We start from the raw sequence: 53,322 nt of genomic DNA, 5'->3' as shown, positions 1-53,322 counted from the left end.
CCAGGTCCCAGTTCACTTCCATCGACGCGCCCATGTCCTCGATCTCCTGATCGGTCGGACGGTTGGCGTAGGAGGTGCGGTCGAACGGACGCGGCGGATTGGCCAAGGCATTGCCGCCGCCCAGGGCGTTGACGATCGGGGCGGTCGCGCCGTTCACGATCTGCACGCCGACGCAGCAGCTTTCATCGCGCTTGGTGTAGTCGGCGATGATGCGGACATCCACGTCGTCGTTCGGCGTGAACAGAAGTTGGCCGCGGACGGTGTAATAGTCCTGATTGCCGTCTTCAGTGTTCGTGCGCGGGCCCTGGCCGGTGACGATGTCATAGAAGCCGTCACGTTCGCGGACCGCCGCGAACAGGCGGCCGGCCAACTTGTCGCCCATGATCGGACCGGTCACGGCGACCGAGCCGCCCTTCGTGCCATAATTGCCGAAGGTGGCCTCGGCCTCGGCGCCGAAGACGAACTCCGGAGCCTTGGTGATGATGTTGATGACGCCGGCCGAGGTGTTCTTGCCGAACAGGGTGCCTTGCGGGCCCTTCAGCACTTCGATGCGCTCAAGTTCGCCCAGGTCGTTGAAGGCCACGCCGTTGCGGGGACGATAGACGCCGTCGATGGTCACCAGGACCGACGATTCCAGGCCGGGGTTGTCGCCGACGGTGCCGACGCCGCGGATGCGGACGGTGGTGTTGGTTTCGTTCGACGTCGAGGCGACGTTCAGGCCAGGGGTCAGGATCTGCAGATCCTTGATGTCCCGCACGCCGGCGTCCTGCAGCAGTTGTTGCGGCAGGGCCGTGACCACGATCGGCACGTCCTGCAGGTTCTGCTCGCGCTTCTGGGCGGTGACGATGATGGAGTCGATCGTCGCGATGGCGTCTTGCGCGTGGGCCGCGCTGGCAGCCGCGGACGCCAAAACCAGGACAGACGCCGAGCGTCGGATGAATCGGGTGAAGTGCATTTCCTACCTCAGTTTTGTGTCCACGCGGATGTCGAGCCCCGCGTTTGGCAGATCGAACACGCAGGGCGGACCCTGCGCATTCGAACAAGTGTTCAGCTAAATCAGGTTCGCCAAGCCGAGCAAGAGGAATCCCTTACGGCGTAACGGAATCGGGCTGATGTGTCGCAAAAGCGACAACCACGGCAGGCTTCCCCTGCGTCGCTTTCGTGAGTCGGGTACGGCGGGTGACCGCCGTTCCCCCTAGATCTGCGAAGGGGCGGCCTTGCGCGCGCCGGCCAGCACCATGGCGCCCCAGATCACCGACAGCAGCGAGCCGCCCAGCACGCCCAGCTTCACCTGAACCTGTTCAGGCGAATCCACCGCGCCGGGGAAGGCCAGGACGCCGATGAACAGGCTCATGGTGAAGCCGACGCCGCAGAGAATCGCCACGCCATAGACCTGCCTCCAGGTTGCGCCCGTGGGCCGCGCGCCGATCTTCAGCAGGGAGGCCAGGGCGGCCATGGCCAAAACGCCGGCCTGCTTTCCGAGGAAGAGCGCCAGGGCGATCGTGACGACCAGCGGGGCCGCCAGAGTCGAAAACGACATGCCCGCGAACGAGACGCCGGCCTTGGCGAAGGCGAACAGCGGCAGCACCAGGAAAGCATTGTAGGGGTGGAGCTCGTGGATCGCCTCCTTGATCGGGCTTTGGCGGTTCTCCTTGCGCGCCTTGAGCGGGACGATCAGGGCGAAGGCCACGGCGGTCAGGGACGTGCTGAGGCCCGATAGGACCGTCAGGTACCAGACGGCCGCGAAGCCCAGCACCCAGAAGGGCGCAGTCAGCCGCACCCGCGCCGCCAGAAGGCCGCCGCCGACCAGCAGAGCCAGAACGCCCGCGAGCGGGGTGAGTTGGGCGCCCTCACTGAACAGCAGGGCGATCAGGGCGATGGCCCCCAGGTCATCCACGATGGCCAGCGTCAATAGGAAGATGCGCAGCGAGGATGGCAGCCCCTTGCCGACGAACCCGAAGACGGCCAGGGCGAAGGCGATGTCGGTGGCCAGCGGGATAGGCCATCCGGCGCCAGGCGCGCCAAGAGCCTTGCCGACGGCGAAATAGGCCAGCGCCGGCCCGACCATTCCGCCAAGCGCCGCCAGGACGGGAGTCGCCAAGCGGCGGGGATCGCTGAGCTCGCCGCGCAGAATCTCGTACTTGATCTCCATCCCCACCATGAGGAAAAAGATCGCCATCAGCCCTTCCTTGATCCAATCGGAGATCGTCAGTTCAAGGCTGATCGGGCCGACCTGAAGCGTGTGTACGCTCTTGAGCCAATAGAAATAGGCGGACGCCCAGGGCGAGTTGGCGATGATGATCGCCGCCAGGGCGGCCAGTCCCAGCGCCGCGCCGGCCGCGGCTTCGGTCTTGAGGAAATCGAGTGTGATCTTGCGCGCCACGGCGGCCTCCCTCGCGGTTGACTGTCGTGACGCCAGGTTATCGACGGGCGTCGGACCGGATTCGCCGCCAGGGCGCCAGCCTGGTCGCCAAGGCGACCTGATCTCTGCGGTCTTGATAGACGACCCCTTCGCGCGTTGTCGAGCAGGATCGGGACGCTTCGCGCTTGCGCCCGTTCGGCCCTCTTGCGCATTTGCAGGTCATGCCCGTCTCCGCCGCCTATCGCCCCGATCCTCGTTTCGCCGCGCTCGGCGCCGACTTCGCCGATGTGGCGGCCCCGGCGACCTTCCCCGAAACGATCCTGCGGCATCGCAATGATCGCGCTGCGGCCACGGTCGGTCTTCAGACTCTGACAGAGGAAGAGTGGCTCGCGCATTTCGCGCGCTTCGAGGCCTTGCCCGACAACCAGCCCGCGCCCCTGGCCATGCGCTATCACGGCCACCAGTTCCGGACCTACAATCCCGAGCTCGGAGACGGCCGGGGCTTCCTCTTCGCCCAGCTTCGCGAGGCCGGGAGCAACCGTCTGCTCGATCTCGCCACCAAGGGATCGGGCCAGACGCCCTGGTCGCGCAGCGGCGACGGCCGGCTGACCCTGAAGGGCGGGGTGCGCGAAATCCTGGCTGCGACCATGCTGGAGGCGCAGGGCGTGCCGACCTCCCGCGCCTTCTCCCTGGTGGAGACGGGGGAAGCTCTCACCCGCGGCGATGAGCCAAGCCCGACGCGCTCGGCGGTGCTGACCCGCCTGTCGCACAGCCACATCCGGTTCGGGACGTTCCAGCGCCACGCCTTCTTCGACCGGGCCGACCTGATCGGAAAGCTCGTGGAGCATGTGGCAGAGGTCTATTTCCCGCATCTGGCGGGGACGGACGACCTGCCCGCCGCCATGCTGGCCGAAACCGTGAAGCGCACCGCCAACCTCGCCGCCCGCTGGATGGCCGCCGGCTTCGTTCATGGAGTGCTGAACACCGACAACATGGTGGTGACGGGAGAGAGCTTCGACTACGGCCCATGGCGCTTCTTGCCGCGCAACGAGCCGGGTTTCACCGCCGCTTATTTCGACCAGACCGGCCTCTACAGCTTCGGCCGCCAGCCGGAGGCGGCGTTCTGGAACCTGCAGCAGCTGGCGGCCTGCCTGACCTTGGTCACCGGCTCCGACGGTCTGGTGGCGGCGCTGAACACCTTCGATGGGGCCTACCGATACGCCCTGCGCGGCGCCGTGCTCGACCGCCTGGGAATCGCCAGCGCCGAGGAGGAGCTGGACATCGCCCTGATCAGCACCCTATTCCGCGCCATGGCCGAGGCCGGCGACGCCGTGCGCTGGGAGCCGGTGTTCTTTGACTGGTTCGGTGGGACGGCGTCGGAGAAACGAGCGATGTCGGGACCGAGGGCGGCGGCTTATGACTCCGAGGGCTTCACGGCTGTTCGCGCGCTGTTGGCGCAGTACGAGTCGATCCGGCCGGAAAGGCTCGATGCGGACTATTTCCAGAAGCCGGAACCCGAAGAGTTGTTGATTGAGGAGGTCGAGGCCCTGTGGGCGCCGATCGCCGACGGCGATGACTGGGCGCCGCTCCAGGACAAGCTGGCGCGGATCGAGGCCATGCGCGCGGCCCTCCTGTAGCGCTTGGAACAAGCGGCGTTCCGGCCGGTTGCCTCCTACAGTTGAAGGAGGACGCCATGCCACGCGGCGACAAGTCCAAGTACACCGACAAGCAGGAGCGCAAGGCCGACCACATCGCCGAGGGCTACGAGGCTAAGGGTGTCTCCGAGAAGGAGGCCGAGCGACGCGCCTGGGCCACCGTCAACAAGGATGATGGCGGCGGCAAGAAGCCCGGCGGCTCCGGTCGCGGCAAGGACACCGGCCATCCCGCCGCCAAGAAGGGCGGCAAGAAGGGCGGCGAAGCCTCGGCCAGTCGGTCAGCGGCTGAACGCTCGGCCTCGGCCAAGAAGGCGGCGGCGACCCGGAAGCGAAACGCCGAGCACCACGCGCATCATTAGGCCCTGAACCTCCGCTGAACCGTCCCTTCAGATCCTGGCGGGAAGCTGTGCGTTAGCACCTCTGTCGGGCGCGCGGGTGCGCCCATGGAGAGGTTCATGAGCGACAATCGTCTGCTGTCGGCCGCTGTGGCTGGCGGCCTGCTGGCTATAGGGGTGGCGGTGGGCGGCGGCCTGATCGGGGCCGGCATCGTCGATGCACGCACTGGTGACCGCACCGTCACCGTGCGCGGCCTGGCCGAGCGGGACGCGAAAGCTGATCTCGCGGTGATGCCGTTGCGCTTCACCCAGTCCGGCGATGAGTTGTCCCAGGTGCAAGCGGCCATCGATGCTGACATCGGCAAGGTGAGGGGCTTCCTGACCGCCCAGGGCTTCAAGCCCGAGGAGATCGATCTCGGCCGTCTGGAGGTGGTGGACAACAACGCCCGCGAATACGGGCCGCAGAACGTCCGCGCCCGCTACATCCTGGCCCAGACCGTGTCCGTGCGCTCGAACGACGTGGACCGGGTGCAGGGCACGACGCGGGCCCTGTCCGACCTGGTCCGGCAGGGCGTAGTTCTGCAGGACTTCCGCGGCGCGTCCTACGTCTTCACCAAGCTGAACGACGTGCGGCCGGCCATGATCAAGGAAGCCACGGCCAGCGCCCGCAGCGGCGCCGAACAGTTCGCCCGCGACAGCGGCGCCAGTCTCGGCGGCATCAGCCGCGCCACGCAAGGCTCGTTCGAAATCCAGGCGCGTGACCCGGTGGGCGATCAGGGGGCGGACGCTTCGATCATGAAGCGCCTCCGGGTAGTGACGACGGTCAGCTATGCGCTGAAATAGGAAGACGTGCGGCGGCGGAAGATCATGACCTGACAGGTCATCGCATCGGCGACGCGAAGGTCTTACATCAACGAACAGGAAGGCGTGGGCGCGGCGATCTGTCGATGTCCGAATCACGCGAGCGCGCTGTCGGCGTGAATGCGAGAAGCGCCGGTATCGAGACGTTGAGGGAAAGCCGCATCATGACCGCCGCCGCCGATTTCCGCCGCCTGCACCAGGATGGCCTGCTGATCCTGCCCAACGCCTGGGACGCCGGCAGCGCGCGCCTGATCGAAAGCCTGGGCGCCAGGGCGATCGCCACGACAAGTTGCGGCGTCGCCTGGTCCCACGGTTACAGGGACGGTGACCAGATGCCGCTCGCGCCGTTGCTGCACACGGTGAAGACCATCGCCCGGGCGGTCTCGGTGCCGTTCACCATCGACATGGAAAGCGGGTACGGAGCCACGGCGCGCGAAGTCGCCGAAGCGGTGGTGGCCGTGGCCGCGGAGGGTGCGGCCGGCATCAACATCGAGGATGGGATCATCGGGCCGGGCGAAGCCGCTCTGCGCATCGAGACGATCCGTGAGGCGCTGGTGAAGCGCGGTCTCGATCTGTTCATCAACGCCCGCACCGACGTCTATCTGCGCGGCCTGGCCCCCAAGGGCGAACAGGTCGCTCTGAGCCTCGGCCGAGCCAGCGTCTATCGCGACGCGGGGGCGGACGGCCTGTTCACGCCGGGCGTGGTGGACCTGGAGGAGATCGCCGCTCTGGCCAAGGACTCGCCTCTGCCGCTGAACGTCATGGCGCGTCCGGGGCTGCCAGGAGCGGCCGAACTCGCCAAGCTGGGCGTGCGCCGCCTGAGCGCAGGCGGGGCGATCAGCGAGGTGGTGTACACGCACGTCGCGCGCCTGGCCGGCGGCTTCCTCAAGGACGGCGTGTCCGACGCGGTCACCGCCGACGCCATGCCCTATCCGGCGATCAACGCCCTGATGCCCGAGGCGTAGCGCCTCAGTCGCCCGGTCCGCCAGTCCGCAGCATCCGTTCCACACGTCGGGCCAGCCCGCGCGCCGCGGTGGTCACGTCGGACCAGGTGACCTCGAAGCCCTCGTCGTCGCCGTAATAGGGATCGGCCACGGACTGACCCGTGCGGCCGGCGTGATCGAGCATCAAGCTGAGCTCGGCGGTGGCGTCATCGGGGCGGATGCGCATCAGGTCGGACAGGTTGTCCGCGTCCTGGGCGACGATGTGAGTGAAACGGCGGAAATCCTCCGCCTGCACCTGCCGCCCCTTGTAGCCGCTGATGTCCACGCCGTAGCGGCGCGCCACGGCTTGAGCGCGGCGGTCGGGAGCGTGACCTACGTGCCAGCCGCCGGTTCCCGCGCTGTCGACCTCCACGTTCAGGCCGATGCGCTCGGCCTCCGCGCGGAAGGCGGCCTCGGCCAGGGGAGAGCGGCAGATGTTGCCAAGGCAGACGAACAGGACGGCTGGTCGGGACATGCGCTTGATCTAGTCGACCCGCCGCGGGGGCGACAAGAAAAAGGGCGGGACCGCGGCCCCGCCCTTCTCAGTTCGAGTCTAGTCAGTCTCAGGCCTTGAAGAAGGCCAGCAGGTCGTTGTTGACGATGTCCGGGTGGGTGGTCGCCATGCCGTGCGGCAGGCCCTTGTAGGTCTTTAGCGTGCCGTTCTTCAGAAGCTTGGACGACAGGGGGGCGCTGTCGGCGTAGGGGACGATCTGGTCGTCGTCGCCGTGCATGACCAAGACCGGGACGGTGATCGCCTTCAGGTCCTCGGTGAAGTCGGTCTCCGAGAAGGCCTTGATGCAGTCGTAGTGGGCCTTGGTCCCGCCCATCATGCCCTGGCGCCACCAGTTGTCGATGACGCCCTGGCTGACCTTCGCGCCCGGCCGGTTGAAGCCGTAGAACGGGCCGGCGGGGATGTCGTAGTAGAACTGGGCTCGGTTGGCGACGAGAGCGGCGCGGAAGCCGTCGAACACCTCGATGGGCAGACCGCCCGGATTGGCCGGCGTCTTCACCATGATCGGCGGCACGGCGCCGATGATCACCGCCTTGGCCACGCGGCCGCCTGAACCGTACTTGGCCACATAGCGGGTGACTTCGCCGCCGCCGGTGGAGTGGCCCACGTGGATGGCGTTCTTCAGGTTAAGGTGGGCGGCCAGGGCCGCCACGTCGGCGGCGTAGGTGTCCATCTCGTTGCCGGTGTCGGTCTGGGTGGAGCGGCCGTGGCCCCGGCGGTCGTGGGCGATGACGCGATAGCCCTTGCCCAGGAAGAACAGCATCTGGTTGTCCCAGTCGTCGGCGCTCAGCGGCCAGCCGTGGTGGAACACGATGGGCTGGGCGTCCTTGGGACCCCAGTCCTTGTAGAAGATCTGCACGCCGTCCTTGGTGGTGACGAATCCGCTGCCCATAGCGTCTGCTCCTGAGGTCTTTGGGGTCGCTGCGGCGGCGGGGGTGGCCGCAACGGAGGATGCCGCGGCGGCGCCGACGGCGGGGAGGGCGGCGGCCATGCCGGCGCCGATGAGAAGATTGCGGCGCGAGGCGTCTGTGTTGTCGTTCATGTCTGGCTCCCGGTCATGTGGCGCGAGCCGTTCGGCTCGTTCTCGATGGGGGCACTCTGACGCTGGGGGTGGCTCGCGCCTTGGCAGGAAAAACCTGGATTTGTAAGTCTGCAAGGCGTTTGCGTTCAGGCGGCCTTGGTCTCCGTCATTTCCTTGAGGGCGCCCGCGACAAGGGCCGGATGGCTCAGAACCAGATAGCGGCCCGCATCCGGGATCATCTCGAAATCCGCCTCGGGCAGGACGCCGCGCCAGTACTGGATGACTTCGGTCGGCATATGAATGAAGTCGTGCGCGCCCTGCAGGACGCGCCAACGGCCAGACCCGTTCACGGGTCCGGAGGTCCAGCCCAGCATGGCCGTCTGTTCCGCCACGTAGCCAGCGACCCGACCCGTCGCGAAGGGGCGAAGCGTGGCCGCGTAGTCCGCGTAGTTGCGGCCGTCGGACATCACCGCCCTGTCCGGCGGACTGTTCTCGATCGCGCGGGCCAACAGGCGCCAGGACCGGGTCGGCGTCATCTGGGCGGCCAGGGTCCAGGCGAACTTCTCGATCAGGTCCGGATGGCGGAAGAAGGTCTCCTTCACCGCGCCGAATATGCCCGAGCGCCGGCCATGGCTGGTGGGCGGATCAGGGTTGACCAGAAGAACCCTGTCGATCAGCGCCGGCGCGCGCTTGGCCAGGGCGACGGCCACCTGGGCTCCGCCCCGTCCTATCAGGTCCAGGGTCGACAGCTTCAACTGCTCACAGACCAACAGCACGTCGTCGCAGGCCGCCTCGAAAGGCGCTGTGCGCCAGGCCGGATCGGAGGGGGCGTCCGTCATGCCGAAACCGGGACGGTCTATGGCCAGCGGCCGGAAACCTTCGGCCTGCAGGGCGCGAACCAGAACGCCAGGCGCGGCGCGCGTCGCCGAGCTGCTGTGAAGGATCAGAACGGGCCGGCCGCCTCGCGGGCCATAGTCGCTGAACGCCACATGCGTGCCGTCGGTGCGAAGGATCAGGCGCAGCGGCTCCATGATGTCCGGATCGACGGGAACCGCGCCTTGCAGCGCATCGGTCAGCATGGCGAGGGCCCGCGCCTCGGTCACCAGCTTGGAAAGTTCGGGCGAGGTCCGCACGCCAAGGGTGGTGAAGATCACGTCCAGCTGTTTCTTGGCCACCGCATCCGACATGCCGGCCGCCTTGGCCGCTTCGCCCCGGCTTAGGCCTTGCGACAGGGCCAGCACCAACGCCGCCTGGCGCTGCGACAGACGCCAGATGTCGGCCAGCATCGCCTCGCCGTCGCGCCCCACCGGCCAGACCCCGAAGGACAGCCGCACCAGCCGCTCGATGAAGGCGGAGAGACGCGTCGCGCCCGCGCGGCGCATGGCGTCCGCGACGACCTTGCGCGCCGTTTCGTAGGCGACGTCGGCCTCCCGCGCGGCGCCCCTGACCGAGCCGGTCCGCACCAGACCCATGGCCACCCGGCTCTGCAGGGGCGTCAGGCCGAACGCCGCGCAGGCGTCCAGCAGCGCCTCGCCGCCCGTGACCGCTCCAGCCGCGACGACGACGATGGCGGCGCGGGGCGATCGTGCGGCGCGCGCGGCCTCCTCCGGCATGGCCCACTGGCGCGCCTGCTCGATTGGCCCGTAGGCGACGGCCGAGCGAGAGGCGGCGGTTTCATCGGCGTTGGGAGCGATGATCGTGCGCTGGGTGGCCAGGACCTTGGCCACCGCCTCGGCATCGATGCGGTCGGGGGCGACCAGACGCGCGAAGGTGTCCGTGGCGAAGAGGATCGCACCCGCGCGGTCCAGGACGGCCACGCCCATGCGGTCGGCGCGGATCAGAGAACGGCCTTCAACCGCCTTGGCCAGTCCGGCGGCGAAGGCGCGTGATCCGCCTCTGACGGCCGCCGTAAGCGCCCCCGGTGTCTCCAGCCAGGGATCCAGCGGGCCAGCCTCGCGCACGGCGCGCTCGGCGCCGGGCTTCAGCCTGTCCAATAAAGTGCTCCCAACACCGGGCTCCGCCGCAATTCAACGGCATTCCGCCAAACTCTGGTCCACAAGCCAAGAGCGGTGTTGGGAAAAGTCGTGGATCAGCCGTCGATATCCAGGCCCAGCGCCAGGCGGGCGCTGTACCGCAGCTGCGGTTTCTCCTGCAGCGGGTGGAAGCGCGCGGCCTGCACGTCACGGAAGGCGCGCTCCAGCCCGAGCTCGCGGTAGAAGGCGGGACCGCCGGCGGCCTCCATGGCCTTCTCGACCGTGCGGATGCACGCCTGACCCGCCAGGGTCCGGCCGCTCATGGCGCGGTTGGTGGCGTCCGGCCCCGGCGTGCCTGTCTCTGCGTTGCGGATCATGTCGTCCACGCTCATCCGCGCCATGGCGAAGGCGTTCTCCATCTCGCCGACCACCTGCAGCAGTCCTTCATCCCCGCCCTTGCGACGCGCGAATGCGAGCGCCCGGTCCCGGGCGCCCTCCGCCACGCCGAGATAGGCCGAATAGATGATCGGGAAGGCCAGCATGGAGATGGCGTGGAACAGCGGGTGCCACTTGCCCTGCGGCCGGCGGCCGGAGATGGCCGCGTCGGGAACGAACACACTGTTCAGCTCCACATCGTGCGAGCCCGTGCCGCGCATGCCCATCACCCGCCAGGTGTCGAGAATGCGCACCCCCTCGGCCTTGAACGGCACGGCGAAGTGCAGGACGGTCGGCCCTTCGGCCGGGTCCTCATGGACCGCGCTGGTCATCAGCAGATCACCGGCCGGCGCGCCGCTGGAGAAGGCCTTGCGGGCCGTGATCCGGAAACCGCCCTCGACCTTCACGGCCTCACCGGCGCTTTTCAGCCAGTCCGAGCCGCCGCTGCTGATCAGCACCAGGTCTTCGGCGGCCACGCGTTTCAGCAGGCCGTCGGTGGGCGCGCCCTGGTTCTTCCAGCGCCACAGGGCGACGGCCACCAGGTGCGAGTGCATGGCGTAGGCGAGGGCGGTGGAGCCGCAGCCCGCGGCCAGACGGCGGACCATGCCGCACAGTTCGGCGTAGGAGGCGTCTCCGCCGCCGAACTCCGCCGGCACATGCGCCTTGAGGAAGCCTTCGCGTTTCAACAGATCGAAGCTGTCGGCCACGAAGCTGTCGTGGGCGTCGTGCCGCGCCGCCGATGCCGCGAGGCCGACCGTCGCCGCTTCGGCGCGGGTCAGCCAGTCGATCGTTCCAGATTTCATTCTCAATGCCTGCGCCATCGGGCGTCCTTTCCCATCGGGTCTCGTGGGGGCGGACAATTGTCGTTCCGTGCTGCGTTGATCCAGTTCAGGAACTGAATCTGTCGCTACAGAAACTGAACTGGAAACCGTCGTTACGCGAGTCTAGCTTGCCGCCACTTCGAGGAGAGGATGGATGGCTCAGGGGTCCTATCGTCAGTTTTGCCCGGTCGCGATGGCGGCCGAGGTCTTGTGTTCGCGGTGGACGATCGTCCTGTTGCGCGAGCTGGTGGCCGGCTCGACCCGCTTCAATGATCTGCGCCGGGGTGTGCCGCGCATGTCGCCAGCCCTGCTGTCGCAACGGCTGAAGGATCTGGAGGCGGCGGGGATCCTGACCAGGACCTCCTCGCGCTCGGACCTGTCGGTGGTGGAGTATCGCCTTACCGAAGCGGGCCGCGAGCTCGGCCCCATTGTCGAGGCGTTCGGGGTTTGGGGGCAGCGAAGGATAGACGCCGATGTCTCGCTGGAGCATCTCGATGCCCAACTCCTCATGTGGGACATGCGCCGGCAGCTGAACACCACGCCCATGCCGCGTAGACGCAGCCTGATACAGTTTCTCTATCCCGAGCGTCCGGCCAGCGAGCGTTGCTGGTGGCTTGATGTGGATCCAGACGGCGACGTCGATCTGTGCTCGGTCGATCCCGGCTTCGACGTCGATCTCTACGTCTCCACCGATCTGCGGACCATGACGGCCATCTGGATGGGGCATGACACGGTTCAGGCCGCGGTCAGATCGGACCGGCTGCACCTGACCGGCGAGCCCGCCCTGGCCTCGGCCATGCAGGCCTGGCTGGGCCTCAGCCCCTTCGCCAAGGTCGAACGGGTCGCCTGCTGATCGCTCATGGCTCCCTCGGGGCACCGGTGCTAGATCGGCCTGGGATCAAGGGGGCGAGTGATGATCGACATGGCGCCGGAGGTGATCGCGCTGCTGTGCCTGGCGGCGACGGCGGCGGGTTTCGTGGACGCCATCGCCGGGGGCGGCGGCCTGATCACCGTGCCGGCCTTGCTGGCGGCGGGCGTCAGCCCGGTGGCTGCCATCGCCACCAACAAGGTCCAGGGCAGCGTCGGCACGGCCTCGGCGACCTGGAGCTTCTGGCGGGCCGGCAAGATCAGTTTTGCGGTCCTGAAGTGGCCGTTGGTCCTGACCCTGGTGGGGGCGGCGCTCGGCGCCTACGCCATCACCCTGGTGGACGCACGCTGGCTGATGGTGCTGCTGCCCGTTCTGCTGGTGGGCATCGCGCTCTATTTCCTGTTCGGCCCCCGCGCCAGCGACGAGGACGCTCATGCCCGCCTCACGCCCTTGGCCTACGCCTTCGTGGCCTGCGGCATCGGCTTCTATGACGGTTTCTTCGGCCCGGGCACGGGCTCGTTCTTCGCCCTCAGTCTGGTGTCGTTGATGGGCATGGGCCTGACCCGGGCGACTGCGAACACCAAGGCCCTCAACCTGATGAGCAATGTGGTCTCGGTGGTGGTGCTGGCGGCCGGCGGTCACGTGCTTTGGCTGCTGGGCGGGCTGATGGCCGTCGGGCAGTTCATCGGCGGCCGCGCCGGCTCGCACGCCGCCATGCGCTTCGGCCCGCGCCTGATCCGCCCGCTGCTGGTGGTGATCTGCCTGGGCATGGTGGTGAAGCTTCTGGCCGACCCGGCCAATCCGTTGCGGATGTTGGTGGAGAGCGCGCTTCGCTAGAGGCCGCCGGGGCGTAGCCGGTCGACGGGCTGCGATACGGAGGTCCAACGCAGCCACGCGATGATGATCTCCCGCGCTTCGGAGGTCGCGGGAATCTTCAAGACCGCTGCTGGCCAGTTCAGCTGACTTTCATCGCGATCCTGCTCATCCCAGCCAATCGAGACGAAGCTCATGACCAGTTCCATCCGATCGAAGTCCAGCGTCCTGCCCTCGGGCGGCGGACAAGCGCTGATCGATCCCTCCGACGCCCTGATCCTGCTGCTGGATCACCAGTCGGGCCTGTTCCAGACGGTGAAGGACATCCCGGTCGCGGACCTGCGCCGCAACGTCGAGATGATCGCCAAGCTGGCTTCCCTGCTGAACATCCCGGTGATCACCACGGCGTCGGAACCGGGCGGCTCGAATGGTCCGCTGATGTCGGAGATCCATGAACATGCGCCGCATGCAGTCTATGTGCCGCGCAAGGGCGAGGTGAACGCCTGGGACAATGACGACTTCGTCGCCCAGGTCCGCTCGACGGACCGAAAGACGCTGATCATGGCCGGGGTCTGGACAAGCGTCTGCGTGATGTTCCCAGCCTTGGACGCCGTGGTCGCCGGCTACGATGTCTACGCGGTCATCGACGCGTCGGGCGATCCCAGCGAAATGGCGTCACGCACGAGCCTCGCCCGCTTTGTTCCAGGCGGGGTCAAGCCGACCTCCACCAACGCGCTGCTCAGCGAACTTCACCGCACCTGGGCGCGTCCCGAGGCGGCGGAGCTCGCCAAGCTCTACGGCCTTGTCGCGCCCAACTACGCCGCGGTCATGGAAAGCTTCCAGAAGGCGCAGGCCGTCGCCAGAAATTGAAGTAATGCCGCGATCTGAGCCAGGCTCCAGACTCGCTAAGCGTGCGGCCTGTCTGGATGTGCCGTTGGACTTGTGTCGCGCCAACTTGAGGCTGGCCCGCAGAAATCCAGCGGGCGCCGACATACACACAAAATAGACAGGGTGGCGACCCGGGAGGGACTCGAACCCCCGACCTTAGCTTTAGGAAAGCTCTGCTCTATCCGGCTGAGCTACCGGGCCGACGCGGGGCGTGATAGCGCATGTGCGGGGGGCTTGCGAAGCCCGCACGTCAGGAAGCGTCATGAATCTGCTGCGTCCGCTCAAGACCCTCTATGTCCAGGTGCTGATCGGCATCGCGCTGGGCGTGACCATCGGGGCGGTCTGGCCTGACGTCGGGGTGGCGCTGAAGCCCCTGGGCGACGGCTTCATCAAGCTGATCAAGATGGTCGTGGCGCCGGTGATCTTCTGCACCGTGGCGGGCGGCATCGCCCACATGAGCGACATGAAGAAGTTCGGCCGGGTGGGCGGCAAGGCGCTGATCTATTTCGAGGTGGTCTCGACCCTGGCCCTGCTGGTCGGCCTGGTGGTCGGCGAGCTGGTGCAGCCGGGGCGCGGCTTCAACATCGACCCCGCCGCCATCGACCCGTCCGTGGCCGCCGGCTACGCCGAGAAGGCCAAGCATGGCGAGGGTCTGGTCGACTACATCCTGCACCTGATCCCGGAGACCTTCTTCGGCGCCTTCGCCGAGGGGAACCTGCTGCAGGTGCTGTTGGTGGCGATCCTGACCGGATTCGCCTGCGCCCGGCTGGGCGAGTTCGGCGAGAAGGCGGCGGGCGCGCTGGAGCACGTGTCGCGGGTGTTCTTCTCGATCATCCACATCGTGGTGCGGCTGGCGCCCTTGGGCGCGTTTGGGGCCATGGGCTTCACCATCGGCAAGTACGGGCTGACGTCGCTGCTGCAGCTCGGCGCGCTGGTGGCGACCTTCTATCTGACGGCGCTGATCTTCGTGCTGGTGGTGCTGGGCCTGATCGCCAGGGTGGCCGGGTTCTCGATCCTGAAGTTCATCGCCTACATCCGCGAGGAGCTGCTGATCGTCCTGGGCACCAGTTCTTCGGAGTCGGTGCTGCCCCAGATGATGGAGAAGCTGCAGCGCCTGGGCGCGTCGCGGCCGGTGGTCGGGCTGGTGATCCCTACGGGCTACAGCTTCAACCTGGACGGCACCAACATCTACATGACCCTGGCCACCCTGTTCCTGGCCCAGGCGACCAACACCGACCTGTCTATCTGGCAGATGGGCACGATCCTGGGCGTGGCCATGCTGACCTCCAAGGGCGCCAGCGGCGTGACCGGGGCCGGGTTCATCACCCTGGCCGCGACCCTGGCCGTGGTGCCGGACATCCCCATCGCCGCCCTGGCGGTGCTGGTGGGCGTGGATCGGTTCATGAGCGAGTGCCGCGCCCTGACCAATCTGGTGGGCAATGGCGTGGCGACCCTGGTCGTGGCGCGCTGGGAGAACGAGCTGGATATGGACCGGCTGCGGCAAGAGCTGGCCACGGGGCCGAAGGGTGCGGAGACGGCGGCGGCCAAGGAGACCCCGCTGCCGGGCGATGATGCATAGGTTGTGGGTCTTGTTGCTCAAGTCGTGCGAGCGGGAGCGAGCTTAACCTTACCGCCTAAACGAGCGCTTGCATGTCTTTCGCAAATGCAGAGACATGCGCGCCGAGATGAATCAGAATGCTGATACGGCTATTGACTTGGCGGAGGCGGGCGAACCGCTTGACGGCGCCCTGCTGACCCTGATCGAGACCATCGAGGCCTTGGCCTCCGCTGGAACCGTGGCGGACATCGCCCTGGTCGTGCGCTCGGCGGCGCGGCGGATCTCCGGCGCGGACGGGGTGGCCTTCGTCCTGCGCGACGAGGAGCAGTGCTGGTATCTGGACGAGGATGCCATCGGCCCCCTTTGGAAGGGGCGGCGGTTCCCCATGGAGGCCTGCATCTCCGGCTGGGCGATGCTGAACCGCAAGACCGCTGTGATCCCGGACATCTACGCCGACGACCGCATCCCGCACGACGCCTATCGGCCGACCTTCGTCAAAAGCTTGGTCATGACGCCGGTCCGACCGGCCGATCCCCTGGCGGCCATCGGGGCCTACTGGGCGCAGGAGCGGCAGCCCACGACGGCTGAGGTCGCCAGGCTGGAGGTGATCGCCCGGGCGACGGCGGCGGCCCTGGAGAGCGCGCGGGCGCGCGCCTCGCTGCAGGAGGCGCTGGAGCGCCGCGAGCTGCTGCTGCACGAACTCGACCATCGCATGAAGAACACCCTGGCGGCGGCGCATTCCATCACCCGGCAGACCCTGCGCCACGCCGACAGCGCCGAGGCCTTCGCGGACGCGTTCGAACGGCGGCTGATGGCCCTGTCCCAGGCGCACGAGCTTCTGACCCAGGGCGGGTGGGGACGAGCGACCATGGAGCAGGTGCTCATGGCCGCCGTGACGCCCTTCAGCGGTGAGGGCGGGGACCGGATGAGCCTGTTCGGGCCGGCCATGAGCCTGAGCCCGGAGACCGCCGTGGATCTGCATATGGCCTTCCACGAACTGGCGGTGAATGCCGCCAAGTACGGGGCGCTCAGCCAGCCGGGCGGCCGGGTGTCGGTGACCTGGGACGTGGGCGAGGACGGCCGCTTCCGCCTGACCTGGCAGGAGAGCGACGGCCCGCCGGTGGAGATGCCGACCGAACGCGGCTTCGGCTCGCGCCTGATCGAAAGCGGCATGTCCGTGCGGCTGGGCGGCAAGGCCACCCTGCGCTTCGCGCCGGAGGGGCTGGTCTATAAGATCGACGCGCCACTGTCGGCGGGCTTGGCCGCCGGCTAAGCAATGGCCGCCGGCTGAACAGCAAAACGCCCGCCGCGGAGATCCGGGGCGGGCGCTTCGATAGTCTGTAGACGCGTAGGCTTAGGCGGCCTTGGCCAGGGACTTGGTCAGGATGCCGATGGCGGCTTCGCGGTCGATGCGCTCGATGGCCGCGACTTCGCGAGCCATGCGGTCCAGAGCCGATTCATAGAGCTGGCGCTCCGAATAGGACTGTTCCGGCTGGTTCTCGGCGCGGTGCAGGTCGCGGACCACCTCGGCGATCGAGATCAGGTCGCCCGAGTTGATCTTGGCTTCGTATTCCTGGGCGCGACGCGACCACATGGTGCGCTTCACGCGGGCGCGGCCCTTCAGGGTGGTCAGGGCCTGGCTGACGGTGTCGCCGGCGGCCAGCGGACGCAGGCCGGCCGTCTTGGCCTTCTTGGTCGGGACGCGAAGGGTCATCTTCTCGTGGTCGAAAGTGATCACGTAGACCTCGAGCGACATGCCGGCCACTTCCTGGGTCTCGACCGCCTGCACCGAACCGACGCCATGCGCCGGGTAGACGACATGATCGCCAACCGAGAAATCCAGACCGTTCTTGCTCATGCTCGTCCTCATTGCTCATCCCGCCGCCGGGGGGCGTCGGGCCGTCGCTGCACATGAACCATCCGACCAAAGACACAGCGTTCCCCGTCCGCGAAAAACTAGGACGCGGGGGCTGGTCGATACGGTCGGAATAGTTCTAAGACACTCTTCGCCTTCGATGGCGCGCGCCGATTTGTGCAGCGGCTGTTCTAGACAAAGACATCGGCGGCGCGCGCATGCGTGGCCGTCACGTCAGTTTTGACGATAACACAAAATTCAGATCAATGAAAGGCTTGCGGCGGCACGGTCATGCGCGCGTCACAGGCTGAGGGCAAAAGGCGGCCCTGAATGCCGCTCGCGATTGTTACGAGCCGGTGCCCGGCTTTTCGCTGAAGTACTTCTCGAACTTGCCCGTCTCGCGCTCGAACTCTTCGCGGTCGGCGGGCGGCGTGCCCTTGACCGTGATGTTCGGCCACACCTTGGCGTATTCGGAATTGATGCGCAGCCACTTGCCGTCCGGATCGTCCTCGGTGTCCGGCTTGATGGCGTCCACCGGGCACTCGGGCTCGCATACGCCGCAGTCGATGCACTCGTCGGGATTGATCACCAGGGTGTTCTCACCCTCGTAGAAGCAGTCGACGGGGCAGACCTCCACGCAGTCCATGAACTTACATTTGATGCAGGGGTCGGTGACGATGTAGGTCATCGGAACGCAGGCGGCCTTCTCAGTGTGCGCGGCCTAATCGGCCTTGAGGCGCGGGTTGTCAATGTGACGGCTTCTCTTGGTCCTGCGAGCTTTCCTCTAACATGGTGTAAAGGGCGCGCGCCTCGCTGGCCGGACCACGCCGTTCGCCCAAACCTTCCACCCGCACGCTGATCAGCCGGCCGCCGATGGCGAACAGCAGCGCGTCGCCCGGGCGCAGGGACCGCGACGGTTTGTCCAGCCGGGTCTGCACCCCGCCGCGCGTCAGGCGCACCCGCCCTTCATCCACGAACCTGGAGGCCATGGAGCGGGTCTTGAAGAACCGCGCCCGCCACAGCCACACGTCGATGCGGGCGGCGTCCTCGCTCATGCGGGTTCGGGCGCGGGAGCGACCGGGGCGGGGGGCGAGGCTTCGGACGTCGTTGTTTCAGTCGCGGGGGGCGCGGCGGTCTTCGGCTTGCGGCGTCGCGGGCGGCGCTTCTTCCTCGGAGCCTCGGACGAAGGCGCGGCCTCTTGGCCCTCCGCGATCGCGGGCGTTTCGGAGGCCTCAGAGGCCGGAGCCGTCGCGACTGGCGCCGCGCCCTTGGGCTTGCGACGGCGGCGGCGCTTGGCGGACGTCGGCGGCGTGGCGTCCGGCGCGGCCTCGGCCGAGGCGGTTTCGGGCGTCGTCGTGACCGCTGGGGTCTTCGGCTTCCGCCGCCGGCGCTTCTTCTTTGCGCCCTCCTCGACAGGCGGCGAGCCTGCCTCGGTCGCCGGGGCTTCGGCCGCCGTGACAGCGGGCTTGGCCGTCGGCTTGCGGCGCGGCTTGCGCTTGGCGGTCGCGAGGGGCTCCGGCGCGGGCGGCGGCGCTTTCAGGGCGGCCAGAGCGGCGAAGGGCGAGTCCGCCGGAACGGCGGCTTCCGGCACAGGCTCCGACCTGTCCGCGCTGCGGCGGCGCCACACGGTCGGCTGGCCGGGCTTGCCCTTGGCGACAGGGGTGAAGTTCAACGCCCGCAGGATCACGTCCAGCTCGCGCGGGCTCCAGCCCAGGGCCTTTTGCTTCTCTTCCGACAGCACCATGCCGCGTCCGGGCTTGAAGCTTTCGCGCATGGCCTCGTCCAGCGCTTCCAACTGCTCCACCGGCGCGGCGTAGCGGGCGACGATCTGCAGGCCGCGCGCGGCCAGGGCGCGCGGAGGGGGCGTCGGGTCGGGCAGGATGGCCAGCTCGCCCGGCTGGGCCGCCCAGTCGGAGAACGGCGCCGTGGCGCGGGCGAAGGCCAGAGCCTCGGGCTTCAGCAGCTTGGGCAGGTACAGGCTGAAGGCGGCGATCTTCACGCCGAGGTTCTTGAGTTCACGCCGCTCCTCGACGCTGAGGGAGCGGATCTCGCTGTCCACCTCGCGCCGGTCCAGCACGCCGCCCGCCTCGATCAGGCGGTGAGCGATCCCGCGCGCCAGACCCTTGAGCCGGCCGTCGGCCATGGCGGCTTCCAGCTTCAGCAGGGGAGCCAGGCGACGGCCCCGCTCGGCGACGAGGAACGCTTCCATGCGGCGCAGGGCCTTCTCGCGCGCGGCGGCGGGGCCGAGTTCGCCCAGCAGGCGCACACGGCCGTTGACGATGGCGCCGGCGGCCTCGCCGCTCCACAGGATGGTCCCGGTCGGGCTGACCGAGAACGCATCGTCGCCGTCGGAGGCCAGGACGCCGAGGCGGCGGGCCACTTCCGGCGCGACGGCCTTTTGGGCCGCGCCGCGCAGGGCCTTTTCCTCGAGGGCGGTGGAGCCCTTGGCTGGTTCGAATGTCACGCCCGTCAGCTTCCCTACAAAGTGACCCTGCACATTGACCGTGCCGTCGGGTTCGACCCCGGCCAGCATTTCTTCCTTCTCGCCCAGCTGCCGCATCAGCACGCTGGTGCGGCGGTCGATGAAGCGGGCCATCAGCTTCTCGTGCAGGGTGTCGCTGACCCGGTCCTCAAGGGCGCGGGTCATCTCCTGCCAGTGCTTGGGCTCATGCAGCCAGTCAGGGCGATTGGCGATGTAGGCCAGGGTGCGGATGCTGGCCAGACGCGTGGCGAGGGTGTCGATCTCGCCCTCCAGCCGGTCCAGCGCCTTGTACTGCCCCGCCATCCAGTCCTTGGGGATGCGCCGGCCGCCCGTGGTCAGGTCGTCGAACAGGCCTTTGACCAGCTGGCGATGGTCGTCGTCGGTGGTCTTGCGGAAGTCCGGCGTCTGGCAGGTCTCCCACAGCCGTAGCAAGACCGAGCGGTCCTTGCAGCGTTTGACGACCTCCTCGTCCTCGGCCAGCCGGCGCAACATGCGCTCGTCCAGCCCCGGCTCGGTCAGGGTCAGGCCCTCGCGCTTGGGTCCTTCCGAGAGGGAGCGCAGCAGGTCGGGCAGGGAGTCGAAGTCCAGCGCCGGATTGCGCCATTCGGCCCCGCTGATGGGGTCGAAGCGGTGATGCTCCACCGCCTCGATGATGTCCTCGTCGAACTCGGCGCAGTCGCCCGTGACGCCGAACGTCCCGTCGGTGCGGAAGCGGCCGGCGCGGCCGGCGATCTGGGCCACCTCCTGCGGATGCAGATAGCGGGTCCGCTTGCCGTCGAACTTGCGCTGGCCGGCGAAGGCCACGTGGTCGACGTCCATGTTCAGGCCCATGCCGATGGCGTCGGTGGCCACCAGGAAGTCGACCTCGCCGGACTGGTACAGGGCGACCTGGGCGTTGCGGGTGCGGGGGCTCAATGAGCCCATGACCACGGCCGCCCCGCCGCGCTGGCGGCGGATCAGCTCGGCGATGGCGTAGACCTGGTCGGCGCTGAACGCGACGATGGCCGATCGCCGGGGCAGACGGGTCAGCTTCTTCGATCCCGCATAGGTCAGGGTCGACAGCCGCTCGCGGGTGACGATCTCGGCGTCCGGCAGCAGGCGGCGGATGAGCGGGGCCATGGTCCCGGCGCCCATCAGCATGGTCTCGAATTTGCCCCGCGCATGCAGCAGGCGATGGGTGAAGATGTGCCCCCGCTCGGGATCGGCGCACAGCTGGATCTCGTCCACCGCCATGAACTCGACCTCGCGGCCCAGCGGCATCGCCTCCACCGTGCAGATGAAATAGGCGGCCCGGGCGGGGACGATCTTCTCCTCGCCGGTGATCAAGGCGACGCTGGCCTTGCCGCGCAGCTTGACCACGCGGTCATAGATCTCCCGCGCCAGCAGCCGCAGCGGCAGGCCGATCATGCCGCTGGCATGGCCGATCATGCGTTCGACAGCCAGGTGGGTCTTGCCGGTGTTGGTGGGGCCGAGCACGGCCACGAGGCGCGCCGGCGCCTGTCCGGAGGGACGGTCGCTCATGGGCGGAAAGTGGGGCGGCGTGCAGGGCGAAGCAAGCGAAGCCTTTGTGTCAGTCCAGATTGACTCAGGCGGCGAAGATCGCGGCCTCGTCATCGGGCGTCAGCACGCGCCACTGGCCGGGCTCCAGGTCCTGCGGCAGAGTCAGCGCGCCGATCTGGTCGCGGTGCAGGGCGGTCACGTGGTTGCCCACGGCGGCGAACATGCGGCGCACCTGATGATAGCGGCCCTCGTGGATGGTCAGCAGCGCCTCGGTGGGCGACAGGGCCTCCAGTTCGGCCGGGAGCAGGGGCTTCTCCTCGCTCTCCAGCATCAGGGTCCCGGCGGCGAAGGTCGCCCCCTCGTCGCCGCTCAGCGGCCGGTCGAGGGTGACGCGGTAACGCTTGGGCACATGGTGCTTGGGCGAGATGATCCGGTGCAGCAGCGGCCCGTCATCGGTCAGCAGGATCAGGCCCGAGGTGTCCTTGTCCAGCCGGCCCACGGTGGAGATGGCCGGGTCGCGCAGGGCCCAGCGGCGAGGCAGCAGGTCATAGATCCGCGTCCCGTCCTCCTTGTGCGAGCACACCACGCCCAGCGGCTTGTGCATCATCAGGGCCAGGGGGGCGGGCGGGTCCACGGGCTTGCCGCGGATGGTCATGCGCGCGGGCAGGTCGGCGGTGACGGCGACACGCTGGCCCGCGTCCTTCAGGGCCTTGCCGTCCAGCACCACCTGACCGGCGGCGACCATGGCCTGCACCTCGCGGCGCGAGCCGTAGGCCATGTTGGACAGCAGCCGGTCCAGCCGCGCCATCAGCGCCTTCTGGGTCACTTGCGGGCCTCATAAATCTTGAAGCCGGCTTCTTCGGCGCGCAGCTCGACCTTGGCGAAGCGCTCGTTCAGCGCGGCCTCGTAGGGCAGGTGCCGATTGGCGGTCAGCCACAGGTGGCCGCCCTTCTTCAGCATGTCCGCCGCGCGCTGGACGAAGGCCTGGCCCAGGCGCTTGTCCTCGTGTCCGCCGTCATGGAACGGCGGGTTCATGACCACGAAGTCCAGGTCGGCCAGATTGAGGTCCGGATCACGGATGTCAGCCTGAATGATCTCGGCGCGGGCATCCTCGATGTTGCGGCGGGCCGCATCGGTGGCGCGGCGGTCGATGTCGAGCAAGGTGAGCTTGGTCACCTTCGGCTCGGCCAGCACCGCCTTGGCCAGCAGGCCGACGCCGCAGCCGGCGTCAAGGCCCGCGCCCGACAGCTTGGGCAGATGCTTCAGCAAAAGGACGCTGCCCGGGTCCGGACGATCCCAGCTGAACACTCCCGGCTGCGACCACATGGACAGGCGCGGGGCCATCTGCGGCGCGCCGGCGGCGATCGCTTCCTCCACGCCGGTCAAAGCGGCCGGGCGGTCCGTGATGCAGATGCGGTGGTGGCGGCGGGCGTCCTCCGCCACCGTGCAGCCGAAGGCCTCCAGTTCCTTGCGAAGGCGCGAGCCGCCCTTGTCCTTGGGCGCCAGGGCGGTCAGGCGGCCGCCGGGCTTCAGGGCGCGCAGAGCCTGGGCCAGGGCGTAGCGGCGCTCCAGCACGCCTGGCGGCGCGACCACCACCATGGCGTCCAGGCCGCCGTCCGGCTGGAACTCGATCGCCTGCGAATCCAGCACGAGGGGGGAAAACTGCGCCCCGCGCGGCGGGTCGATCACCCCATGCTGCGGCACGCCGTAGACGCCGAGCGCGGCGTCGCCATTCTTCAAGTCCGAGATCGTCATGCGGCGCATATAGCCTTGGACGCCGGCCGGCTCCATCTAAGCTGTGTCAGTCGCTAAACAGGGAGGACCGCCATGGCCCGTGCGAAAGCCAGTATTTCGGACCAAGCCTACGTCACCGCCATCACCACGGGGCGGCATGCCCTGGTCAGCGACGAGCCGCCGACCCTGGGCGGTCAGGACATGGGCCCGGCGCCCTATGACCTCCTGCTGGCGAGCCTGGGCTCCTGCACGGCGATCACCCTGAAGATGTACGCCGATCGCAAGGGCTGGCCCCTGGCGGCGGTCCACGTGGACCTCCACTACGCCAAGGAAGACGACCGTAGCAAGATCACCCGCACCCTGCGGATCGAGGGCGATCTGAACGACGAACAGCGCGCGCGCCTGGCCGACATCGCCGAGCGCACGCCGGTGACCCTGACCCTGCGCAATGGCGCCGACATCGCCACCACCCTGGCGGCTGAGGTCCCGGCCAGCACGCCGCCGGTGTCCTACACCGAGGACGAGCTGGACGAAGCGCTCGAGGAAAGCTTCCCCGCCAGCGACGCGGCCAATCTGGCGCAGCCGAGGCATTCGGGGGCGGATTGAAGGGAGGGCGTTAACGCCAAGCCTGCCGAAGCTGAACAGCAGCGAAACGAATCATGACCGAATCAGCGACGCCCGCCGATTCGGGATTTGTTCCCTACGAGATATTGTAGCTTAGCCGCCGTTAACCACAAATGGTTTCCAGCGCAGCTTGCCGCCTATTCAGTAGCGGTAGGGCAGGTGGCGGCCACGCGCTTTGCCTCCATCACGCCCGCCAGCGGCAGGCCGTGGATGGTGGTGACGTTGACATCGATCTTGAAGCTCTCGGGCCCGTAGACGCCCTTACCCTTTACGGGGGCGGGGCGGTTCTTCTTGTCGTACCAGACACCCTTCAGATCGATCCGGCCGTCACCCACGACCTTGCGTTCATAGACGCACTTGAACCGGCGCGTGCAGATGCCGTCCGAGAACTGCGCCACGTCCTTGGCGGTCAGGCACTTCATCTCCTTGCCCACGGGCAGGATGCCGCCGATCTTGTAGCTGTACTGCCAGTGGCCGGGGAGAATCGTCTCCGGGGCCTTCTCCTGGGCGAACACGGCCGGGGCCACTGTGGCGACGCCGAGCACGGCCAGGACGGCTGCGGTCACGGCGACGGCGATGGGACGGATGGCGTCTTTGGGCTTCATCATGCTCTCTTACATATAGGAGCCGCGATGAACCGCGCTTGAAAGGTGCGATCATCCCCTGTCCGGCTTGACTCTCAACGCCGCCGTCGCCTATATCGCCCCCTCTCGCGCCGAGAGAGTCCTTGGCGTGTCCGATATTCTTTTGCGAAGTCCGCTTCGCCCAGCAAGGTTGTCCGTCATGTCGCGTCGTTGCGAACTCACCGGTAAGGGCCCGATCGTCGGTCACAACGTGAGCCACTCCAACATCAAGACCAAGCGCCGCTTCCTGCCGGCTCTGTCGCCCGTCACCCTGCAGTCCGACTCGCTGGGTCAGAGCTTCAAGCTGCGCATTAGCAACGCCGCCCTGCGCACCCTGGACTACAAGGGCGGCCTGGACGTGTTCCTGCTGGGCTCGAAGGACGAACTGCTCTCGCCGCGCGCGCTGAAGATCAAGCGCCAGGTGAAGGCCAAGGTCGCGACGCAAGCCGCCGCCTAAGCGACTTACTCGCTTAAACGATACGAAAGGCCCGCGGAGCGATCCGCGGGCCTTTTCGCATGTCTGGACGTCTGGTCGGAGGCATCGCTGATGGGCCACGGCTGGACGGGCTCTTGCAAACCCGTTTGGGGGCCGTGGCCCCTGGGATGAACGCCCCAGAGCCGTGGTGAGACGGCCGGCGCTTCTATGCCTTGAAGGTTGCAATCCGCCCACGCTCAATCGACCGGCGTGCGCCCAATTCTATGGATAGCGCCGATAGCTTTGCTTGAAGGGCAAAAGAAAAGGCCCGCGAGAGGGCTCGCGGGCCTTTGTCGTTCGACCTGCGGGTGCGCTTAGCGCTGCAGGGCGTAGTAGTTCACGGAAGCGGTCTTGGTGTAGGCGGCCAGTTCCGGGTTGTTCACCTTGGAGACGGCGTCCTTGACGCTGGCGCGAACGCAGGCCGGGTACAGGTAAACGGCCAGGGATTCGCTGCGGACGTCCTGCCAGCAGACCGTGCTGGCGGCTTTCAGGATCTCGGCGTGGGCTTCCTTGGCGGACTTGCCGGCCAGGGAGACGCGGAGTTCGGCGGCGCCGGCGTTGCCAGCGGCGAAGGCGGCCCCAAGAGACACAACGAGGGCCAGAGTGTTGAGCTTACGCATTTTGAAGACTCCAAGAGGAGGTTGATGACAACCGCCTCCCGGCACGTTTTCCCCAAAGCCGACGATGTAGTTTGTTATTCCGTCGATGAGGTTTTTGTACGTCGAAGCCCAAAAACCTTCAAGGCAAATGTTGCAATGCCGAACGCGTTTGTGGCGATGCAGCATGCTTAAGCAGCGTTATGTGTCTTCGCTGCATTCTTAATCATCTGCGCACCGGCGCCCGCTTGCGGGGCGGCGGCGGAGGGGCCGCCGGTTGCGGCGGCGGGGGAATCCAGTCGAACGCCAGCAGCAAGGTCCGCTGCCGGGCCGAGAAGTTGTCGTCCGACATCAGGTAGAGCCGCACGCCGCCCGCCCGGTTGCTGCTGACGGCCAGTCCCTCGAAATTGTCCCGGGTCAGCGGCGCCTGCAGCGTGAAGCGGTCGGACACCAGCGGGAAGCGCCGCTTGGTGGTCGGATCGTTGATGAGGCTGACCTGGATGCGGTTGCCCTGGATCGGGTCATAGGCGCGATGCATCAGCGCCACCGCCGGGCCGTTGAAGGCGCTGACGGCCACCAGGCCGTAGGCGATGTCAGGTCCCATCTGCGGCGGGGCCGACTGGCAGCCGCCCGACAGCTTGCAGACCCAGACCTCGCCTTCCTCGCCGCCGACGATATAGGCGTCCGCGCCCGCGGCCGGGTAATAGGCCAGGGCCTCCATCCCCTCGTTCTCGGGGAAGATGGTCTGGGGCGAGGGGGCGACGACCGGCGCGCCGCCGGCGGCCGGATAGCGCCAGATGCGGTGGTTGCGCTCGAAGCTGACCAGACGGTCGCCGTTGGGCAGGATGGTCATCCCCTCGGCGTCGGCCCACTCCTTGCCGGACAGGGGCTTGCCGTCCAGGCCGAGCAGCGGCTCGATCTTGGCCTCCTTCAGGCCCACCAGGCGGTCGTTCTCGTCCAGCACCAGCCGGGCCTCGAAGAGGTCTCCGTCGTCGCTGGCCGACATGATCCGCTGGTCGCCCAGAACCGTCAGGGTCGACAGGCCATGCAGGCGGGTCGAGTCGCTGCTGGTGATGGCGATGCCGCCGGCATAGGTGAAGTTGCCGATCTTGGTCTGGGTCGGGTCGTTGGGATTGAGCGGCACGGCGACGCTCTGGACCGTGATCTGGGGCCCGGCCGGGACCGGAGCGACGGGCAGAACCGGCGGCGTCTCGGGGGGCACGCAGCCCGCCAGCATGAGTCCACACGCAGCGGTGGCGACAGCCAGGCGGACTAGACGGTTCATGCAGGCGCTCCAACGCGACGCGACTTGGGAGCCGTGCCCTGAACAACGGGCGGCGGCGGCAACAGGCCCTTGGCGCGGCCGGCGGCCTTGGGCTCTTCCTCGAACAGGGCGGCGAGCTGTTCGACCAGCACGCCCCCCAACTGCTCCACATCGACGATTGTCACGGCGCGGCGGTAGTAGCGCGTCACATCGTGCCCGATGCCGATGGCCAGCAGCTCGACCGGGCTCTTGCCCTCGATCTCGCCGATAACCTGGCGCAGGTGGCGCTCCAGGTAATGGCCGGAGTTCACCGACAGGGTCGAATCGTCAACCGGCGCCCCGTCGGAGATGACCATCAGGATGCGGCGCTGCTCTGGCCGCCCGACCAGGCGCTGATGCGCCCACATCAGGGCCTCGCCGTCGATGTTCTCCTTCAGCAGCCCCTCGCGCATCATCAGGCCGAGGTTGCGGCGGGCGCGGCGCCACGGGGCGTCGGCGGCCTTGTAGACGATGTGGCGCAGGTCGTTCAGGCGGCCGGGCGCGGGCGGCTTGCCGGCCTTGATCCATTCGTCGCGGCAGGCTCCGCCCTTCCAGGCCTTGGTGGTGAAGCCGAGGATCTCGGTCTTCACCCCGCAACGCTCCAGCGTGCGGGCCAGGATGTCGGCGCAGACGGCGGCCACCATGATCGGGCGTCCCCGCATGGAGCCGGAATTGTCGATCAGGATGGTGACGACCGTGTCCCGGAACTCCACGTCCTCCTCCTGCTTGAAGGAGAGCGGGGCGGTGGGGTCGATGATCACGCGGGTCAGGCGCGCGACGTCGAGCATCCCTTCCTCGAGATCGAAGGTCCAGGCGCGGTTCTGCTGCGCCATCAGGCGGCGCTGCAGCTTGTTGGCCAGGCGCGACACGACGGAGGACAGGCTGGACAGCTGCTGGTCCAGATAGCCGCGCAGGCGGTTCAGCTCCTCGCCGTCGCACAGGTCCTCGGCGCCCACCACCTCGTCGTGGGCTGCGGTGAAGATCTTGTAGGGCGGCTCGGCCCGGCCATCGTCGCGGATGTCGGGGCGGGCCGGCTTGGCGCCGTCGCCCATCTCCGGCGCCTCGTCGGTGGCTTCGGCGTCGCCGTCGTCCTCGACCTGCACGGACTGCTCGTCGCCGGCCTCGGCGTCCTGGTCGGAGGCGTCGGTCTCCTGCTGGGCGGAGCCTTCCGGCTGCTGGCCCTCGCCGTCATCGTCGTTCTCGTCCTCGCCCTCGGTGGGGCCTTCGTTCTCGTCGCCCTCGTCGTCGTCCGAGGATTCGGTGGCGTCGGCCTCGCTCTCGTCCAGACCCAGGTCGCGCAAAATCTCGCGGGTGATCTTGGCGAAGGCGGCCTGGTCGTCGATGGAGCCGGTCAGGCGGTCCAGCGCCGGCCCGGCCTTGCCCTCCACCTCGGCGCGGAACAGGTCGACCAGGGTCTTGCTGCCGTCCGGCGGCGCATCGCCGGTCAGGCGTTCGCGCACGATCAGGCCCAGGATGTCGGCCATGGGCGCGACGGTGCGGTCCATCCGCGTCAGGCCCTGGCGTTCGATCCTGTCTTCCAGGGCGGCGGTCAGGTTGGCGCGGACACCGCCGAGCGCATTGGCGCCGATGGCCTCGATCCGCGCCTGCTCCACCGACTCGAAGGCGGCCATGGCGTCGGGCGAGATCGGACGGTTGCGCATGTGCGCCGCCGCGTCGTGGTGCGCCAGCCGCAGGGCCATCTGGTCGGCCAGGCCGCGGATGCGCGCGGCCTCCTTCGGCGACATGTCGCGGGACGGATGGGGCAGGACCGCGCGGTTGCCGGAAAGCTGCGGGCCGTCGCCCGAGAAGACCACTTCCAGATCAGGCGTTTCGGCGAGCGAACGGGCGGCGTGCGCCAGGGCGCGCTTGAACGGTTCGACGGGGCTTTCGGGCTTTCCGGCCATGGGGATGGTCATACTCCGTCAGGACGCCGGAACAAATAAGGCGAAGCCTCCGTTTTCCACTTCGAAGCTTATCCACAAGGGAGTGGTTCAATGTTGAAGTGGGCTCTTATCTTCGCCGTGATCGCGCTGATCGCCGGCGCTCTTGGTTTCGGCGGCGTCGCGGGCGCGGCGGCGGGCATCGCCAAGATCCTGTTCTTCCTGTTCATCGTCGGCTTCCTGATCTTCCTGGCCCTGGGCATCTTCGCCGGAAAGAAGATCAGCGGCGGCTGAGGCAGCCAGCCCGATCCATGAAGGGGCCGCGCCGGGAGACCGGCGCGGCCTTTCTCTATTCAGCGCCCCTATTCAGCGATGGGCCCAGGCCTTGGCCTGCTCGCCGACCACCTGGACCAGATCGCCCATGGTCAGGTTCACGTCGATCAGGTGCAAGCCCCAGTCGTCCAGGGTCTTGCCGTCCGCCACCACATCGCCGGTCAGCACGTCGGTGCGCGGATCGGCCGGGTCGGCGTTGACCTTCACCGACAGGTACGACGCCCCGTCCTGCTCCACGCAGGTCCCGGTCAGCAGGCCGGGGACCGACACGAACGGCGTGTCGATCTTCTTCTCCGGCGTCACCCAGACGTTCGGCGCGGTGGTCGAGCCGTTGGTCAGATAGGAATGCAGCGGCGCCGAACCCCCGCCCAGCGCCGCCGGGTTCACGCAGGCCGCCGTCTTGCCCGGCTCCACCGCCCGGCCGAAGCGGGCGTTGAGCGGCGGGGGCGAGACCTCGCGGAACGAGACGTACGAGATGTAGCATCCCGTCTGCGACGCCGCCGTGCAGGGCGCCAGGCCGGCATAGGCCTTGTCCGCGCCGACCGGCGTGTTCATGCCCAGGATCAGGGCTGAGACGATCCGCCCCTTGGCCGGCGCCATGGCCGCCTCGTCCTTCAGCAGGTTCTGCAGCACCCGCGCACCCTGGCTGTGGCCGATCAGGACCACGCCGCGCCCGCCGTTGTCGCGCTTCAGATAGTCGGCCCAGGCGTCGCGCACGTCGTTGTAGCCGAGCTGCGGATCCATCGGGATCGGCTTGCCCATCATGTTGGAGCGCAGGCCCGCCAGAGTGATCTGGCGGTACAAGGGCGCGAAGGTCCGGCAGACCGAGGCGAAACGCGCGAACTGCTGCTCCACCACCCGCCGCTCGGCGTGGTCGATGGTCATGTCGCTGTTGCCGCCCGGATCGGTGGAGACGGTGGGATAGACGTAGAAACAGTCGATCGCCGCCTTGGGATCAGTCTTGAAATCCTCGCGCGTCAGGCCGCCGTTCGCGGCGACAATGGTGGTCGATTGATCCACCGCGCAGGCGTCGGCGCGGCCGGGACGGCACAGCCAGTTCTCATCCTTGGCGTAGTCGTTGGGCGCGGCCGCGAGGGGCGCGGAGACAGCCAGGCCCGAGGCGAAAAGCAGGGCGGCGGCAAGCGGTTCAACATACGCAATCCTCCCGTTCGAACATTTGTTTGGCGCGGAGGATGCGGCGCCGGGGAGACGGGGTCTAGCTCTATCCCCTCGCCTTTGGGGGGCTCTGAGCCTCTTCTCCTCCCCCGTGTAACGGGGGAGGGGGACCGCGAAGCGGTGGAGGGGGCGTGACTGGGCTCGGAGCTGGGCGGATGCCCCTCCGTCTCGTCGCTGCGCGCCGATCCACCTCCTCCGTACGCTCCGCTACAGAGGAGGAGAAAAACGAACGTAGCCGCCCCTACCCCCCAGCCGCCAACGCCAGCAGTTCCTCCGCCAGCGCCGGCTTGACCGGATCGAACGCCCGCGACTGCCAGTCCGGGACCAGGCGGTCCACCAGCAGGAACAGCACCAGCCCCTCGTCCTGGCTCCAGAAGCGGCCGCCTCGGCGCAGCTCGCGCACCGCCGTGCCGGTGTCGACGCCGCGGCCGCGGGTGGTCCAGGCGAAGGCGGCCCATTGGCCCAGGCCCTCCATGGTCAGGAACAGGTCGTCCAGCGGCGCCCACTTGGCGTTGTCGCCGACGAAGAACTGGGCCCGGCGCGCGCGCATCTTGGCCAGGGCCTGGCGGGTATAGGCGCGGGCCTGGGTCTCACTTCGGGCGTTCAGGGCCTGGAACAGGGCGCCCAGCTCGTCCTCATAGGCGGCCACATAGGCCTCGTCCTTGGCGAAGGCGGCCTGCAGGCTGTCGTCGGACAGGTCGTCCGGCAGGCCGTACTGCGCGGTCAGCTCCGCCAGCCGCGGGCTCACATAATAGAACTGCCGCGTATGGGTCATCTCGTGGATGAGCACGCCCTGCATCAGGCCTTCCAGCCCCAGCGCGCTGTCCACCCCGGCGCCCTGCCAGATCGAGGGCAGGGCCATGACGAAGAAGGCCTTGCGGTTCTCGTCGAACGGCGCGGCGAAGGAGGCGACGCGGGCGGGGATGGCCTGGCCGTCCGGCAGCTTCACTTGGCCGCCGTGGGCGACGCCGTTCCACGAGACGGGGCCGGCCGGTCCGGCGGTGTAGGCGCAGGTCTGGTCGAACAGCACGATGGTCGGCCGTTCTCCTGCTGAAAGCTGCAAGTCCTGGCGCGCCGTGGTGCTCCAGGCGCCGATGGCGCGGTTGGCGAAATTGGAGTCCTCCGGCGTCATCAGGCAGGCCGCCTGAGCAGCAGGCGCGGCGACGGACAGGAGAAGGGCGGCGGCGAGGTTGCGGATCATGGTCAAGCTCCTAGCCGGGAGCCTGCGGTGAGTCCGCTTAAATCCAAGCAAGGTTGCTACGGCGCCTCGCGCACATACTCCCAATGCCACGGCTCGAACGGATAGTTGCGGAAGCCGAAGCGCTCCGCATTCGCGACCAGCCAGCGGTAGGCGGGGTTGCGCGACTGGATCAGGCGGTTGGTGTCCTCGGTGGAGTCCGGCCGCACACCGCCCACATACAGGTCCATGGCTAGGCCCGTGCGGTGGGGCGAGCAGGTGGCCCGCACCACGCCGTCGCAGTTGTTGTCCCGCGCGCAGCGGGCGGCGTCATATTCGGGGCTGCGATAGCCGCTGAAGATCTGCAAATGGCGGGGATCGGCGGCCACCCCGCCGTCGCGCCTGGCCTCGGCGACCATCTGGCGATAGGCGGCCATGGCGGCGGTGCGCAGCTGGATCGCCTTGCCGCCATAGCCTTCTTCCTTGGTGGCGTCGGCCAGTTGGGCGGGCGAGGGCGGATTGGGGCAGACGCCCTTGGCGCGGACGCCCACATAGGGACGGCGCGCATGCATCTGCGCTTTCAGGGTGTCGAAGCTGGCCATGGTGAAACGTCCGTCCCCCGCCAGGCGATGGCGCTTCTGCCATTCCGCGAGCGCGGCCGCGAAGCCGGGGGAGACGGCGGGGCAGGCGGTCCCGATTTCGTGCGCCACCAGGGTCTCGTAGATCGCCCAGCCGGTCTCGGCCCGGCCGAACGGCGACCAGGCCAGGGTGGTCAGGGTGCGGGCGTTCTCGCGGGCCGCCGCCTCGAAGGCCGGGTTGCGGCAACCGTTCAGGTCTGGGGCCGCCACGAGGGCGGGTCCGGTGGCGACGGGCGTCAGCGAAGCCGCGGAAGAGCCTTGAACAGCGCCTTGAGGCTCCGTCGGCGGCGGGGATGCGGCTGACCCGGACGGGAGATTTCTCACCACCACGACGCCGATCCCAATGGCGGCCCCCACGGCCGCCGGGAGGAACCATCGCCGAATCCGCGACTTTTTCTTGCTCAGTTTCGGCAGAGGAGTCGGCATGGTGTTCGGTCGCAAAATCCTGATGGCGGGCGTCGGCGCGGTCGCTTTGGTGGCGTGTTCCGACCCTAACGCGCGAGAAAGCCAAAGCGACGCTTCGTCCGAGATGGCGAGCGGGCAATTGCCGCCTGCCGTGACCCCCGCCGCCGCGCCGACGCCGGAGGCCGGGCCGATCATCGCACCTGACGACCTCGCCGTGCAGGGCAAGGCGGTGAACGCAGCCGAGTTCGCCGCCGCGCAGAGCGACCCGATCGCCAAGCGCGACATGCTGGTCCGCGCCCAGGTGCTGCTAGACCGCGCCCGCTTCTCCCCCGGCGTGGTGGACGGGCAGGGCGGCGACAACGTCAACAAGGCCATCGCCGCCTTCCAGAAGGCCAACAGCCTGAACGTCAGCGGCCAGCTGGACGCGCAGACGTGGGAGGCCCTGACCCGCGACACCGGCGCGGCGGTCACGGCCTATGAAATCACCGACGCCGATGTGGCCGGTCCGTTCGTGGAGAAGATCCCCACCGATCTGGCCGAGCAGGCGGAGTTGAAGACCCTCGGCTACACCTCGCCGTTGGAGGCCTTGGCCGAGAAGTTCCACATGGGCGAGGGCCTCCTGCAGGCCCTGAACCCCGGCGCGGACTTCAGCAAGCCGGGAACGAAGATCGTGGTGGCGGCGGTCTCCAACGCCGACCTGCCGCGCGTCCAGAAGATCGAGGTCGACAAGGCCGGCCGCCAGGTCCGCGCCTATGACGGCGGCGGCAAGCTGGTGGCGGTCTATCCGGCCACGGTCGGCTCCAGCGAGCGTCCGGCGCCGGACGGCGAATGGGCGGTGCGGACCGTGGCGCCCGAGCCCACCTACACCTTCGACGCCAGCCGCCTGAACTTCGGCTCAAAGAAGGCGCGGGAGGCGGGAAAGCTGACCATCGCAGCGGGGCCGAACAATCCGGTGGGCGCCGCCTGGATCGACCTGACCAAGGACACCTACGGCATTCACGGCACGCCGGAGCCGGCCAAGGTGGGCAAGGTGGCCAGCAACGGCTGCGTGCGCCTGACCAACTGGGACGCCAAGGCCTTGGCGAAGGCGGTGGAGAAGGGGGCCAAGGTCAGCTTCCTCGGCTGACCGAATCCTTGCCCGATAAGGGATTGCTGAGCCCGGAAAAGACGAAGCGCCCCTAGCGAAGACCAGGAGCGCTTCTTTCTTGATCAGCGCCAGGCGTCCCCCGACACCGGCTGCTGGAAGGGGACAGTCAGGGCGTTAAGAGATCGGCGCAAGCGCCGCCGGAGCGATTGCTACCGTTTCGCATAACCCTGTGTTTCAGCGGCAACACAAAGCGCCTCAAAGAGACCTTGATCGCGCCCTTGCAGCGCCCGATCCGTCCACCATCTTAGTCAGGACGGCGAAGCCCGGTGGATGTCCCCCTCCCCCAGCCTGCCAGGCCCGCCGTCATGAGAGAGCCCGGCGCCCGCGAGACCTTCCCCCATCTCGCGGGCGCTTCTCGTTTCAGGCTGTGCTCAAGCGGCCAGGGCGGTTTCGATGCAGTCGATGAGGGCCTGGGCCTGATAGGGCTTGGGCAGGAAGCAGGCGACGCCGGCGGCGGCCGCCTTCTGGCGGGTCGCGTCGTTGGGGAAGGCGGTCATCAGAATCACCGGCGTGGCGAGCCCGCGCGCGGAAAGGGCGGTCTTCAGGTCCACGCCGCTCATGCCCGGCATCTGCACGTCGGAGACGACGCAGGCGCAGCCTGCGGCCACATCCGACTCCAGGAACGCCTCGGCCGACGCAAAGCCCCGCACGGCGTAGCCGAGCGAGCGGAGCAGGCCTTCGGTGGAGATGCGGACCGACTCGTCGTCATCGACGACCGAGATAATCAAACCCGTGGTCAAACAACTGATCCTTAAACGTCCACGGCGGAGGCGATGCGCCTTCGTCAGGGCCACAGATGCCTGTTTCCTCGCGTCCGCGAAATCATACGGAAGTTTAGAAGCCGTGGCGGAACGTCGCCTTTCGGCGGTATCGTACAAGTCGCGTCGGTTTGGAGCGTCAATCCTCCCCGCCCCGCGAACCACTGGGGACGAGATGTCGGACGGCGCCGCAGCAATCAAGACCGCAGGAGAGCTGGAGGACCTGAGGGGCCTGATCGACGCCGTCCCGGTGGTGATCGGCTTCTATGACCGCGACCACGTCTGCCGTTTCGCCAACGCCCATCACCGGTTCTTTCACGGGGCCGAGCCCGCCGCTCTGATCGGCCAGCACCTCAGTGAAATCCTGGGACCCGATCAGTACGCCGACCGCCGGCCCTATCTGGAGCAGGCCGAGCGCGGCGAGCCCCTGGCCTTCGACGCCACCGTCCTCCACCAGGACGGAAGCCTGCGCGATTGCGCCATCCATCTGGTCCCTCGGGCGGACGCGGATGGCGAGGTCGAGGGCTGCTATGTGCTGGTCTTCGACCTGGACCGCCGCACCCAGGAGGTCGGGACCCTCAAGGATCTGGTCGACCTGGCCCACGACACGATCTTCGTGCGCGACATGGACGGGGCCATCACCTTCTGGAACGCCGGGGCCGAGCGCACCTATGGCTGGAGCCGGGACGAGGCCGTGGGCCTCAACGCCCAGGGCCTGGTCCATTGCCGGTTCGAGGTGGATCAGGACGCCATCTACGAGGAGATCCTGCGCACCGGCCACTGGGAGGGGGAGGCGACCCGCACCCGCCGCGACGGGACCGAGCGGGCCGTGGCCCTGCGCTGGACCCTGCGCCGCGACGCCGCCGGCGCGCCGGTGGAGATCCTGGAGACCAGCCGCGACATCACCGCCCGCAAGGAGGCGGAGGAGCAGCTCCGGGCCAGCGAGTACCGCTACCGCAACATGTTCGCGGCCATGACCGTGTCCTTCTGGGAGCTGGATTTCAGCGGCGCCGGCAAGATGATCTACGGCCTGCGCAAGCAGGGCGTCACCGACCTGCGCCGCCACTTCGTCGAGCACCCCCAGGTGGTCCGCGAACTGATGAAGGCCAGCATCGTGCTGGACGTGAACGACAAGTCGATCCGCCAGTTCGGGGCCGACGGCCGTGACGTCCTGCTCGGCCCGGTGGACAAGTTTTGGCCCGTGGCCAGCGAGAACGTCTTCGCCGAGAGCGTCATCGCCGCCATCAGCGGCAAGGCCTATTTCGAGTCCGTCACCCGCCTGCGCCGCCTGGACGGCAGCGAGATCGACGTGCTGTTCACCGCCAGCTTCCCCCGCGAGTCGGTGGAGAAGGGCATCCTGCTGATCGGCCTGGTGGACCTCACCGACACCAAACGCGCCCAGGACGAACTGGCCCGGGTGCAGTCGGACCTCGCCCACGCGGCCCGCGTCTCGACGCTTGGCGAACTCACCGCCTCCATCGCCCACGAGGTGAACCAGCCGCTCGCCGCCATCGTCACCAGCGGCGAGGCCTCCCTGCGCTGGCTGAACCGCGCCGAGCCCGACCTGGACGAGGCCAAGGCCGCCATCAACCGCATGATCGCCGACGGCCAGCGCGCCAGCGGCATCATCGCCCGCATCCGCGCCATGTCGACCAAGGCCGCGCCGGACCAGGCCCTGCACGACCCCAACGCCCTGGTCAGCGACGCCAGCCTGCTGGTCCAGCGCGAGGTGGAGACCCACGACGTCAAGCTGATCCTCGACCTGGCCGCCGGCCTGCCGCCCGTGAAGGCCGACCTGGTCCAGGTGCAGCAGGTGGTGATGAACCTGCTGGTCAACGCCATCCAGGCCATGGCCGCCTGCGAGGCGTGTCAGGAGGTCGGCCGCCGCCTGACCGTCCGCACCCGTCCCGACGAGGACGGCGGCGTGCTGGTCGCGGTCGAAGACGCCGGCCCGGGCGTCGAGCCCGGCAAGGCGGACCAGCTGTTCAACGCCTTCTTCACCACCAAGGCCACCGGCATGGGCATGGGCCTGTCGATCTGCAAGTCGATCATCGAGGCCCACGGCGGCCACATCTGGGCGTCGAACAAGCCCACCGGCCGCGGCGCGGTGTTCGCCTTTACGCTGCCGCCGGCGGCGGAGGACGCCCTGTAGGCCACGTTCCGCCCGCGCCGGGGTGGCTTGCGGGTCTCAGGCGCGCTAACCAGACCCATGGCGCGCACCAAGCAAGTTCCCGAGCTCCAGGTCCAAATCGACGGCCGCACCTATGTGTGGCGGTTGCAGCGCCCGCCTGTCTGGTCGCGGGACGACAACGCCATGGCCGGCATGGCCCTGGCTGCGCGCGACGCCGAGGGACAGCGCGAGGTGGTGCTGGAGTTCCCGCCGGGGCCGCGCCCGCGCCTGGGCGCGCCGGTGCTGAAGGCGGAGTCGATCCCCGTGCGGCTGGTGACGACCGCCATCACCTCGGCCATCGCGGCGGGGTGGGATCCGCTGTCACGCGGCAAGCCCGTGGTCATCGTCGTGGACGCCGAGGGCCGGTAAAGGGCGGCGATCAGGCCGCCGGCGGCGGCATGAGGTTCAGCCGCTTGAGCAGCTCAAGCACCTGATGCATCCGCGACGCGCACCCGTAGAGCACCACTGAAACCCAGGCCATCCACGCCCAGGTGAGCACGAACAACGCGATCTCCATGACGCTCAGCCCCCCAGCTGAATTCAGGATGGGACCGATGTTATGTAAAATTTAGGCGACCGCATAGCGAAGCTTGCACAGATTTCGCGCATAAAGATTTCGCGCATAAGTGGTTTGCGTGGTGCGTCCGGAACAGGCGCCGCCTACACCGCCTAGCGCACGGGCCGCACCCGCGCCGCCGCGTCCTCGCGCCCGCCCGCAGGCCGCGTCGCGCGCCTCCGCATCTCCCGCACCTCAAGGATGCGCGCCGCGCAGCCATACAGCGTGACCGTCACCCACGCGGCCCAGGCCCAGCCGAGGCCGAACAACACGAACTTCATCTGCGCGCGGCCCCCGCCATTGCTCCCGAGAGGAATGGGATCGTCAGGCAAGGTCCGCCTCATAGACCGGCCGGGTTTCGATCTCGCTGGGCGGGCATGGGGTTCGGGGAACGCTTCACCCAAGCGACGGCTTCGTCCAAATCCTTGACGTCGCACAGCCAGAAGCTGGCGACCTGATCCCGGGCGGCTAGCGCCTCACCGCCGCGCCTTCGCCCGCGCCCGTTCCTTCATTGCCTCGATCTCTTCCGCCGTCGGCGGCGGGAAGATCTTGCTCTCCTCGACCCGCCGCGCGCTCGGGACCCAGCCCTTGCGGCAGTCGCCGAGGCGTTTGGCGCGGGCAACGAAGCCTGGGTCGCCGTGGCCGGCGCCGCCACTAGAAATGCTGTAGGCGCGGGCAGGGTCGCCTTCGAGGGACGCCCATAAGTACGCCGTCGGGCGATGCGGGAGCGCGGGCTTCAGCAGCGACGGATCGAGCCCCGTGCTGTCGCCGACGCAGACGAGCGTCACGGTGCGGGTGGCGACGTTCTCCGGGAACGCCGGGTGGTAGAGCGCTTCATAGGTGAGCCGCCACAGGCCCGGGCGGATGGTTCCCGCCTGGGCCGGGTCGGCGAGGGCCAGAGCGGTCAGGGCGAGAGCGAGGCGCATCCAGGCAGTTTGAAGGCGCGGGCCGGAACCTCAAGCCCTCCCCCTTGATGGGGGAGGGTTGGGTGGGGGTGATGCGGCGCTTCCGGTGAGCGTGCGGCCCGCGGCGCCACCTCCATCCCCGGCCCTTCCCCCATCCAAGGGGGAAGGGGGCTTGGTGCGTGCTTCGACTGGTTGCTGCGCTCCCGCTCAGCATGACGAAGGTCGTGGGAGGCGGAGAAGTATCTCCAGTCTCTCCCCAGTCTCCCCAATCTCTCTTCCAGCCGTCGAATTCACCGCGAAATGTCGTCGAATTCGCTCTTCGGCGTGCGCCGACAGTCCGCCTGGCGTTGGCGCGTCAGGCGGGCGTCCCGGAAGACGTCCGCACTCTGGCGCCAACCCAACAGACAAGGATCACCCGCCGAGCTGGTCCTTGGCGAACTCCAGGTCCATCAGTTTCAGGCGCTTGATCTCGTCGCGCAGGCGGGCGGCGGTTTCGAACTCCAGGTTCGAGGCGGCCTCGCGCATCTTGGCCTCCAGGTCGCGCAGGGTGGCCTTGAAGTTGTCGCCCATGAACGGCTTGGCGTCGCCCTCGGCCAGGCCGGCGGGCACCGTGACCCGGTCCTTTTCGTAGGGGCTGTTGAGGATATCCTTGATGTCGCGCTTCACGCTTTCCGGCGTGATGCCGTGTTCGGCGTTGTACGCCTCCTGCTTCTCGCGGCGGCGCGTGGTCTCGGCCATGGCGCGTTCCATGGAGCCGGTGATGCGGTCGGCATAGAGGATGACGCGGCCGTCCACGTTCCGCGCGGCGCGGCCGATGGTCTGGATCAGGCTGGTCTCGGAGCGCAGGAAGCCCTCCTTGTCGGCGTCCAGAATGGCGACCAGGCCGCACTCCGGAATGTCCAGGCCCTCGCGCAGCAGGTTGATGCCGACCAGCACGTCATAGGCCCCCAGGCGCAGGTCGCGGATGATCTCGATCCGCTCCAGGGTGTCGATGTCCGAGTGCATGTAGCGCACGCGCAGGCCCTGCTCGTGCATGTACTCGGTCAGGTCCTCGGCCATCTTCTTGGTCAGGACGGTGCAGAGGGTCCGGTACCCCTTGGCGTTGGTCTGGCGGATCTGGTCGATGACGTCGTCCACCTGACTGAAGCCGCCGGTGGAGACCGGGCGCACCTCGACCGGGGGGTCGATCAGGCCGGTGGGGCGGATCACCTGCTCGGCGAAGACGCCGCCGGCCTTCTCCATCTCCCACGGGCCCGGCGTGGCCGAGACATGCAGGGTCTGGGGCCGCATGGCCTCCCACTCCTCGAACTTGAGGGGGCGGTTGTCCATGGCGCTGGGCAGGCGGAATCCGTACTCGGCCAGGGTGGTCTTGCGGCTGCGGTCGCCCTTGTACATGGCGCCGATCTGCGGAACCGTGACGTGGCTCTCGTCGATGAACAGCATGGCGTTGTCGGGGATGTATTCAAAGAAGGTCGGCGGCGGCTCGCCGGCCTTTCGCCCCGTCAGATAGCGGCTGTAGTTCTCGATCCCGGCGCAGGAGCCGGTGGTCTCCATCATCTCCAGATCGAAGGTGGTGCGCTGCTCCAGGCGCTGGGCCTCCAGCAGCTTGCCGTTGGCCACCAGCCAGTCCAGGCGCTCCTTCAGCTCCGCCTTGATGGAGACGATGGCCTGCTTCAGCGTCGGGCGCGGCGTGACGTAGTGGCTGTTGGCGTAGATCTTCACCGCCGGCAGGTCGGCGACCTTCTTGCCGGTCAGCGGATCGAACTCGCTGATCGACTCCACCTCGTCCCCGAAAAAGCTGACGCGCCAGGCGCGGTCCTCGTAGTGGGCGGGGAAGATCTCCAGCGTGTCCCCGCGCTTACGAAAGGACCCGCGCTCGAACGCCGCGTCATTGCGCTTGTACTGTTGCGCCACCAGGTCGGCGAGGAGCTGCTTCTCGTTGACCGTCTGCCCGACCTCCAGGCTGAAGGTCATGGCGGTGTAGGTCTCCACCGAGCCGATGCCGTAGATGCAGCTGACCGAGGCCACGACGATGACGTCGTCGCGCTCCAGGATCGCCCGGGTGGCCGAGTGGCGCATCCGGTCGATCTGCTCGTTGATCGAGCTGTCCTTCTCGATGTAGGTGTCGGTCCGGGGGACGTAGGCTTCCGGCTGATAATAGTCGTAGTACGAGACGAAATACTCGACCGCGTTGTCCGGGAAGAAGCTCTTGAACTCCGAGTACAACTGCGCGGCCAGCGTCTTGTTATGCGCCAGGATCAGGGCGGGGCGCTGGGTCTCCTCGATGATCTTGGCCATCGTGAACGTCTTGCCCGAGCCGGTGACGCCCAGCAGCACCTGGTCGTGCTCGCGCTCCTTCAGTCCCGCGACCAGCTCGCGGATAGCCGTCGGCTGATCCCCGGCGGGTTCGTACTCCGACGCGAGCCTGAACCGCTTTCCGCCCTCGGACTTTTCCGGCCGCTGTGGGCGGTGCGGCGTCCACAGCATCGGCATCACCTCGGCGGCGACATCGTGGACGAAGGAAGCGGAGGCGTCGTTGACGCCGGACGTCGGGGCGGGAGGCATGGCGAGAAGGTAGGTTCTCCACCCGCCGAACGCCAGCGTGGCTGCTGACGGAGAGTGTCAGCAGCTGGCGGGAGGTGTCAGCAACGATAACCCCTCTCCCTCAATGGGAGAGGGGCAGGGGTGAGGGTGGCTGTTGAATCTCAGCCGCGACATCGTCCGAAGCCGCATCACCCTCATCCCCGACCCTTCTCCCATCAGGGGAGAAGGGGGCTTAGTGCGCCCCGCCGCCCAGCATCATCGCCTGGAATTCCTTCGGGTCCGCCGTGAACCCCGCCAGGGCGTTCTTGGTCAGGACGCCCGGATAGACCTCGTCCGTCCCGTTCTCCAGGGCGTCTAGGGTCTCGGACACCACTTCCTGCGGCGTCAGGCGCGGTTCGGGCAGGCCCTTGCCCATGTCGGTCTCCACCTGCACCGGCAGGACGGCGACCACGGTGACCCCGTGCGGCGCCAGCTCGGCGCGCAGGGCGGTGTTCAGCAGCAAGCCGGCGGCCTTGGAGGCGGAGTAGGTGACAGCCCCGCGCGCCGCGACCTTGGACAGCATGGACAGGACGTTCACCAGCCCGCCCTTCGACGCCCTGAGAGCGGGGGCGAAGGCCTGGGTCAGGGCGAGGGGCGCCAGATAGTTGACCTCCACCTCCTTACGCGCGGCGTCGACCACGTCGTCGCGCAGCAGCTCGCCGCCGAAGATCACCCCGGCGTTGTTTATCAGCAGGGTGACGTCCGGGGCGGCCTTGGCGGCGGCGGCCACCTGGGCCGGGTTGGCTACGTCGAGGGCCAGGGGGACGACGCGCGCGTCGTCGAAGTTCAGCGAGGCGACGTCGCGGGCGGCCGCGTAGACCTTGGCCGCGCCTCGGGCGAGCAGGCCCTCAACATAGGCGCGGCCGATCCCGCGGTTGGCGCCGGTGACGAGGGCGATGGAGCCTTGGATCTGCATTGTGTCTCTCCAGTGGAGCTCTGTAAGTGTATATGCACAATATGATGCGCAAGGACGACCGCGGCGGCTTGTAAGGAAGCGACGTCAGATGTGCTGGGTCAGCTTCAGAAGCTGGCGGCGCAGGTTTTCCGCCTCAGTCAGGCCCACACGTCCCTCGAATTCGTCCTGCGCCTCGCGCCACAGGGGCAGGGCGGCTTTCAGCCGTTCGCGGCCTTCGGCGGTCAGGGCCAGGATCAGCTGGCGCGAGCCCTTGCCCTTGGGCGTGGCGACCACCAAACCGTCCCGCTGCAGCGGCTGAAGCGTCCGGACCAGGGTGGTGCGGTCGGTGACGAGCAGGCGGGCCAGCTCGGCCATGGTCAGGCCGTCGCCCTCCAACTGCGCCAGCAGGCTGAACTGCGGCCCGGTCAGACCCACGGGCGCCAGATGCTTCTCGTACAGCTGCGAGACATAGCGCGTGGCCTGGCGAAGGGCGAAGGCGTTGCAGGTGTTGAGGCGCTGAGGCTTGACCATGGCCCCCACATGGCCGTGCGCATGCACAACGTCAAGATGACGCTGTTATTTGAAATGTGGGTAAGTGCGGCGGGGTTGGGGAGGGGGCTTGTAGATGAATATACTGTGTGACATACAGTGTGTGTCACACACCATGTGATGCACACCATTTGGCGCACACCTTATGCCGAACGAGACGGATATCTTTGAAACCCTCCGCCAGGAGCTGCGTCGGGGGAGCCTGATCCTGGCCGTTCTCGCCCAGCTCCAGGAGGAACGGTACGGCTACACCCTGCGTCGGGCGCTATCCGACGTGGGCGTCGATATCGACGAAGGGGCGCTCTATCCCATGCTCCGCCGCCTGGAGGGCCAGGGCCTGCTGACCAGCGAGTGGCGCGAGGAGGACAAGCGCAAGAAGCGTTTCTATCGCCTGTCGCCCGAGGGCGTCGGCGTGCTGGCCCGCCTGGCCGTCGAATGGCGGGCCATGAACTCATCTCTCGACAAGCTGCTCTAGGAAGGGGGACCAAGATGGACCTGCTCGAGCGTTACCTTGGGGCGGTGGCCGCCCTCCTGCCCAGCGCCCAGCGCGACGACATCACCGCGGAGCTCCGCGATCTGCTGCTGAACCGCATCGAGGAAAAGGAGGCCGAACTGGGCCGCCCGCTCACCAACGCCGAGCAAGAGGCGATCATCCAGGCCAACGGCCACCCGCTGGTGGTCGCTGGCCGCTACGGCTCGCAAGGGCCTCTGATCGGGCCCGCCGTCTATCCGCTCTATATGCAGGCGCTGAAGGTCTCGCTGGCCATCGGGGCGCTGGTGACGGTGATCCTCACCGTGATCGCGCTGTTCAATCAACCGAACCAGAGCCGGGTGATCATTCAGGGCGTCCACAATTATGTCAGCCTCACGATCACCGTGGTGGGCTTGTTGACCATCGCCGGCTGGCTCGTGGAGCGCGGGGTGGTGAAGCTGAACTTCTTGGACAACTGGAAGCCTTCGCGGCTGCCGCCCGTGGCGCCCGAGCTTCCGCCTCTGCCGGGACTGCCGATCCTGAACAGCTTGGGTTCCATCGGCTCGGCCCCGGCGGGTGCTCCAAAGGTGCGCGCCAAGTCGCGGTTCGAAAGCGTGTTCGAGCTTGTGGTGACCCTGTGGGTGTTGGCCTGGTGGTTGGGTTTCACACCCCTTCCGTTCGGCGAGCTCGGGAAGGGGGTGAGCCTGATTCCGTCGCCGATCTGGGCGTCCATGCATTGGCCGATCGCGGGGCTGCTGGTTGTGCAGATCGCCGTATGCTTGGCCGACCTATTGTTGGCGGCGGCGGTGCGGGTGCGCGCGGGCCTGGCTCTGGCGAGCCATCTGATGATCCTGGCCGTGGTCTGGGTGCTCTGGAACGCGCGGCCGCTATTCCACGTGGATGTCGCCGGTCACGTGGACGCGGCGTCGCGGACCGGTTTGATGGCCAGCATCTATGTAGGCGTCGATATCGCCCTGGCGGTCACGGCGGTCATCGCCATGGTCAGTGCCGGCCGCGAGATCTGGCGGTTGGCGAGAAGCTGAGGAACGGGGCGGCGTCGTGAACTCGCCGCCCCGTTTTCTCGGAGCTATTCCTTGTCGACGCCCTTGCTGACCACCGTGCCCACGGCCGCGCCGGCGACGGCGCCGACGGGGCCGGCCACGACGGCGCCGGTGGCAGCCCCCGTTGCAGCGCGTTGTTCGACGTTATGGCCGCAGGCGGCCAGCGCGAAGGTTGCGGCGGAAGCGGCAAGAACCGCTGCGAGCTTAACCATTTGAACCCTCCAGAAGCTGTGTCGGCGTATCAACGGCGACGCTTGAAAGGGGTTCCAAAGTCGATTTTCCGGTTCCCCGCGTCCGGGAAAAATCTTTTTTGCAGCAACGCTTAACAGGGCATCTTGCAGTCGCCGGCGAAGCGACTCATGGTCCCGCCAGCGGAGCGTGCTTGCGAATCCGGGCGGATTTCGCCATAAGACGATTTCACGACTTGGAGCTGGGCTGACGTGAACCGGCCCGCTCCGCCTCGTCAGGGCTAAGCGTTACAAAGGTTAACGGCTCTGACGCGGCGTACGACAGAGGGCGCATCCTGCCCTTGCCGCATAGGACACGATCTTTTGTCTCTTAAGACCCAGACACGCGCGGACGCGCGTGCGCTGTTTGGCGCTGCGTTGATTGGAACGGCCGTTGGCCTGATCCTCGGCGGCGCCTACCTGGCGGGGGGCATGGCCCAGACCGCCACGCAGCATGCACGCTCCACCCGCCTGGCCGCAGCCGCGGCCGAAGGGTTCTCCGAAACGGCCCTCAAGGAGGCCGTTCTGCGGATGGACGCCGGCGCTCAATCCGTCGCCCGCCGCCATGATCCGTTCACCGTCGCCGGCGACGCCGCGCGGGACCGGCAGTCTTCCATTCTGGCCGCGCGTCTAGAGCGCAAGGCTCAGGCCGCGGGTTCCAACCTCGACCGCAACTTCGTGCTCCGCGCCAGTATCGGCGGGGGCTTCAATCCCGCCGCCGAGCCGTTCCGTCTGGCCGGTGCGCTGGATCAGGCCCGCGAGCTGGAATGCCTGTCTCAGGCTGTCTATTACGAAGCGCGCGGCGAAGGCCCGCGCGGCCAGCAGGCGGTGGCCCAGGTGGTCCTGAACCGCGTGCGCCATTCGGCTTTCCCCAAAACGGTCTGCGGCGTCGTCTTCCAGCGCGCCAGCGCACGCGGCGGATGCCAGTTCAGCTTCGCCTGCGACGGCTCCATGCGTCGCGGCCGCGAGGGCGGAGCCTGGAACCGCGCCGAGAAGATCGCCGCCCGCGCCCTGTCCGGCGCTGTGATGGCTGAAGTCGGCTCGGCCACGCACTTCCACACCACGGCGGTGGCGCCGAACTGGGGCCCGCGCATGATGCGCGTCGCTCAGGTCGGCCTGCACGTCTTCTACAAGTTCAACGGCCGCGCGCGTCCCGCCACCTATATGGATCGCCCGCAGGTGACCCTGGCCAAGGCCACGGATGTCGCCCCGACCGTTCTGGCCAGCCTGGCGCCCGCGCCGGCGGTTTCGAACCTGCCGCAGGGCGGGCTCTACATGGCGGGCTCCGCTCTCGCCAACGATCACGCTGAAGCCGCGGTCCTGACCGCCGGCCCCGCCGTGGAAGGTGTGAAGGTCGTGCCGGCGGCGGCAAAGACCCTGCCGATCGCGGCCAAGGCGCCCGCGCCCGTCGCCGAAAAGCCGGCGAAGGCAGCTGCCCCTACGGTTGAGAAGGTGGCCGAGGCCGCCATCAACACCAGCGCCGCCTCCGAAGACTAGACGCCGATTGCTTCCCCTGGCGGGTGGTGTCCAATGACGCACCCGCCAGGAGGCTTGCATGACCGACAACGTCCGAGACCGTCTCTCCCGCGAACTGCTGGGCATGCCCTATGCCGAGCTGTCGCCGCTGAAGTGCAGCGTCATCGACCTGATCGCGGATGAAGCGCCGACGCGCCTTGTCCAGAGCAAGCCCGCCTTCTGGGATGGTCTGGCCGACAAGGTGGCGGCGATCGGCGGGTCGTGGGGCTTCATCTTCGGCTTCGCGGCGGCGCTGATCCTCTGGATGGGCGCCAACCTGCTGCTGAAGCCGCTGGGGCACGCCTTCGACCCCTATCCTTTCATCTTCCTCAACCTGATCCTGTCGACCCTGGCGGCGATCCAGGCGCCGATCATCATGATGAGCCAGAACCGCCAGGCCGAACGTGACCGGGTGGCGGCCGAGCACGACTACGTGGTCAACCTGCGGGCGGAGCTGGAGATCCTGCGTCTGCACGACCGGCTGGACGCCCTGCGTGCCGAGGAACTGGCCGGAATGGTTGAGCGGGTGGAGGCGAAGGTGGAGCGGCTGGGCGGGAAGACAGCTTAAGCTGTCACCGCGTCGCGGAGCTTGAGCACCGTGTTCCAGTTACGGGCGGTGGTCACGGCGCCGATCCGCTTGTCCAGCGGCTTGTCCATCAAGGTCGACTGGCTCATGCCGCCCGGAAAGCTGGCGTAGATCGTCCGGCCGTCAAGGTGGAAGCTCTCCGGCCCCTCGTGCGACGCCAGGGCGGCTTTCAGCGCCCCGGGATCGAGCGGCGCCTTCATGAAGAAGGCCTGGAAGTAACTGGGATGCGTCTGGGCGAAGTCCGGCATGGGGTTGGCGTCGATGATCGCGGCCCACTCCGCGGGCGTGCGGACCATCACCAGGATGTCGCGGCCGGTCTGGGCCTTGAGTGCGGCCTCCAGCTTGCGCTCCAGCTCACTCGGGGTTCCGGGGGCGCTGAACACCATGTTGCCGCTCTGAAGCAGGGTTTTGACATCGGTGAAGCCGACGCTGGCGGCCAGGGCGCGCAGGTCGGCCATGGAGAGCAGGCCCCGGCCGCCGACATTGATCCCGCGCAGCAGGGCGATATGACGGCTCATGCCTCGGCTCCGGCGGGGGGCTGGATCGGCTTTTGGCGCGAGGCCAGGAGCCACACCGCCAGGGGAATGACCCCATAGATCGAGCCAGGCAGCCACGGGGCGGCGCTGATCGGCACGAAGGCGGCGGCCAGAATCGACAGCAAGCCGATCACCGCGATCATCGTCCAGATGCGCACGGTCAGGCGGGCTTCAACCCGGCCGGTCTCGGTGATGTCCGGCGCGCGCAGGGCGGCGGCGAAAAGGCCGGCGAACAGGGCGGCCAACAGGCCGAAGCCCAAGCCATAGACCATGTACAGCGTCCGCAGGTCGGCGAAGCTGGCGATCAGGCCCCGGCCGGGCAGGCGCTTGCCGAAGACGAAGTGCAGCGTGCTCTCGGCCAGCAGGCGCAGCGGGAAGACGTAGATCAGCATCACGAAGACGATGCCGAGGCTGAATCCGGTCGCCCATCCGTCGCGACGGGCGGTGATGCGGCCGAAGGCGCGATGCTGCATCCAGAACAGGATGATCAGGGCGAAGCTGGCTGCGAAGGCCGGGATGCGGCCCAGGGCCAGGGCCAGGTCGGCCATGGTGGCCGGCGGCAGCCCCCCGGTGATGATCAGAAGGGTGAGGGCAAAGGCGAAGGCCGCGTCCACGAAGGCGTCCAGCCGTTTGGCCGCGTCGGCCTCGGTCTTCTCGGTTCCCAGCATGACGTATCCTCCCCCTGGTGACGGACCTTAGCCGGACCGCGTTCGCTGGAAAGGGATTTTCAGGCGCGGGCGAGGCGACGCAGGGACTGGGGCGGCTGGCCGAAGGCGCGGATGAAGGCGCGGCGCATGCGTTCCGGATCGCCGAAGCCGGTCTCCAGCGCCACGTCCTCCACCTGCAGCGGGGCGGAGTCGAGCAGGGCGCGGGCGGCCTCCACGCGCAGGCGTTCGATCGCCTTGGCCGGCGTGGCGCCGACGACGGCGGCGAAGCTGCGGGCGAAGTGGCGCGGGCTCATGGCGGCCTGGTCGGCGAGCTGCTCCACCGAAAGGGGCTCGGTCAGGTTCTCGCGCGCCCAGGCCAGCAGGGTGTCGAACCGGCCGCCGCCCTTGAGGCTCTGCAAGGCCGAGAACTGCGACTGGCCGCCCGGGCGGCGGTGATAGACCACTAGCTCCTGCGCCGTCTGGCGGGCGACCTCCTCGCCCAAGTCGGCGGCGATGATGGCCAGGGCCAGGTCGATGCCGGCGGTGATGCCGGCGCTGGTCCAGATCGGGCCGTCCTGCACGAAGATGCGGTCGGGCAGCAGCTTCACGTTCGGGAAGCGCTTCTGGAAGTCCGGCGTGCGCCGCCAGTGGGTGGTGGCCCGACGGCCGTCCAGCAGGCCGGCGGCGGCCAGGACATAGGCGCCGGAGCAGATGCTGGCGATGCGCGGCCCGGCGGCGGCGCAGGCCCGAACATAGTCCAGGGTGCTGGCGCAGATGGAGGGTGAGCGCGTTCCCTCGCCGCCGGCGATGAAGAGGGTGTCCAGCCGGCCCACGTCCTCGAAGCTGTCGGAGGCCATCATCACCCCGGAGGACGAGGGGATCAGGCCGCCGTCCCGGGAGACCATCTTCAGGCTGTAGGCGTCCGGCACGAAGCGCGAGGCGATCTCGAAAGCAGCCACGGGCCCCCCAGCGTCGAGGATCTGGAAGTTCGGGAAGATGAGGAAGCCGAGCCGTCGGGTCATGACCGTATCCGAGGGAACTACGTCATTTAAGCCAGACGGTAGGTGAGGGACGATAGGGCGTCAAACCCCAGCAGGAAGTTCCCATGCCCCTGTCCGAGACCCGCATCGTGTTCGCGATCTTTCCGGGAGTCACGCACCTGGACTTCACGGGGCCGCATCAGGTGCTCAGCCGCCTGCCGGGCGTGCAGATCCATGTGGCGTCGCTCGATGGACAACCGGTGGAAGCCGAAGGGCTGACCTTCGCCAATCTGGATCGGTTGGGCGATATCGAGGCCTGCGATGTGCTGTGCGTACCCGGCGGCTTTGGGGTGACGGACGCCATGCTGAACGACGCCTTCCTGGACGAGATCAAGCGCCTGGCCTGGGGCGCAACATACGTGACCTCGGTCTGCACCGGATCGCTGGTCCTGGCGGCGGCGGGTCTGCTGACCGGGAAGAAGGCCGGATGCCATTGGGCGTGGCGGGATCAGCTCGCTCTGTTCGGGTCGATCCCGACGGCGGAGCGGGTGGTTCGCGACGGCCGCTTCATCACCGGCGGCGGCGTGACGGCGGGCATCGACTTCGGCCTGACCATGATCGCGGAGATCGCCGGCGAGGGCGTGGCCCAGGCGGTGCAGCTGGGCGTGGAATACGACCCGCACCCGCCCTTCGACAGCGGCTCGCCCGAAAAGGCGCCGGAGAAGGTGCTGGCGCGGGTGCGGGCGATCTATGACGACGGCATGGCGGAGCGCCGCGCGGCTGCGGAGAAGGCGGCGGCGCGGTTGATGGCGTCGGCTTAGCCCACCTTCACGCTCGTCATGGAGATCGCCGCGAAGACGTCGTCGTTGAAGAACGAGACGGGGTCGCCGGGCTGCTGCGCGCCGAGGACGTAAAGCAGGGGCAGGTAGTGTTCCGCACTGTTGATCGACGCCAGGGCGTCCTCGCCCAGGCTGGCGTAGTCGATCAGCGGGCCGTGGTCGCCGGCTTCGATCAGGCGCTTGGCGGTCTCGTTGAAGCGGTCGGCCCACGGCGGGGCCTCCGGCTTGCGGAAGTCGGCGGCGCGCAGGTTGTGGACGATGTCGCCGCTGCCGACGATCAGCACGCCCTCATCGCGAAGCGGTGCGAGGCGGCGGGCTAACTCGTAGTGTTCCTGCGGCGTGCGGCAGCGGTCAAGGCTGAGCTGCACGACCGGGATGTCGGCCTTGGGATAGGCGGCGATCAGCACGCCCCAGTTTCCATGGTCGAAGCCGCGTTGGGCATCGAAGACCACCGGCTCCGGCGACAAAAGCTCGGCCACGCGGGCGGCCAGGGCCGGATCGCCAGGCGCTGGATAGCGCACGTCGAACAGCGCCTGCGGGAAGCCGAAAAAGTCATGGATGGTGTGCGGCGCGGTTCCGGAGGTGACGCCGATGCCGCGCGTCTCCCAATGAGCGGAGATCATCAGGATCGCCTTGGGGCGCGGAAGCTCTTTGCCGATCTTCGCCCAGCCGCGCGACCAGGCGTTGTCCTCGATGGCGTTCATCGGCGAACCGTGGCCGAGGAAGAGAACGGGCATGCGGGACATGGGTGGTCGATCCATCTGATACTGGTGCAGTAACAGATGGGCTCTTCGCTCATGCCCCGCAAGACGTCAGGGCTTGGCCCGTTCCGTCGAGTTCTCCTCGAAGTCGCTCTTGGCCTCGGGATTGCGCGCATGGTGGATGTCGCGCTCCCCGCCACCGCCGGAGACGTGGCTGTGGCGCGTATTGGTCGGCTCGCCCGGCGCGCGGGGATCGACCTTGGGCGGCTGGGGCTTGGAGGCGTCCTCGTGGCTCGCGCCCGGGCCGCCCCACCGCTCGGTGTTGGGGTGTTTGTCCGGCATGATCAGCGGTCCTGGGTGCTGAGGTGGGCCGTGGTGTTCTGACGGGTGTTGGCCGTCTGGCCCTGCTGATCGGGGTTCACGCCGCTGCGCTCTGCCGCGCTGTCGTGCGGAGCCTTGGCGTCGCGGAGCTGGGGCTCGTCACCGCCGGCCACGCTGCGTTGTTCCGGCGGGATGGGGGGCTGCTTGGACATCTTGCCTCTCCTTGTGGTGTGAACAGGTAACCGATGGGGGCGAGGGGCTGTTCCAAGCCTGACAAGGACGTTCCATATCCGCCACACCCGGGCCGCCGCGACGTCTGGACTGTTTCGTCACGGGGCGACCTGTGCCATGGACGGGCTCGTGAATGCGTCCCCCGCCAGCGTCCCAAAGGTCTCCCCCGCCGTCCGCGGCGGTGCGCTGGACGCCCTGCGTTTTCTCGCCGCTCTGCTGATCGTCCTCTACCACTTCGGGTCGGAAGGTCCGTGGAAGCTGTGGCGGGTGCATCCGGTGTTCGCGCGGGGGTTTCTGGCCACCGACTTCTTCCTGTTGCTGTCTGGCTATGTCCTGGGCCGCGCCTATGGTCCGCAGGTGCTGGCCGGGCGGGTGACGGCGGTGCGCTTCTGGCTGCGGCGGGTCATGCGGGTGTGGCCGGCTCACGCCATCGTGCTGATCGTCCTGGCCGCCACGGTGGCGGTGTTCAACTGGACAGGCACCGACGCCCATAGCCCGACCCGCTTCATGTGGAACGACCTGCCGCTGCAGTTCTTTCTGGTCCACGCCTGGCATCTGTTCGACGGCGGCGATGGCTGGAACCTGCCGAGTTGGTCCCTGTCGGCCCTGATCGTCTGCTACGCGGCCTTCCCGTTCCTGTGGCGGGGCGTGGCCAGCGTGCGCTGGGCGTTCCTCCTGCCCGCGATCGGCCTGGCCGGGGTGCTGGCCTTCAACGCTCTGGCCTGGCGGCTGTGGAGCCGGCCGCTCTACGATCTCCCGTTCAATGACGGCCTGTTCCGTGCGGCGCCGCTGTTCGCCCTGGGCGCCTGCCTGGCGCGCGCGGTGGAGCTGGGCTGGCCGTCGATCCCGATGGCCCGCGCCCTGCTGTGGGGCGGCTCGGCGATCCTGGTCTTGCTTCAGCTCTTCGGCCGCTTCGACTTCCCGTCGATCCTGTGCATCGCAGCCATCGTGCTGGGCGCCGGCCGCCTGCCGGTGACCAAGCCGTCCCAGATGATCGAGGAGGCGGCCAAGCTGTCCTTCGCCCTGTTCATCACCCACACCTTCACCGGCTTCCTGTGGTTCACGGCCCAGCACGCGGCTGTGCGGGCCATGCCGATCTGGCTCGGCGTTCAGTGGGCGCTGTGGTGGCTGGCCTTCCCGGCGGCCATGTACGTGGCATGGCTGTTCCACAAGTACGTGGACCAGCCGCTGCAGGACCGTCTCGCGCCGTGGCTGCGGGGCAAGCCGAAAGCCCCGAAGGACCCGACGCCGATCTAGGCGTCCAGGCCGATATCCAACACTGGCGCCGAGTGGGTCAGGGCGCCGACGCTGATCACGTCCACACCCGTAAGGGCGATGTCGCGCGCCGTAGACAGGTTCACCCCGCCCGAGGCTTCGAGCACCGCGCGGCCGGCGGTCTGAGCGACGGCGGCGCGCAGGTCGACGAGGCTGAAGTTGTCGAGCATGACCACGTCCGGGCCGTGGGCCAGGGCGTCTTCCAGTTGGTCGAGGCGGTCGATCTCCACCTCCACCTTCATCAGATGCCCGGCGAAGGCGCGGGCGCGGCGGACGGCCTCGCCCACGGAGCCGCAGGCGGCCACGTGGTTGTCCTTGATCAGAATGGCGTCGTCGAGGCCGAAGCGGTGGTTGATCCCGCCGCCGCAGCGCACGGCGTACTTCTCCAGGGCCCGCAGGCCCGGAGTGGTCTTGCGGGTGTCGACGATGCGCGCCTTGGTCCCGCTGATCGCCGCCACATAGATCGAGGTCAGAGTAGCGACGCCGGACAGGCGGCACAGCAGGTTCAGCGCTGTCCGCTCGGCCGACAGCAGGGCGCGGGCGTTGCTCTCCACACGCGCCAGGACCGTCCCCGCCTTGGCGCTCGCCCCATCCTCGACCAGCGGCGTGAAGGTCGCGGTCGGGTCCATGGCCAGGACCGCCAGGCGGGCGCAGGCGAGGCCGCTGATCACCCCGTCCTTGCGCAGGCCGAAGGTGGCGGTCAGGCGCGCGTCGGCGTCGACGGTGGCCATGGCGGTGACGTCGCCGGCCCGGCCAAGGTCCTCGGCCAGGGCGGCGCGGACGACGGGCTCGATCAGGACGTCGGGAAGGGTGGGGATCATTCAGCGGCGATCAGGCTGCGGGCGGAGACGCCCTCGATGACGGTGCGGCGCGGTTCGGCGGCCAGCGGGAAGTCGGCGCGGAAGTGGCCGCCCCGGCTTTCCTGGCGCGCCAGTGCGGCGGTGGCGACGAGGCGGGCGGCGACCAGGGAGGGCGCGGCGCCGTGGGCTTCCTCCAAGGCGTTGATCAGACCGCAAAGGCGGCTCACGCCTTCGGCCTCCCGGACCACGCCGGCGTCCTGGGTCATGGCCGTGCGGAGGCGGTTGAGCGCCGTCGTCGGCAGGCCCGGCGTCGCGGCGGCCGGGTCTATCGCCGTGTTCAACAGAGCCTCATCCCGCGCGGCTTCACCAGCCCGTGCGCCGAAGACTGCGGCCTCCAGCAGCGAGTTGGAGGCCAGGCGGTTGGCGCCATGAACGCCGGTGCAGGCGGCTTCGCCGGCCGCGAACAGGCCAGGCAGGGAGGCGCGGCCGTCCAGGTCTGTCCACACGCCGCCCATGTGGTAGTGCGCGGCGGGGGCGACAGGGATCAGCTCGCGGCGCGGGTCGATCCCGCCGGCGCGGCAGGCCTCGAACACCGCCGGGAACTCTTGCGGAAACTTCGGACCCACCGCCTCGATGGCGTTGAGGAAGGTCATGCGGCCGTCGGCGCGTTCGGCGTGCAGGCCCCGGGCGACCACATCGCGCGGCGCCAGGTCGCCGCGCGGGTCGTAGCGCGTCATGAACGGCTCGCCGAACACATCGACCAGGAAGGCGCCTTCACCGCGCAATGCTTCGGTGGCCAGGGGGGCGGGATCGGCGCCGATGTCGATGGCCGTCGGGTGGAACTGCACGAACTCCGGATCGGCGATGCGGGCGCCGGCCAGCGCCGCCAGACCCAGACCCTCGCCACGCACGGCGCGCGGGTTGGTCGTCACGGCGTAGAGGCCGCCCAGCCCGCCGGTGGCGAGGACTACGGCGGCGGCGCGGATTTCGACCAAGGCGCCGGCGTGTTCGACCAGAGCCCCGCGCACCCGGCCGCTGGCGTCTTGCAGCAGGGCGACGGCGCGGGCGTTCTCGCGGATTTCGATGTGGGCGGCGGTCCGGGCGGCGGCGATCACCGCGGCCATGATCGCCCGGCCCGCGCCGTCGCCGCCGACGCGTGCGACCCGGGCGCGGCCGTGAGCGGCCTCCAGGCTCTGGGCGAAGCCGCCGTCAGCCGTGCGGTCGAAAGGCGCGCCGAGGGCGGCCAGGCGGCGGACGGCTTCCGGTCCCTCGCGGGTCAGCAAGGCCACGGCGTCGGGATCGCACAGGCCAGCGCCGGCGGCCAGGGTGTCGGCGGCGTGCTGCTCCGGCGTGTCGCCCTCGGACAGGGCCGCAGCCATGCCGCCCTGAGCCCAAGCCGAGGAGCAGCCCTCGTTCAGGAGCGAGGCGCTGAGCACCAGCGTCTGGCGCGGCGCAGCCGACAGGGCGGCGGTCAGGCCGGCCAGCCCCGCGCCCAGGATCAGCGGGCCGTCGATGGTGATGCGGTCCATGGGGACCTCCTCAAAACCAATCCTCCCCCTCAGGGGGAGGGGAACCGCGAAGCGGTGGAGGGGGCGGCGCCCCCCCGCCAACGGGGGCCCACCCCCGGCGGGGGGGGGGTTATTGGTTTCCTATAAGCTCCACCAACACACAGGGGGGCGCCGG

General features: G+C 68.3%; 57 protein-coding genes, 1 tRNA gene and 1 pseudogene (1 of these 59 only partly in view). 21 read left to right on the top strand and 38 right to left on the bottom strand.

What is annotated here, in order from left to right:
* Together P7B02_RS18990 and nhaA are read right to left on the bottom strand one after the other, a co-directional pair.
* Positions 1–955, bottom strand: partial view of a TonB-dependent receptor gene (locus tag P7B02_RS18990; RefSeq protein ID WP_277787933.1) — the start only. 1,451 nt of this gene lie to the left of the window's left edge; only the first 955 of its 2,406 coding nucleotides appear in the window; the start codon lies at positions 953–955; its stop codon lies beyond the left edge, outside the window.
* Positions 956–1,195: 240 nt separating this feature from the next.
* Positions 1,196–2,383, bottom strand: coding sequence for a Na+/H+ antiporter NhaA (nhaA, locus tag P7B02_RS18985; protein WP_277787932.1), 1,188 nt, complete (start codon positions 2,381–2,383; stop codon positions 1,196–1,198).
* A 200-nt stretch (positions 2,384–2,583) separates the two neighbouring features.
* Here nhaA and P7B02_RS18980 point away from each other — a divergent pair, with 200 nt between their 5' ends.
* The 4 genes from P7B02_RS18980 (at position 2,584) to P7B02_RS18965 (ending at position 6,178) form a co-directional block, all read left to right on the top strand.
* Positions 2,584–3,999, top strand: a complete 1,416-nt coding sequence (locus P7B02_RS18980; RefSeq protein WP_277787931.1) for a protein adenylyltransferase SelO — start codon at positions 2,584–2,586, stop codon at positions 3,997–3,999.
* A gap of 56 nt (positions 4,000–4,055) precedes the next feature.
* Positions 4,056–4,376 (top strand): plasmid stabilization protein, encoded by a 321-nt coding sequence (locus tag P7B02_RS18975; protein WP_277787930.1) that lies wholly within the window; start codon positions 4,056–4,058, stop codon positions 4,374–4,376.
* Between the two features lie 96 nt (positions 4,377–4,472).
* The gene (locus tag P7B02_RS18970) at positions 4,473–5,195 is read left to right on the top strand and encodes an SIMPL domain-containing protein (RefSeq protein WP_277787929.1); all 723 of its coding nucleotides are present in this window, start codon (positions 4,473–4,475) and stop codon (positions 5,193–5,195) included.
* 182 nt (positions 5,196–5,377) lie between these two features.
* Positions 5,378–6,178 carry an isocitrate lyase/PEP mutase family protein gene (locus tag P7B02_RS18965; protein WP_277787928.1) on the top strand — a complete coding sequence of 267 codons (801 nt, stop codon included), beginning with the start codon at positions 5,378–5,380 and terminating at the stop codon, positions 6,176–6,178.
* 4 nt (positions 6,179–6,182) lie between these two features.
* Here the strand turns inward: P7B02_RS18965 and P7B02_RS18960 are convergent, their stop codons facing one another.
* From P7B02_RS18960 to P7B02_RS18945, 4 genes are all read right to left on the bottom strand, one after another.
* Positions 6,183–6,671, bottom strand: coding sequence for a low molecular weight protein-tyrosine-phosphatase (locus P7B02_RS18960; protein WP_277787927.1), 489 nt, complete (start codon positions 6,669–6,671; stop codon positions 6,183–6,185).
* An 88-nt stretch (positions 6,672–6,759) separates the two neighbouring features.
* Positions 6,760–7,599 carry an alpha/beta fold hydrolase gene (locus P7B02_RS18955; RefSeq protein ID WP_277787971.1) on the bottom strand — a complete coding sequence of 280 codons (840 nt, stop codon included), beginning with the start codon at positions 7,597–7,599 and terminating at the stop codon, positions 6,760–6,762.
* Between the two features lie 275 nt (positions 7,600–7,874).
* The gene (locus tag P7B02_RS18950; RefSeq protein WP_277787926.1) at positions 7,875–9,722 is read right to left on the bottom strand and encodes an alpha/beta fold hydrolase; all 1,848 of its coding nucleotides are present in this window, start codon (positions 9,720–9,722) and stop codon (positions 7,875–7,877) included.
* A 95-nt stretch (positions 9,723–9,817) separates the two neighbouring features.
* A complete protein-coding gene (locus P7B02_RS18945) occupies positions 9,818–10,939 on the bottom strand; it encodes an acyl-CoA dehydrogenase family protein (protein ID WP_277787925.1) in 1,122 nt (373 codons plus the stop codon).
* 172 nt (positions 10,940–11,111) lie between these two features.
* On the opposite strand from P7B02_RS18945, the gene P7B02_RS18940 reads away from it, so the two are divergent.
* Together P7B02_RS18940 and P7B02_RS18935 are read left to right on the top strand one after the other, a co-directional pair.
* On the top strand, positions 11,112–11,810 hold the full coding sequence (locus P7B02_RS18940) for a winged helix-turn-helix transcriptional regulator (RefSeq protein ID WP_277787924.1): 699 nt from the start codon (positions 11,112–11,114) through the stop codon (positions 11,808–11,810).
* 60 nt (positions 11,811–11,870) lie between these two features.
* Complete coding sequence (locus P7B02_RS18935; protein ID WP_277787923.1) at positions 11,871–12,662, top strand: TSUP family transporter; 792 nt, start codon at positions 11,871–11,873, stop codon at positions 12,660–12,662.
* On the opposite strand, the gene P7B02_RS18930 is transcribed toward P7B02_RS18935, so the two are convergent.
* Positions 12,659–12,835 (bottom strand): hypothetical protein, encoded by a 177-nt coding sequence (locus tag P7B02_RS18930; RefSeq protein WP_277787922.1) that lies wholly within the window; start codon positions 12,833–12,835, stop codon positions 12,659–12,661. The genes P7B02_RS18935 and P7B02_RS18930 overlap by 4 nt on opposite strands.
* Here P7B02_RS18930 and P7B02_RS18925 point away from each other — a divergent pair.
* Positions 12,834–13,508, top strand: a complete 675-nt coding sequence (locus tag P7B02_RS18925; RefSeq protein WP_277787921.1) for an isochorismatase family protein — start codon at positions 12,834–12,836, stop codon at positions 13,506–13,508. The two genes, P7B02_RS18930 and P7B02_RS18925, sit on opposite strands and share 2 nt — an antisense overlap.
* A 142-nt stretch (positions 13,509–13,650) precedes the next feature.
* On the opposite strand, the gene P7B02_RS18920 is transcribed toward P7B02_RS18925, so the two are convergent.
* Positions 13,651–13,727: transfer RNA gene (locus P7B02_RS18920), tRNA-Arg, on the bottom strand.
* Between the two features lie 61 nt (positions 13,728–13,788).
* Here P7B02_RS18920 and P7B02_RS18915 point away from each other — a divergent pair.
* Together P7B02_RS18915 and P7B02_RS18910 are read left to right on the top strand one after the other, a co-directional pair.
* Positions 13,789–15,105, top strand: a complete 1,317-nt coding sequence (locus P7B02_RS18915) for a dicarboxylate/amino acid:cation symporter (protein WP_277787920.1) — start codon at positions 13,789–13,791, stop codon at positions 15,103–15,105.
* A 106-nt stretch (positions 15,106–15,211) separates the two neighbouring features.
* Positions 15,212–16,357, top strand: coding sequence for a sensor histidine kinase (locus P7B02_RS18910; RefSeq protein WP_277787919.1), 1,146 nt, complete (start codon positions 15,212–15,214; stop codon positions 16,355–16,357).
* An 81-nt stretch (positions 16,358–16,438) separates the two neighbouring features.
* Here the strand turns inward: P7B02_RS18910 and P7B02_RS18905 are convergent, their stop codons facing one another.
* The 6 genes from P7B02_RS18905 to P7B02_RS18880 all read right to left on the bottom strand — a co-directional run bounded on the left by P7B02_RS18905 (position 16,439) and on the right by P7B02_RS18880 (position 22,676).
* The gene (locus tag P7B02_RS18905; RefSeq protein WP_277787918.1) at positions 16,439–16,942 is read right to left on the bottom strand and encodes a CarD family transcriptional regulator; all 504 of its coding nucleotides are present in this window, start codon (positions 16,940–16,942) and stop codon (positions 16,439–16,441) included.
* A 343-nt stretch (positions 16,943–17,285) separates the two neighbouring features.
* Positions 17,286–17,627, bottom strand: coding sequence for a ferredoxin FdxA (fdxA, locus tag P7B02_RS18900; protein WP_277787917.1), 342 nt, complete (start codon positions 17,625–17,627; stop codon positions 17,286–17,288).
* 58 nt (positions 17,628–17,685) lie between these two features.
* Positions 17,686–17,994 (bottom strand): RNA-binding S4 domain-containing protein, encoded by a 309-nt coding sequence (locus P7B02_RS18895; protein WP_277787916.1) that lies wholly within the window; start codon positions 17,992–17,994, stop codon positions 17,686–17,688.
* Positions 17,991–20,942 carry a helicase-related protein gene (locus P7B02_RS18890; protein ID WP_431355834.1) on the bottom strand — a complete coding sequence of 984 codons (2,952 nt, stop codon included), beginning with the start codon at positions 20,940–20,942 and terminating at the stop codon, positions 17,991–17,993. Before P7B02_RS18890 ends, P7B02_RS18895 begins: the two co-directional genes overlap by 4 nt.
* A 64-nt stretch (positions 20,943–21,006) precedes the next feature.
* Positions 21,007–21,729: a pseudouridine synthase gene (locus tag P7B02_RS18885; protein WP_277787970.1), complete on the bottom strand. Its 723-nt coding sequence runs from the start codon at positions 21,727–21,729 to the stop codon at positions 21,007–21,009.
* Between the two features lie 14 nt (positions 21,730–21,743).
* Entirely contained in the window at positions 21,744–22,676 is a 933-nt protein-coding gene (locus P7B02_RS18880) for a class I SAM-dependent methyltransferase (protein ID WP_277787915.1), read from the bottom strand.
* Positions 22,677–22,748: 72 nt separating this feature from the next.
* Here P7B02_RS18880 and P7B02_RS18875 point away from each other — a divergent pair, with 72 nt between their 5' ends.
* Positions 22,749–23,261 carry an OsmC family protein gene (locus P7B02_RS18875; RefSeq protein ID WP_277787914.1) on the top strand — a complete coding sequence of 171 codons (513 nt, stop codon included), beginning with the start codon at positions 22,749–22,751 and terminating at the stop codon, positions 23,259–23,261.
* A gap of 155 nt (positions 23,262–23,416) precedes the next feature.
* On the opposite strand, the gene P7B02_RS18870 is transcribed toward P7B02_RS18875, so the two are convergent.
* Positions 23,417–23,884 (bottom strand): DUF3617 domain-containing protein, encoded by a 468-nt coding sequence (locus P7B02_RS18870; protein ID WP_277787913.1) that lies wholly within the window; start codon positions 23,882–23,884, stop codon positions 23,417–23,419.
* A gap of 178 nt (positions 23,885–24,062) precedes the next feature.
* Between P7B02_RS18870 and rpmB the strand changes: the two genes are divergently transcribed.
* A complete protein-coding gene (gene rpmB / locus P7B02_RS18865) occupies positions 24,063–24,359 on the top strand; it encodes a 50S ribosomal protein L28 (protein WP_277787912.1) in 297 nt (98 codons plus the stop codon).
* A 332-nt stretch (positions 24,360–24,691) separates the two neighbouring features.
* Here rpmB and P7B02_RS18860 read toward each other — a convergent pair whose 3' ends face one another.
* The 3 genes from P7B02_RS18860 to cobT all read right to left on the bottom strand — a co-directional run bounded on the left by P7B02_RS18860 (position 24,692) and on the right by cobT (position 28,180).
* The gene (locus P7B02_RS18860) at positions 24,692–24,997 is read right to left on the bottom strand and encodes a hypothetical protein (RefSeq protein ID WP_277787911.1); all 306 of its coding nucleotides are present in this window, start codon (positions 24,995–24,997) and stop codon (positions 24,692–24,694) included.
* Between the two features lie 202 nt (positions 24,998–25,199).
* Positions 25,200–26,258: an esterase-like activity of phytase family protein gene (locus P7B02_RS18855; RefSeq protein WP_277787910.1), complete on the bottom strand. Its 1,059-nt coding sequence runs from the start codon at positions 26,256–26,258 to the stop codon at positions 25,200–25,202.
* Positions 26,255–28,180: a cobaltochelatase subunit CobT gene (cobT, locus tag P7B02_RS18850; protein ID WP_277787909.1), complete on the bottom strand. Its 1,926-nt coding sequence runs from the start codon at positions 28,178–28,180 to the stop codon at positions 26,255–26,257. The genes P7B02_RS18855 and cobT overlap by 4 nt, the downstream gene beginning before the upstream one ends.
* 90 nt (positions 28,181–28,270) lie before the next feature.
* Between cobT and P7B02_RS18845 the strand changes: the two genes are divergently transcribed.
* Complete coding sequence (locus P7B02_RS18845; protein WP_277787908.1) at positions 28,271–28,450, top strand: DUF1328 domain-containing protein; 180 nt, start codon at positions 28,271–28,273, stop codon at positions 28,448–28,450.
* A 72-nt stretch (positions 28,451–28,522) separates the two neighbouring features.
* Here P7B02_RS18845 and P7B02_RS18840 read toward each other — a convergent pair whose 3' ends face one another.
* From P7B02_RS18840 to P7B02_RS18830, 3 genes are all read right to left on the bottom strand, one after another.
* Positions 28,523–29,509 (bottom strand): DUF3089 domain-containing protein, encoded by a 987-nt coding sequence (locus tag P7B02_RS18840; protein ID WP_277787907.1) that lies wholly within the window; start codon positions 29,507–29,509, stop codon positions 28,523–28,525.
* 397 nt (positions 29,510–29,906) lie between these two features.
* Complete coding sequence (locus P7B02_RS18835; RefSeq protein ID WP_277787906.1) at positions 29,907–30,866, bottom strand: hypothetical protein; 960 nt, start codon at positions 30,864–30,866, stop codon at positions 29,907–29,909.
* Between the two features lie 56 nt (positions 30,867–30,922).
* Complete coding sequence (locus P7B02_RS18830) at positions 30,923–31,690, bottom strand: M15 family metallopeptidase (protein ID WP_277787905.1); 768 nt, start codon at positions 31,688–31,690, stop codon at positions 30,923–30,925.
* A gap of 214 nt (positions 31,691–31,904) precedes the next feature.
* On the opposite strand from P7B02_RS18830, the gene P7B02_RS18825 reads away from it, so the two are divergent.
* On the top strand, positions 31,905–33,011 hold the full coding sequence (locus tag P7B02_RS18825) for a L,D-transpeptidase family protein (RefSeq protein ID WP_277787904.1): 1,107 nt from the start codon (positions 31,905–31,907) through the stop codon (positions 33,009–33,011).
* A 392-nt stretch (positions 33,012–33,403) separates the two neighbouring features.
* Here P7B02_RS18825 and P7B02_RS18820 read toward each other — a convergent pair whose 3' ends face one another.
* Positions 33,404–33,772 (bottom strand): response regulator transcription factor, encoded by a 369-nt coding sequence (locus P7B02_RS18820; protein WP_277787903.1) that lies wholly within the window; start codon positions 33,770–33,772, stop codon positions 33,404–33,406.
* Between the two features lie 193 nt (positions 33,773–33,965).
* Between P7B02_RS18820 and P7B02_RS18815 the strand changes: the two genes are divergently transcribed.
* Positions 33,966–35,942 carry a PAS domain-containing sensor histidine kinase gene (locus P7B02_RS18815; RefSeq protein WP_277787902.1) on the top strand — a complete coding sequence of 659 codons (1,977 nt, stop codon included), beginning with the start codon at positions 33,966–33,968 and terminating at the stop codon, positions 35,940–35,942.
* A gap of 57 nt (positions 35,943–35,999) precedes the next feature.
* Complete coding sequence (locus P7B02_RS18810; protein WP_277787901.1) at positions 36,000–36,329, top strand: hypothetical protein; 330 nt, start codon at positions 36,000–36,002, stop codon at positions 36,327–36,329.
* Positions 36,330–36,339: 10 nt separating this feature from the next.
* Here P7B02_RS18810 and P7B02_RS18805 read toward each other — a convergent pair whose 3' ends face one another.
* The 7 genes and pseudogenes from P7B02_RS18805 to P7B02_RS18780 form a co-directional block, all read right to left on the bottom strand.
* On the bottom strand, positions 36,340–36,477 hold the full coding sequence (locus P7B02_RS18805) for a hypothetical protein (protein ID WP_277787900.1): 138 nt from the start codon (positions 36,475–36,477) through the stop codon (positions 36,340–36,342).
* Between the two features lie 152 nt (positions 36,478–36,629).
* A complete protein-coding gene (locus tag P7B02_RS18800; RefSeq protein WP_277787899.1) occupies positions 36,630–36,848 on the bottom strand; it encodes a hypothetical protein in 219 nt (72 codons plus the stop codon).
* Positions 36,849–36,856: 8 nt separating this feature from the next.
* Positions 36,857–36,961 (bottom strand): annotated as a pseudogene (locus P7B02_RS19740) (hypothetical protein); the annotation flags it as partial.
* A 31-nt stretch (positions 36,962–36,992) separates the two neighbouring features.
* Complete coding sequence (locus tag P7B02_RS18795) at positions 36,993–37,442, bottom strand: hypothetical protein (RefSeq protein ID WP_277787898.1); 450 nt, start codon at positions 37,440–37,442, stop codon at positions 36,993–36,995.
* Between the two features lie 390 nt (positions 37,443–37,832).
* Positions 37,833–39,986 (bottom strand): excinuclease ABC subunit UvrB, encoded by a 2,154-nt coding sequence (uvrB, locus tag P7B02_RS18790; RefSeq protein WP_277787897.1) that lies wholly within the window; start codon positions 39,984–39,986, stop codon positions 37,833–37,835.
* 211 nt (positions 39,987–40,197) lie between these two features.
* Positions 40,198–40,920, bottom strand: coding sequence for an SDR family NAD(P)-dependent oxidoreductase (locus P7B02_RS18785; RefSeq protein WP_277787896.1), 723 nt, complete (start codon positions 40,918–40,920; stop codon positions 40,198–40,200).
* 84 nt (positions 40,921–41,004) lie between these two features.
* Positions 41,005–41,430, bottom strand: a complete 426-nt coding sequence (locus P7B02_RS18780; RefSeq protein WP_277787895.1) for a MarR family winged helix-turn-helix transcriptional regulator — start codon at positions 41,428–41,430, stop codon at positions 41,005–41,007.
* 163 nt (positions 41,431–41,593) lie between these two features.
* Here P7B02_RS18780 and P7B02_RS18775 point away from each other — a divergent pair, with 163 nt between their 5' ends.
* Together P7B02_RS18775 and P7B02_RS18770 are read left to right on the top strand one after the other, a co-directional pair.
* The gene (locus P7B02_RS18775) at positions 41,594–41,923 is read left to right on the top strand and encodes a PadR family transcriptional regulator (protein WP_277787894.1); all 330 of its coding nucleotides are present in this window, start codon (positions 41,594–41,596) and stop codon (positions 41,921–41,923) included.
* 14 nt (positions 41,924–41,937) lie between these two features.
* Entirely contained in the window at positions 41,938–42,963 is a 1,026-nt protein-coding gene (locus tag P7B02_RS18770) for a hypothetical protein (RefSeq protein ID WP_277787893.1), read from the top strand.
* 44 nt (positions 42,964–43,007) lie between these two features.
* Here the strand turns inward: P7B02_RS18770 and P7B02_RS18765 are convergent, their stop codons facing one another.
* On the bottom strand, positions 43,008–43,193 hold the full coding sequence (locus tag P7B02_RS18765; protein ID WP_277787892.1) for a hypothetical protein: 186 nt from the start codon (positions 43,191–43,193) through the stop codon (positions 43,008–43,010).
* A 447-nt stretch (positions 43,194–43,640) separates the two neighbouring features.
* On the opposite strand from P7B02_RS18765, the gene P7B02_RS18760 reads away from it, so the two are divergent.
* Positions 43,641–44,705: a cell wall hydrolase gene (locus P7B02_RS18760; RefSeq protein WP_277787891.1), complete on the top strand. Its 1,065-nt coding sequence runs from the start codon at positions 43,641–43,643 to the stop codon at positions 44,703–44,705.
* Positions 44,706–44,763: 58 nt separating this feature from the next.
* Positions 44,764–45,291 (top strand): DUF1003 domain-containing protein, encoded by a 528-nt coding sequence (locus tag P7B02_RS18755; protein WP_277787890.1) that lies wholly within the window; start codon positions 44,764–44,766, stop codon positions 45,289–45,291.
* Here the strand turns inward: P7B02_RS18755 and P7B02_RS18750 are convergent.
* From P7B02_RS18750 to P7B02_RS18740, 3 genes are read right to left on the bottom strand one after another with little or no spacing between them, the layout of a single operon-like run.
* Positions 45,288–45,827 (bottom strand): DUF1697 domain-containing protein, encoded by a 540-nt coding sequence (locus P7B02_RS18750; RefSeq protein ID WP_277787889.1) that lies wholly within the window; start codon positions 45,825–45,827, stop codon positions 45,288–45,290. The two genes, P7B02_RS18755 and P7B02_RS18750, sit on opposite strands and share 4 nt — an antisense overlap.
* A complete protein-coding gene (locus P7B02_RS18745) occupies positions 45,824–46,513 on the bottom strand; it encodes a TMEM175 family protein (RefSeq protein ID WP_277787888.1) in 690 nt (229 codons plus the stop codon). Before P7B02_RS18745 ends, P7B02_RS18750 begins: the two co-directional genes overlap by 4 nt.
* 59 nt (positions 46,514–46,572) lie before the next feature.
* Positions 46,573–47,514: a GlxA family transcriptional regulator gene (locus P7B02_RS18740; protein ID WP_277787887.1), complete on the bottom strand. Its 942-nt coding sequence runs from the start codon at positions 47,512–47,514 to the stop codon at positions 46,573–46,575.
* An 83-nt stretch (positions 47,515–47,597) separates the two neighbouring features.
* On the opposite strand from P7B02_RS18740, the gene P7B02_RS18735 reads away from it, so the two are divergent.
* Positions 47,598–48,293, top strand: a complete 696-nt coding sequence (locus P7B02_RS18735; protein WP_277787886.1) for a DJ-1/PfpI family protein — start codon at positions 47,598–47,600, stop codon at positions 48,291–48,293.
* Here the strand turns inward: P7B02_RS18735 and ygiD are convergent.
* The 3 genes from ygiD to P7B02_RS18720 form a co-directional block, all read right to left on the bottom strand.
* On the bottom strand, positions 48,290–49,057 hold the full coding sequence (gene ygiD / locus P7B02_RS18730; RefSeq protein ID WP_277787885.1) for a 4,5-DOPA dioxygenase extradiol: 768 nt from the start codon (positions 49,055–49,057) through the stop codon (positions 48,290–48,292). The two genes, P7B02_RS18735 and ygiD, sit on opposite strands and share 4 nt — an antisense overlap.
* A 66-nt stretch (positions 49,058–49,123) precedes the next feature.
* Positions 49,124–49,354 carry a hypothetical protein gene (locus P7B02_RS18725; protein WP_277787884.1) on the bottom strand — a complete coding sequence of 77 codons (231 nt, stop codon included), beginning with the start codon at positions 49,352–49,354 and terminating at the stop codon, positions 49,124–49,126.
* Between the two features lie 2 nt (positions 49,355–49,356).
* On the bottom strand, positions 49,357–49,545 hold the full coding sequence (locus P7B02_RS18720; protein ID WP_277787883.1) for a hypothetical protein: 189 nt from the start codon (positions 49,543–49,545) through the stop codon (positions 49,357–49,359).
* 136 nt (positions 49,546–49,681) lie between these two features.
* On the opposite strand from P7B02_RS18720, the gene P7B02_RS18715 reads away from it, so the two are divergent.
* Positions 49,682–50,821 (top strand): acyltransferase family protein, encoded by a 1,140-nt coding sequence (locus P7B02_RS18715; RefSeq protein WP_277787882.1) that lies wholly within the window; start codon positions 49,682–49,684, stop codon positions 50,819–50,821.
* Here P7B02_RS18715 and nadC read toward each other — a convergent pair.
* Together nadC and P7B02_RS18705 are read right to left on the bottom strand one after the other, a co-directional pair.
* Positions 50,818–51,660, bottom strand: coding sequence for a carboxylating nicotinate-nucleotide diphosphorylase (gene nadC / locus P7B02_RS18710; RefSeq protein WP_277787881.1), 843 nt, complete (start codon positions 51,658–51,660; stop codon positions 50,818–50,820). The genes P7B02_RS18715 and nadC overlap by 4 nt on opposite strands.
* Positions 51,657–53,168: an L-aspartate oxidase gene (locus P7B02_RS18705; protein WP_277787880.1), complete on the bottom strand. Its 1,512-nt coding sequence runs from the start codon at positions 53,166–53,168 to the stop codon at positions 51,657–51,659. Before P7B02_RS18705 ends, nadC begins: the two co-directional genes overlap by 4 nt.
* Between the last annotated feature and the right edge of the window lie 154 nt (positions 53,169–53,322).

Source organism: Caulobacter segnis (assembly GCF_029543125.1).
Taxonomy (GTDB): Bacteria; Pseudomonadota; Alphaproteobacteria; order Caulobacterales; family Caulobacteraceae; genus Caulobacter; species Caulobacter segnis_D.
Note: the sequence above shows the minus strand (reverse complement) of the source record. Positions and strands in the feature narration are given on the sequence as shown.

Excerpts from the sequence above, each read along its gene's own strand:
- P7B02_RS18980 (WP_277787931.1), top strand. The coding sequence starts at position 2,584 with ATGCCCGTCTCCGCCGCCTATCGCCCCGATCCTCGTTTCGCCGCGCTC.
- P7B02_RS18975 (WP_277787930.1), top strand. The coding sequence starts at position 4,056 with ATGCCACGCGGCGACAAGTCCAAGTACACCGACAAGCAGGAGCGCAAG.
- P7B02_RS18970 (WP_277787929.1), top strand. The coding sequence starts at position 4,473 with ATGAGCGACAATCGTCTGCTGTCGGCCGCTGTGGCTGGCGGCCTGCTG.
- P7B02_RS18965 (WP_277787928.1), top strand. The coding sequence starts at position 5,378 with ATGACCGCCGCCGCCGATTTCCGCCGCCTGCACCAGGATGGCCTGCTG.
- P7B02_RS18960 (WP_277787927.1), bottom strand. The coding sequence starts at position 6,671 with ATGTCCCGACCAGCCGTCCTGTTCGTCTGCCTTGGCAACATCTGCCGC.
- P7B02_RS18955 (WP_277787971.1), bottom strand. The coding sequence starts at position 7,599 with ATGGGCAGCGGATTCGTCACCACCAAGGACGGCGTGCAGATCTTCTAC.
- P7B02_RS18945 (WP_277787925.1), bottom strand. The coding sequence starts at position 10,939 with ATGAAATCTGGAACGATCGACTGGCTGACCCGCGCCGAAGCGGCGACG.
- P7B02_RS18940 (WP_277787924.1), top strand. The coding sequence starts at position 11,112 with ATGGCTCAGGGGTCCTATCGTCAGTTTTGCCCGGTCGCGATGGCGGCC.
- P7B02_RS18935 (WP_277787923.1), top strand. The coding sequence starts at position 11,871 with ATGATCGACATGGCGCCGGAGGTGATCGCGCTGCTGTGCCTGGCGGCG.
- P7B02_RS18925 (WP_277787921.1), top strand. The coding sequence starts at position 12,834 with ATGACCAGTTCCATCCGATCGAAGTCCAGCGTCCTGCCCTCGGGCGGC.
- P7B02_RS18930 (WP_277787922.1), bottom strand. The coding sequence starts at position 12,835 with ATGAGCTTCGTCTCGATTGGCTGGGATGAGCAGGATCGCGATGAAAGT.
- P7B02_RS18915 (WP_277787920.1), top strand. The coding sequence starts at position 13,789 with ATGAATCTGCTGCGTCCGCTCAAGACCCTCTATGTCCAGGTGCTGATC.
- P7B02_RS18910 (WP_277787919.1), top strand. The coding sequence starts at position 15,212 with ATGAATCAGAATGCTGATACGGCTATTGACTTGGCGGAGGCGGGCGAA.
- P7B02_RS18905 (WP_277787918.1), bottom strand. The coding sequence starts at position 16,942 with ATGAGCAAGAACGGTCTGGATTTCTCGGTTGGCGATCATGTCGTCTAC.
- fdxA (WP_277787917.1), bottom strand. The coding sequence starts at position 17,627 with ATGACCTACATCGTCACCGACCCCTGCATCAAATGTAAGTTCATGGAC.
- P7B02_RS18895 (WP_277787916.1), bottom strand. The coding sequence starts at position 17,994 with ATGAGCGAGGACGCCGCCCGCATCGACGTGTGGCTGTGGCGGGCGCGG.
- P7B02_RS18890 (WP_431355834.1), bottom strand. The coding sequence starts at position 20,942 with ATGAGCGACCGTCCCTCCGGACAGGCGCCGGCGCGCCTCGTGGCCGTG.
- P7B02_RS18885 (WP_277787970.1), bottom strand. The coding sequence starts at position 21,729 with ATGGCGCGGCTGGACCGGCTGCTGTCCAACATGGCCTACGGCTCGCGC.
- P7B02_RS18880 (WP_277787915.1), bottom strand. The coding sequence starts at position 22,676 with ATGACGATCTCGGACTTGAAGAATGGCGACGCCGCGCTCGGCGTCTAC.
- P7B02_RS18875 (WP_277787914.1), top strand. The coding sequence starts at position 22,749 with ATGGCCCGTGCGAAAGCCAGTATTTCGGACCAAGCCTACGTCACCGCC.
- P7B02_RS18870 (WP_277787913.1), bottom strand. The coding sequence starts at position 23,884 with ATGAAGCCCAAAGACGCCATCCGTCCCATCGCCGTCGCCGTGACCGCA.
- rpmB (WP_277787912.1), top strand. The coding sequence starts at position 24,063 with ATGTCGCGTCGTTGCGAACTCACCGGTAAGGGCCCGATCGTCGGTCAC.
- P7B02_RS18860 (WP_277787911.1), bottom strand. The coding sequence starts at position 24,997 with ATGCGTAAGCTCAACACTCTGGCCCTCGTTGTGTCTCTTGGGGCCGCC.
- P7B02_RS18855 (WP_277787910.1), bottom strand. The coding sequence starts at position 26,258 with ATGAACCGTCTAGTCCGCCTGGCTGTCGCCACCGCTGCGTGTGGACTC.
- cobT (WP_277787909.1), bottom strand. The coding sequence starts at position 28,180 with ATGGCCGGAAAGCCCGAAAGCCCCGTCGAACCGTTCAAGCGCGCCCTG.
- P7B02_RS18845 (WP_277787908.1), top strand. The coding sequence starts at position 28,271 with ATGTTGAAGTGGGCTCTTATCTTCGCCGTGATCGCGCTGATCGCCGGC.
- P7B02_RS18835 (WP_277787906.1), bottom strand. The coding sequence starts at position 30,866 with ATGATCCGCAACCTCGCCGCCGCCCTTCTCCTGTCCGTCGCCGCGCCT.
- P7B02_RS18825 (WP_277787904.1), top strand. The coding sequence starts at position 31,905 with ATGGTGTTCGGTCGCAAAATCCTGATGGCGGGCGTCGGCGCGGTCGCT.
- P7B02_RS18815 (WP_277787902.1), top strand. The coding sequence starts at position 33,966 with ATGTCGGACGGCGCCGCAGCAATCAAGACCGCAGGAGAGCTGGAGGAC.
- P7B02_RS18810 (WP_277787901.1), top strand. The coding sequence starts at position 36,000 with ATGGCGCGCACCAAGCAAGTTCCCGAGCTCCAGGTCCAAATCGACGGC.
- P7B02_RS18805 (WP_277787900.1), bottom strand. The coding sequence starts at position 36,477 with ATGGAGATCGCGTTGTTCGTGCTCACCTGGGCGTGGATGGCCTGGGTT.
- P7B02_RS18795 (WP_277787898.1), bottom strand. The coding sequence starts at position 37,442 with ATGCGCCTCGCTCTCGCCCTGACCGCTCTGGCCCTCGCCGACCCGGCC.
- uvrB (WP_277787897.1), bottom strand. The coding sequence starts at position 39,986 with ATGCCTCCCGCCCCGACGTCCGGCGTCAACGACGCCTCCGCTTCCTTC.
- P7B02_RS18785 (WP_277787896.1), bottom strand. The coding sequence starts at position 40,920 with ATGCAGATCCAAGGCTCCATCGCCCTCGTCACCGGCGCCAACCGCGGG.
- P7B02_RS18780 (WP_277787895.1), bottom strand. The coding sequence starts at position 41,430 with ATGGTCAAGCCTCAGCGCCTCAACACCTGCAACGCCTTCGCCCTTCGC.
- P7B02_RS18775 (WP_277787894.1), top strand. The coding sequence starts at position 41,594 with ATGCCGAACGAGACGGATATCTTTGAAACCCTCCGCCAGGAGCTGCGT.
- P7B02_RS18770 (WP_277787893.1), top strand. The coding sequence starts at position 41,938 with ATGGACCTGCTCGAGCGTTACCTTGGGGCGGTGGCCGCCCTCCTGCCC.
- P7B02_RS18765 (WP_277787892.1), bottom strand. The coding sequence starts at position 43,193 with ATGGTTAAGCTCGCAGCGGTTCTTGCCGCTTCCGCCGCAACCTTCGCG.
- P7B02_RS18760 (WP_277787891.1), top strand. The coding sequence starts at position 43,641 with ATGGCCCAGACCGCCACGCAGCATGCACGCTCCACCCGCCTGGCCGCA.
- P7B02_RS18755 (WP_277787890.1), top strand. The coding sequence starts at position 44,764 with ATGACCGACAACGTCCGAGACCGTCTCTCCCGCGAACTGCTGGGCATG.
- P7B02_RS18750 (WP_277787889.1), bottom strand. The coding sequence starts at position 45,827 with ATGAGCCGTCATATCGCCCTGCTGCGCGGGATCAATGTCGGCGGCCGG.
- P7B02_RS18745 (WP_277787888.1), bottom strand. The coding sequence starts at position 46,513 with ATGCTGGGAACCGAGAAGACCGAGGCCGACGCGGCCAAACGGCTGGAC.
- P7B02_RS18740 (WP_277787887.1), bottom strand. The coding sequence starts at position 47,514 with ATGACCCGACGGCTCGGCTTCCTCATCTTCCCGAACTTCCAGATCCTC.
- P7B02_RS18735 (WP_277787886.1), top strand. The coding sequence starts at position 47,598 with ATGCCCCTGTCCGAGACCCGCATCGTGTTCGCGATCTTTCCGGGAGTC.
- ygiD (WP_277787885.1), bottom strand. The coding sequence starts at position 49,057 with ATGTCCCGCATGCCCGTTCTCTTCCTCGGCCACGGTTCGCCGATGAAC.
- P7B02_RS18725 (WP_277787884.1), bottom strand. The coding sequence starts at position 49,354 with ATGCCGGACAAACACCCCAACACCGAGCGGTGGGGCGGCCCGGGCGCG.
- P7B02_RS18720 (WP_277787883.1), bottom strand. The coding sequence starts at position 49,545 with ATGTCCAAGCAGCCCCCCATCCCGCCGGAACAACGCAGCGTGGCCGGC.
- P7B02_RS18715 (WP_277787882.1), top strand. The coding sequence starts at position 49,682 with ATGGACGGGCTCGTGAATGCGTCCCCCGCCAGCGTCCCAAAGGTCTCC.
- nadC (WP_277787881.1), bottom strand. The coding sequence starts at position 51,660 with ATGATCCCCACCCTTCCCGACGTCCTGATCGAGCCCGTCGTCCGCGCC.
- P7B02_RS18705 (WP_277787880.1), bottom strand. The coding sequence starts at position 53,168 with ATGGACCGCATCACCATCGACGGCCCGCTGATCCTGGGCGCGGGGCTG.